55 protein-coding genes and 4 pseudogenes (1 of these 59 running past the window's edge) are annotated in these 57,017 nt (G+C 66.9%); 39 read left to right on the forward strand and 20 right to left on the reverse strand.

From position 1 onward, the window contains the following. From NP4_RS42900 to NP4_RS32000, 7 genes and pseudogenes are all read left to right on the forward strand, one after another. Positions 1-157, forward strand: a pseudogene (locus NP4_RS42900) (serine hydroxymethyltransferase); the annotation flags it as partial. 409 nt (positions 158-566) lie between these two features. Continuing rightward, on the forward strand, positions 567-1,886 hold the full coding sequence (locus NP4_RS31975; RefSeq protein WP_211335933.1) for a glutamine synthetase family protein: 1,320 nt from the start codon (positions 567-569) through the stop codon (positions 1,884-1,886). 23 nt (positions 1,887-1,909) lie between these two features. Next, a complete protein-coding gene (locus tag NP4_RS40370; protein WP_169813836.1) occupies positions 1,910-2,656 on the forward strand; it encodes a 2OG-Fe dioxygenase family protein in 747 nt (248 codons plus the stop codon). Continuing rightward, positions 2,653-3,069 carry an adenosylmethionine decarboxylase gene (speD, locus tag NP4_RS31985; RefSeq protein WP_082876407.1) on the forward strand — a complete coding sequence of 139 codons (417 nt, stop codon included), beginning with the start codon at positions 2,653-2,655 and terminating at the stop codon, positions 3,067-3,069. The genes NP4_RS40370 and speD overlap by 4 nt, the downstream gene beginning before the upstream one ends. Next, the gene (locus tag NP4_RS31990; RefSeq protein WP_068005928.1) at positions 3,066-3,491 is read left to right on the forward strand and encodes an ester cyclase; all 426 of its coding nucleotides are present in this window, start codon (positions 3,066-3,068) and stop codon (positions 3,489-3,491) included. The genes speD and NP4_RS31990 overlap by 4 nt, the downstream gene beginning before the upstream one ends. A gap of 3 nt (positions 3,492-3,494) precedes the next feature. Then, a complete protein-coding gene (gene kynU / locus NP4_RS31995; RefSeq protein WP_068005929.1) occupies positions 3,495-4,712 on the forward strand; it encodes a kynureninase in 1,218 nt (405 codons plus the stop codon). 2 nt (positions 4,713-4,714) lie between these two features. Continuing rightward, positions 4,715-6,091 (forward strand): MFS transporter, encoded by a 1,377-nt coding sequence (locus NP4_RS32000; protein ID WP_211335934.1) that lies wholly within the window; start codon positions 4,715-4,717, stop codon positions 6,089-6,091. Here NP4_RS32000 and NP4_RS32005 read toward each other — a convergent pair. Beyond that, positions 6,060-7,094, reverse strand: a complete 1,035-nt coding sequence (locus tag NP4_RS32005; protein WP_068005932.1) for a fatty acid desaturase family protein — start codon at positions 7,092-7,094, stop codon at positions 6,060-6,062. The genes NP4_RS32000 and NP4_RS32005 overlap by 32 nt on opposite strands. Before the next feature lie 133 nt (positions 7,095-7,227). Between NP4_RS32005 and NP4_RS32010 the strand changes: the two genes are divergently transcribed. The 4 genes from NP4_RS32010 to NP4_RS32025 all read left to right on the forward strand — a co-directional run bounded on the left by NP4_RS32010 (position 7,228) and on the right by NP4_RS32025 (position 13,068). Next, positions 7,228-8,424, forward strand: coding sequence for an exo-beta-N-acetylmuramidase NamZ family protein (locus tag NP4_RS32010; protein ID WP_068005933.1), 1,197 nt, complete (start codon positions 7,228-7,230; stop codon positions 8,422-8,424). After that, positions 8,421-10,115 (forward strand): serine hydrolase domain-containing protein, encoded by a 1,695-nt coding sequence (locus NP4_RS32015; RefSeq protein ID WP_082876409.1) that lies wholly within the window; start codon positions 8,421-8,423, stop codon positions 10,113-10,115. The genes NP4_RS32010 and NP4_RS32015 overlap by 4 nt, the downstream gene beginning before the upstream one ends. Before the next feature lie 24 nt (positions 10,116-10,139). Then, positions 10,140-11,795: an acetolactate synthase large subunit gene (locus tag NP4_RS32020; protein WP_068005935.1), complete on the forward strand. Its 1,656-nt coding sequence runs from the start codon at positions 10,140-10,142 to the stop codon at positions 11,793-11,795. Positions 11,796-12,000: 205 nt separating this feature from the next. Further along, the gene (locus tag NP4_RS32025) at positions 12,001-13,068 is read left to right on the forward strand and encodes an alpha/beta hydrolase (protein ID WP_068005936.1); all 1,068 of its coding nucleotides are present in this window, start codon (positions 12,001-12,003) and stop codon (positions 13,066-13,068) included. On the opposite strand, the gene NP4_RS32030 is transcribed toward NP4_RS32025, so the two are convergent. The 3 genes and pseudogenes from NP4_RS32030 to NP4_RS32035 all read right to left on the reverse strand — a co-directional run bounded on the left by NP4_RS32030 (position 13,029) and on the right by NP4_RS32035 (position 16,135). Then, entirely contained in the window at positions 13,029-14,057 is a 1,029-nt protein-coding gene (locus NP4_RS32030; protein ID WP_068005937.1) for a M28 family metallopeptidase, read from the reverse strand. The two genes, NP4_RS32025 and NP4_RS32030, sit on opposite strands and share 40 nt — an antisense overlap. A gap of 305 nt (positions 14,058-14,362) precedes the next feature. Then, a pseudogene (locus NP4_RS42905) lies at positions 14,363-14,657 on the reverse strand (low affinity iron permease family protein). 32 nt (positions 14,658-14,689) lie between these two features. Beyond that, positions 14,690-16,135, reverse strand: coding sequence for an NsdA family TPR-like regulatory protein (locus NP4_RS32035; RefSeq protein WP_147288043.1), 1,446 nt, complete (start codon positions 16,133-16,135; stop codon positions 14,690-14,692). A gap of 372 nt (positions 16,136-16,507) precedes the next feature. Here NP4_RS32035 and NP4_RS32040 point away from each other — a divergent pair, with 372 nt between their 5' ends. Further along, positions 16,508-18,049 (forward strand): hypothetical protein, encoded by a 1,542-nt coding sequence (locus NP4_RS32040; RefSeq protein ID WP_147288044.1) that lies wholly within the window; start codon positions 16,508-16,510, stop codon positions 18,047-18,049. 35 nt (positions 18,050-18,084) lie between these two features. Here NP4_RS32040 and NP4_RS32045 read toward each other — a convergent pair whose 3' ends face one another. From NP4_RS32045 to NP4_RS32055, 3 genes are all read right to left on the reverse strand, one after another. Beyond that, positions 18,085-18,912 carry an SAM-dependent methyltransferase gene (locus NP4_RS32045; RefSeq protein WP_245998355.1) on the reverse strand — a complete coding sequence of 276 codons (828 nt, stop codon included), beginning with the start codon at positions 18,910-18,912 and terminating at the stop codon, positions 18,085-18,087. 92 nt (positions 18,913-19,004) lie between these two features. Next, positions 19,005-19,796, reverse strand: a complete 792-nt coding sequence (locus NP4_RS32050; RefSeq protein WP_068005941.1) for an SAM-dependent methyltransferase — start codon at positions 19,794-19,796, stop codon at positions 19,005-19,007. Between the two features lie 315 nt (positions 19,797-20,111). Beyond that, entirely contained in the window at positions 20,112-20,528 is a 417-nt protein-coding gene (locus tag NP4_RS32055) for a helix-turn-helix domain-containing protein (RefSeq protein ID WP_062506577.1), read from the reverse strand. A gap of 316 nt (positions 20,529-20,844) precedes the next feature. Between NP4_RS32055 and NP4_RS32060 the strand changes: the two genes are divergently transcribed. The 8 genes and pseudogenes from NP4_RS32060 to NP4_RS42920 all read left to right on the forward strand — a co-directional run bounded on the left by NP4_RS32060 (position 20,845) and on the right by NP4_RS42920 (position 25,180). Continuing rightward, a complete protein-coding gene (locus NP4_RS32060) occupies positions 20,845-21,711 on the forward strand; it encodes an LLM class flavin-dependent oxidoreductase (protein WP_068005942.1) in 867 nt (288 codons plus the stop codon). 44 nt (positions 21,712-21,755) lie between these two features. Further along, positions 21,756-23,150 carry a DUF2252 domain-containing protein gene (locus NP4_RS32065; RefSeq protein ID WP_068005943.1) on the forward strand — a complete coding sequence of 465 codons (1,395 nt, stop codon included), beginning with the start codon at positions 21,756-21,758 and terminating at the stop codon, positions 23,148-23,150. A 125-nt stretch (positions 23,151-23,275) separates the two neighbouring features. Further along, positions 23,276-23,437, forward strand: coding sequence for a hypothetical protein (locus NP4_RS41330; RefSeq protein WP_156524957.1), 162 nt, complete (start codon positions 23,276-23,278; stop codon positions 23,435-23,437). A gap of 23 nt (positions 23,438-23,460) precedes the next feature. After that, positions 23,461-23,862, forward strand: coding sequence for a DUF1003 domain-containing protein (locus NP4_RS32070; protein WP_068005944.1), 402 nt, complete (start codon positions 23,461-23,463; stop codon positions 23,860-23,862). A gap of 96 nt (positions 23,863-23,958) precedes the next feature. Continuing rightward, complete coding sequence (locus NP4_RS32075; protein ID WP_068005946.1) at positions 23,959-24,189, forward strand: hypothetical protein; 231 nt, start codon at positions 23,959-23,961, stop codon at positions 24,187-24,189. A gap of 239 nt (positions 24,190-24,428) precedes the next feature. Next, positions 24,429-24,599: pseudogene (locus NP4_RS42910) on the forward strand (phospholipase); the annotation flags it as partial. A gap of 106 nt (positions 24,600-24,705) precedes the next feature. Further along, positions 24,706-24,831: pseudogene (locus NP4_RS42915) on the forward strand (hypothetical protein); the annotation flags it as partial. 67 nt (positions 24,832-24,898) lie between these two features. After that, positions 24,899-25,180 (forward strand): hypothetical protein, encoded by a 282-nt coding sequence (locus tag NP4_RS42920; protein ID WP_068005947.1) that lies wholly within the window; start codon positions 24,899-24,901, stop codon positions 25,178-25,180. Between the two features lie 3 nt (positions 25,181-25,183). On the opposite strand, the gene NP4_RS32085 is transcribed toward NP4_RS42920, so the two are convergent. After that, on the reverse strand, positions 25,184-25,993 hold the full coding sequence (locus NP4_RS32085; protein ID WP_068005948.1) for a TetR/AcrR family transcriptional regulator: 810 nt from the start codon (positions 25,991-25,993) through the stop codon (positions 25,184-25,186). 122 nt (positions 25,994-26,115) lie between these two features. Here NP4_RS32085 and NP4_RS32090 point away from each other — a divergent pair, with 122 nt between their 5' ends. Beyond that, complete coding sequence (locus NP4_RS32090; RefSeq protein ID WP_068005949.1) at positions 26,116-26,772, forward strand: carboxymuconolactone decarboxylase family protein; 657 nt, start codon at positions 26,116-26,118, stop codon at positions 26,770-26,772. A 13-nt stretch (positions 26,773-26,785) separates the two neighbouring features. Here NP4_RS32090 and NP4_RS32095 read toward each other — a convergent pair whose 3' ends face one another. Continuing rightward, positions 26,786-27,238 carry a DUF6841 family protein gene (locus NP4_RS32095; protein WP_068005950.1) on the reverse strand — a complete coding sequence of 151 codons (453 nt, stop codon included), beginning with the start codon at positions 27,236-27,238 and terminating at the stop codon, positions 26,786-26,788. 505 nt (positions 27,239-27,743) lie between these two features. Here NP4_RS32095 and NP4_RS32100 point away from each other — a divergent pair. From NP4_RS32100 to NP4_RS32130, 7 genes are read left to right on the forward strand one after another with little or no spacing between them, the layout of a single operon-like run. Then, complete coding sequence (locus NP4_RS32100; RefSeq protein ID WP_068005951.1) at positions 27,744-30,197, forward strand: GcvT family protein; 2,454 nt, start codon at positions 27,744-27,746, stop codon at positions 30,195-30,197. 4 nt (positions 30,198-30,201) lie between these two features. After that, positions 30,202-31,350 carry an N-methyl-L-tryptophan oxidase gene (solA, locus tag NP4_RS32105; RefSeq protein WP_068005953.1) on the forward strand — a complete coding sequence of 383 codons (1,149 nt, stop codon included), beginning with the start codon at positions 30,202-30,204 and terminating at the stop codon, positions 31,348-31,350. Next, on the forward strand, positions 31,347-32,480 hold the full coding sequence (locus tag NP4_RS32110; RefSeq protein WP_068005955.1) for an aromatic ring-hydroxylating oxygenase subunit alpha: 1,134 nt from the start codon (positions 31,347-31,349) through the stop codon (positions 32,478-32,480). Before solA ends, NP4_RS32110 begins: the two co-directional genes overlap by 4 nt. Then, positions 32,477-33,958 (forward strand): aldehyde dehydrogenase family protein, encoded by a 1,482-nt coding sequence (locus NP4_RS32115; RefSeq protein WP_068005957.1) that lies wholly within the window; start codon positions 32,477-32,479, stop codon positions 33,956-33,958. The genes NP4_RS32110 and NP4_RS32115 overlap by 4 nt, the downstream gene beginning before the upstream one ends. A gap of 10 nt (positions 33,959-33,968) precedes the next feature. Next, a complete protein-coding gene (locus NP4_RS32120; protein ID WP_068005958.1) occupies positions 33,969-35,510 on the forward strand; it encodes an APC family permease in 1,542 nt (513 codons plus the stop codon). After that, positions 35,503-37,059, forward strand: coding sequence for a GMC family oxidoreductase (locus tag NP4_RS32125; protein ID WP_068005960.1), 1,557 nt, complete (start codon positions 35,503-35,505; stop codon positions 37,057-37,059). The genes NP4_RS32120 and NP4_RS32125 overlap by 8 nt, the downstream gene beginning before the upstream one ends. Before the next feature lie 7 nt (positions 37,060-37,066). After that, positions 37,067-37,858: an IclR family transcriptional regulator gene (locus NP4_RS32130; protein WP_068005961.1), complete on the forward strand. Its 792-nt coding sequence runs from the start codon at positions 37,067-37,069 to the stop codon at positions 37,856-37,858. A 643-nt stretch (positions 37,859-38,501) separates the two neighbouring features. Here the strand turns inward: NP4_RS32130 and NP4_RS32135 are convergent. After that, positions 38,502-39,053: a hypothetical protein gene (locus tag NP4_RS32135; protein WP_068005962.1), complete on the reverse strand. Its 552-nt coding sequence runs from the start codon at positions 39,051-39,053 to the stop codon at positions 38,502-38,504. Between the two features lie 30 nt (positions 39,054-39,083). Between NP4_RS32135 and NP4_RS32140 the strand changes: the two genes are divergently transcribed. Together NP4_RS32140 and NP4_RS32145 are read left to right on the forward strand one after the other, a co-directional pair. Further along, entirely contained in the window at positions 39,084-39,740 is a 657-nt protein-coding gene (locus NP4_RS32140) for a lytic transglycosylase domain-containing protein (RefSeq protein ID WP_068005970.1), read from the forward strand. Positions 39,741-39,765: 25 nt separating this feature from the next. After that, on the forward strand, positions 39,766-40,023 hold the full coding sequence (locus tag NP4_RS32145) for a hypothetical protein (RefSeq protein ID WP_068005984.1): 258 nt from the start codon (positions 39,766-39,768) through the stop codon (positions 40,021-40,023). A 152-nt stretch (positions 40,024-40,175) separates the two neighbouring features. On the opposite strand, the gene NP4_RS32150 is transcribed toward NP4_RS32145, so the two are convergent. The 3 genes from NP4_RS32150 to NP4_RS32160 all read right to left on the reverse strand — a co-directional run bounded on the left by NP4_RS32150 (position 40,176) and on the right by NP4_RS32160 (position 41,804). Beyond that, positions 40,176-40,502 carry an STAS domain-containing protein gene (locus NP4_RS32150; protein WP_218023996.1) on the reverse strand — a complete coding sequence of 109 codons (327 nt, stop codon included), beginning with the start codon at positions 40,500-40,502 and terminating at the stop codon, positions 40,176-40,178. A 65-nt stretch (positions 40,503-40,567) separates the two neighbouring features. Next, the gene (locus NP4_RS32155; RefSeq protein ID WP_082876413.1) at positions 40,568-40,867 is read right to left on the reverse strand and encodes a WhiB family transcriptional regulator; all 300 of its coding nucleotides are present in this window, start codon (positions 40,865-40,867) and stop codon (positions 40,568-40,570) included. Positions 40,868-41,264: 397 nt separating this feature from the next. Continuing rightward, positions 41,265-41,804 (reverse strand): hypothetical protein, encoded by a 540-nt coding sequence (locus NP4_RS32160; RefSeq protein WP_068005992.1) that lies wholly within the window; start codon positions 41,802-41,804, stop codon positions 41,265-41,267. Positions 41,805-41,976: 172 nt separating this feature from the next. On the opposite strand from NP4_RS32160, the gene NP4_RS32165 reads away from it, so the two are divergent. Continuing rightward, the gene (locus tag NP4_RS32165; protein WP_211335935.1) at positions 41,977-43,137 is read left to right on the forward strand and encodes a serine hydrolase domain-containing protein; all 1,161 of its coding nucleotides are present in this window, start codon (positions 41,977-41,979) and stop codon (positions 43,135-43,137) included. A gap of 101 nt (positions 43,138-43,238) precedes the next feature. On the opposite strand, the gene NP4_RS32170 is transcribed toward NP4_RS32165, so the two are convergent. From NP4_RS32170 to NP4_RS32180, 3 genes are all read right to left on the reverse strand, one after another. Next, positions 43,239-43,511 (reverse strand): acyl carrier protein, encoded by a 273-nt coding sequence (locus tag NP4_RS32170; protein ID WP_068005995.1) that lies wholly within the window; start codon positions 43,509-43,511, stop codon positions 43,239-43,241. Positions 43,512-43,649: 138 nt separating this feature from the next. After that, a complete protein-coding gene (locus tag NP4_RS32175) occupies positions 43,650-44,579 on the reverse strand; it encodes an LGFP repeat-containing protein (protein ID WP_082876414.1) in 930 nt (309 codons plus the stop codon). 27 nt (positions 44,580-44,606) lie between these two features. Next, positions 44,607-44,867 (reverse strand): hypothetical protein, encoded by a 261-nt coding sequence (locus tag NP4_RS32180; protein ID WP_062506546.1) that lies wholly within the window; start codon positions 44,865-44,867, stop codon positions 44,607-44,609. Positions 44,868-45,000: 133 nt separating this feature from the next. Here NP4_RS32180 and NP4_RS32185 point away from each other — a divergent pair, with 133 nt between their 5' ends. Further along, on the forward strand, positions 45,001-45,363 hold the full coding sequence (locus NP4_RS32185) for a hypothetical protein (RefSeq protein WP_147288046.1): 363 nt from the start codon (positions 45,001-45,003) through the stop codon (positions 45,361-45,363). 317 nt (positions 45,364-45,680) lie between these two features. Beyond that, the gene (locus tag NP4_RS32190) at positions 45,681-46,769 is read left to right on the forward strand and encodes a polyprenyl synthetase family protein (RefSeq protein WP_068006000.1); all 1,089 of its coding nucleotides are present in this window, start codon (positions 45,681-45,683) and stop codon (positions 46,767-46,769) included. 100 nt (positions 46,770-46,869) lie between these two features. Here the strand turns inward: NP4_RS32190 and NP4_RS32195 are convergent, their stop codons facing one another. The 4 genes from NP4_RS32195 to NP4_RS32210 form a co-directional block, all read right to left on the reverse strand. Further along, complete coding sequence (locus tag NP4_RS32195; RefSeq protein WP_068006074.1) at positions 46,870-47,955, reverse strand: TIGR03857 family LLM class F420-dependent oxidoreductase; 1,086 nt, start codon at positions 47,953-47,955, stop codon at positions 46,870-46,872. Positions 47,956-47,990: 35 nt separating this feature from the next. Next, a complete protein-coding gene (locus tag NP4_RS32200) occupies positions 47,991-49,121 on the reverse strand; it encodes a phosphotransferase family protein (RefSeq protein ID WP_068006001.1) in 1,131 nt (376 codons plus the stop codon). 88 nt (positions 49,122-49,209) lie between these two features. Then, positions 49,210-49,845, reverse strand: a complete 636-nt coding sequence (locus NP4_RS32205; RefSeq protein WP_082876415.1) for a TetR/AcrR family transcriptional regulator — start codon at positions 49,843-49,845, stop codon at positions 49,210-49,212. A 22-nt stretch (positions 49,846-49,867) separates the two neighbouring features. Then, positions 49,868-51,160, reverse strand: a complete 1,293-nt coding sequence (locus NP4_RS32210; RefSeq protein ID WP_068006002.1) for an alpha/beta hydrolase — start codon at positions 51,158-51,160, stop codon at positions 49,868-49,870. Between the two features lie 96 nt (positions 51,161-51,256). Here NP4_RS32210 and NP4_RS32215 point away from each other — a divergent pair, with 96 nt between their 5' ends. The 6 genes from NP4_RS32215 to glpT form a co-directional block, all read left to right on the forward strand. After that, complete coding sequence (locus NP4_RS32215) at positions 51,257-51,703, forward strand: MarR family winged helix-turn-helix transcriptional regulator (protein ID WP_068006003.1); 447 nt, start codon at positions 51,257-51,259, stop codon at positions 51,701-51,703. Positions 51,704-51,758: 55 nt separating this feature from the next. Further along, complete coding sequence (locus NP4_RS32220) at positions 51,759-52,403, forward strand: TetR/AcrR family transcriptional regulator (protein ID WP_068006004.1); 645 nt, start codon at positions 51,759-51,761, stop codon at positions 52,401-52,403. 136 nt (positions 52,404-52,539) lie between these two features. Then, positions 52,540-53,394, forward strand: a complete 855-nt coding sequence (locus NP4_RS32225) for an SAM-dependent methyltransferase (protein WP_068006005.1) — start codon at positions 52,540-52,542, stop codon at positions 53,392-53,394. Between the two features lie 139 nt (positions 53,395-53,533). After that, positions 53,534-54,622, forward strand: coding sequence for a terpene synthase family protein (locus tag NP4_RS32230; protein ID WP_068006078.1), 1,089 nt, complete (start codon positions 53,534-53,536; stop codon positions 54,620-54,622). Next, the gene (locus NP4_RS32235; RefSeq protein ID WP_068006007.1) at positions 54,619-55,995 is read left to right on the forward strand and encodes a cytochrome P450; all 1,377 of its coding nucleotides are present in this window, start codon (positions 54,619-54,621) and stop codon (positions 55,993-55,995) included. Before NP4_RS32230 ends, NP4_RS32235 begins: the two co-directional genes overlap by 4 nt. Positions 55,996-56,047: 52 nt before the next feature. Beyond that, positions 56,048-57,017 carry the 5' portion of a glycerol-3-phosphate transporter gene (gene glpT, locus NP4_RS32240; protein WP_211335936.1) on the forward strand. Its footprint extends 437 nt past the window's final position, so the window shows 970 of its 1,407 coding nt (coding positions 1-970); it begins with the start codon at positions 56,048-56,050; the stop codon falls past the right edge of the window.

The raw sequence follows: 57,017 nt of genomic DNA on the forward strand, positions 1-57,017 counted from the left end.
TCGCGGTTTCGGCGATGGTGAGTTCACCGAGGTCGCCGATATCATCGCGACGGCGTTGAAGGGTGACGCCGATGTGGCCGCGTTGAAGGCCCGGGCCAGCTTGCTGGCCCAGGACTTCCCGCTCTACGACGGACTCGAGGACTGGAAGCTCCTTTGATCCCGTCCGGCGAAAAGGCTCGCGAAATCCGCCGAATATAGGCTCGCCCCCCTGCCGTAACATGTTCCGGCGACACCTGGCAACCCGTGAATTGTATTGGCGCGCATGGGTGGAATGCGCGGTCGTGAAGTCTTGCGGAACCCTACTCTCAGGTGGAAGAATTTATTGGATCCCGGATACCGATCCACGAATTGATCGGTATCCGGAGTGATCCGACCGCCCCCGTCTCGACGTTGACCAATGCGTTGAGGCGTGGTCGAAGGGGGAATCTGTGGACATTGATGCCTTTCTGTCCGAACCCGGGCGTAGCGATGCGACCAATGATGTTCGTAAGTTGATCGACAGACTCGAAATTCAGTACATCTACGTACAATTCGTATCGGTCACCGGCCGAATCGTAGGCAAAGGCATGCCCGCCTCCCGATGGGAGGACCTGGCGACCCGCGGCGTCCAGATGGTGTACGGGGCGGTTTCCAATGTCGCGACCGATCGGCGCGGCCGCTACCTGGGCTACGGGCCCGAGGCGTCGGAGCTGATCGCGATACCGGAACCGGAGACCTTCGCCCAGCTGCCGTGGGACGGCCGGGTCGCGCGGGTGTTCGCCCGGCTGTTCCGCAATCGGGAGGAGATCGAAAACCCCGGCGCCGCACTGTCTTCGGACTGTCGCGGAAATCTGGCCCGGCTGCACGCCGCCTTCGCCGACCGGCACGATATGCGGCTGCGGGTAGGCACCGAACCCGAAATGATGTGGCTGCGCCGCGATGCCGACAACGCGCTGGTCGGCGTGACGAAACCGTATTGCTACCACGTGGATCAGCTCGAGGAATTGCGCGACATCAGCCTGCGTGTGCTGAACTACGGCCGGGCAATGGGTTTGGACATGATCCAGGGCGACCACGAGGACGCACCGGGTCAACTCGAGTTGAATTTCCGCTTCGACGATCCGCTGCGCAATGCCGACCGGCTCATCACCTATCGCCAGATCTGCCGTCAGGTCGCCCGCGAATTCGGCGTCATCGCGTGTTTCATGACCAAACCCTTCCCCGGACTGTCGGCGTCGGGCTGCCACCACAATCTGTCGCTGTGGCGCGGCGGCGACGACGAGCCGATCGCGATGGACCCCGAGACCACCGCGCCCGGCGTGCGACACCACCGCACCGGTGGGGTGAATCTGCTGACCGACGGCCGCGCCGCGGGCGCGAATCCGCAGCAGCTCAGCACAATCGGGCAGCGCATGGTCGGCGGGCTGGTGGCCCATCTGCCCGGGCTCACCGCGCTGGCCGCCTCGACGGTGCATTCCTATCGCCGCATGTGGGACACCGGGTTCTGGGCTCCGCTGACAGCGGGCTGGGGTTTTCAGAACCGTACCTGCGCTGTCCGGGTATCCGCACCCGATCGCGTCGAGTATCGCGCCGCCGATTCGATGGTCAACCCGTACCTGATGGCCGCGGGCCTGCTCGCCGCGCTGAGCGACGGCCTGGACAACGACCTCGATCCGGGGCCCGCGTCCAGCGCCAACACTTACGACAGCGCACCCGACGCACAACACCGGCTGCCGATGAATCTCGGTGCGGCACTGGCGGCAATGGATCGCGACCGAGTCGTGCGTTCGGCGCTGCCCGGCGATATGTACCGCGTCTACACCGCGCACAAACTCGATGAATGGGAACGATTTCTGGCCACGACCAGCGAGTGGGATTTCGACTTCTATCTCGACTACGTGTCGTGACCCGTCCATACCAGAGGATTACGATGGCGTCATTGATTCGGACCGAACTCTTCGGCACCCTACCCGTCGACCGCTTCGACGACGATCCGGTGGTCATGCTCCCCGGCAGATCCACGGCCGATCTCCCGCCGGATATCGTCACCGGATTATCGGAGCTGGCAGCGGATTTCGAAGATCTGGCCGACGACCGGTGGCTACAGACCGAATACGCTTTCCGCAAACGCCGATTCAGCCTTTTCTCGGCCGACACCGTCGCACATCGGATCGAACAGCTCGAGCACCGAGCCTTCTATCAGGAGGCCGAGGTCAATCCGTACGCGGGCGGGTTCGAGCGCAAATTCGAACCGCTGGCCGAACGAACGACCGAGAACCCCTTCCTGCATCAGCTGATGTGGGATGTGCTCGCGGTACTTCCGCAGTCGCGAGTCAGCGCGGCGCGCCACTGGGAGATCGGGGTACATCTGATCCGGATCGTGGCATTGCCGGACAAGCCCGGATATCCCGCGCCGGAGGGTATGCATCACGACGGGCACGCCTTCACCTCGATCTCCTTGATCAATCGGGTCGACGTCTCGGGCGGGCGCAGTCTGTTCGCCGATCTGGACAGCGTGGTGTATCGCAAACTCGAACTGGAGACGCCGATCGATACGGTGGTGTTCGAGGATCCGCGCTGCCTGCACGATGTGACCCCGGTGACGGTGGCCGCGGGCGCGGCCGTCGCCACCCGCGACGTCTGCGGGTTCTCGCTGAACCCGTTGCCGGCCCGATGACCGAAGCCGCCACCGACCGGATACCGCGACTGCGGGCGGCGGGAACCCATCTGCTCGTCGACCTCATCGGCGCGAGCCGACTCGACGACCCCGAACTGATCGAGCGGGTGCTGCGCGACTGCGTGCGGGCCACCAATGCCTCGCTGCTGTATATCTATGTCCACCATTTCGGCGGCGCGGGTGGGGTGACGGGAGTCGCGGTGCTCGCGGAATCGCATATCAGCATTCACAGCTGGCCGGAATACGAGTTCGCCGCGGTGGACATCTTCACCTGCGGCGCCACCGACCCGGAAACCGCGATCCCGGTGCTCGAGGCCAACTTTCGGCCCGCACGCGTCACCGTGCAGTGGTTGAAACGCGGTCGCGCGGCGTTCATCGCCGACGGCCGCCCCGCTCGGAAGGAAACATCATGACGGAGACCGGGATTCGCCGCGAACTCATGCGACATGTGTACGAGGACATCTGGATCGGCGAACTCTGGAACCACGGCGATCCGGCGGGCGGCCGCGTGCTGTCGGAACATTTCTTCGACCACCGCCCCATCGACGCCTTTCCGAATACGAAACACGGGCACGTGGCCATGGCGATCGACTGGAACCAGGCCTTTCCCGACTTCCGCTTCGTCATCGAGGACGTACTCGTCGAGGGCGACAAACTCGTTGCCAGATACAACTCCTCGGGAACACATACCGGCGTGCTGTCGGGCATCCCCGGGACCGGACGCACCGTATCGCTGTCGGGGATCGACATCATGCGCTTCGACGCCGAGGACCGGCTGGTGGAGTGGTGGCACAACGAGGATATGTACGGTCTGATGCGACAGATCGCGGGGTAGCACATGGACCAGCGCCGATACTTCGAACAGCTCGACGCCTCGGATCCGCTGCGGGATATGCGAGCGCTGTTCGATCTACGCGACGATCGCGTCTTCTTCAACGGCAATTCGCTGGGTCCGCCGCCGCGAGCGACCGCGAATCGACTCGACGAGGCCCTGCGGCTGTGGCGCGACGATATGAACGCGGGCTGGTGGGACCACGGATGGCTGCGACTGTCGACGCTCACCGGCGATCGCATCGGCGAGATCATCGGCGCGGCGCCCGGCCAAGTCGTCGTGGGCGAATCCACCTCGGTCAACCTGTTCAAATTGCTGTGCGGCGCAATGGAATCGCAATCCGGGAGCGAACGGTCGGTGATTCTCACCGACCCGGACAACTTTCCCAGCGACCTCTACATCGCCGACGGGGTCGCGCGATATGTCCAGCGGCAGGCGACCGTGCGCCGGACGCCCACCGACGAGATCATCGACCACATCGACTCCGATGTCGCGGTGGTAATGCTCAGCCATGTCGATTACCGCACCGCGCAACTGCTTCCGATGCGCCGGATCAACGAGCGGGCACACGAGGCCGGAGCGCTGGTGCTGTGGGACCTGTCGCACAGCGCGGGCGTCGTCCCCGTCGAATTGGACGCCGCGGGTACCGATCTGGCGGTCGGTTGCGGGTACAAATACCTCAACGGCGGGCCCGGCGCGCCCGGGTACATGTACGTCGCCCATCGGCTGCTGCCGCGCTTCGAACAGCCGATCACCGGCTGGCTGGGGCATACGCGACCGTTCGACTTCACCGCGGAGTATCGACCGGATGCCGGAATCGCCCGCCTGACGACCGGATGTCCGCCCCTGCTGAGCCTGCTGGCATTGGACGAGGGCGTCGCGCTCACCGCGCGGGCCGATCCGGTGGCCGTACGCGCCAAATCGGTGGCGCTCGGCGAGAGCTTCATCGCGCTGTCGCGGGCCCGGCTGGCCCGCTACGGTGTCGAGGTGACCGGACCCGCCGACAGCGCGCAGCGCGGTAGTCATGTCTCGCTGCGCAGCGCACAGGCCGAGCGCCTCGCGAAAGATCTGGCCGCCCGCGGATTCCACCTCGAGCTACGCCCGCCGGACCTGCTGCGTTTCGGGCTGGCGCCGCTGCACATCCGGTATGTCGACGTGTTCGACTGCGTCGCCGCGATGGAAGAACTACTCGCCGAGTCCGTCCACGGCGGCCCGCGGCGGTGATGGTGCCGCCGACCGACATCGCGACGCTGCCCGGATCGCGGCGACGCTGGCTGGCGCTGGCGGTCGTGTTGACCGGACAGTTCATGGCGTCGATGGACACCACCGTCGGCAATATCGCCGCACCCTCGATTCAGCGGGATCTGCGGATCGAACCGGGTACCGCCGCGCTGGCGGTCGCGGCGTACACGCTCACCTACGCGAGCATGCTGATCACCGGTGCGCGACTGGGTTCGGACCGAGGTAGGCGACGCCTGTTCCTCATCGGGATCACGGTATTCACGGTGAGTTCCGTCGCGATCGGTCTCGCGCCGGACGCGGTCGTGCTGATCGGCGCGCGCGGTGTCCAGGGAGTGGGCGCGGCCATGGCGGTGCCCCAGGCGATCTCGTTCATCCAGGCCGATTTCACCGGCGCGGCGCGGACGCGCGCCCTGGCGGCCTACGGGGCGATGATCTCGATCGGCGCGACCACGGGACTGGCCATCGGCGGCGCGCTGATCAGCTGGGATATCCTCGGATTGGGTTGGCGGATCGTCTTTCTGGTGAATCTGCCGGTGGGGATCGCGGTGCTCGCCGGTGCCGCCCGGCTGCTACCGGAGATCGAGATCTCACCGCGGCGACTCGACCTGGCCGGGGTATGTCTGCTGACCGTGGGCGCGGCCGCGATCACCGGCGCGCTCGCGCTCGGCCCCGACGCCGGTTGGACCCGGCCGGGCTGGGCGGTCGTGGCCCTCGGCGTCGCGGTGCTCGCGGCGTTCCTCGCGTGGCAGCGAATCCAACTGCGGCGCAACGGGTCCCCGCTGCTCGACCTGAGCATCATGGCGGTGCCGGGTATGCGGCCCGGGCTGATCGCCCTGCTGCTGTCGTGCACGACCTACACCGGTGTGCTGTTCTGTGTGGCCGCGGACCTGCAGGACCAATACGGGCGCAGCGCCGCGGCGGCCGGGCTCGCGCTCGCTCCCTTCGCCGTCGGGTTCGGAATCGGTTCGGCGCCAGGATCTCTCGTACCGCACCGGCGACACCTCGCCCTCACGATCACCGGCCTCGGGGTGCTCGGCGGCAGTCTGATTGTGCTCGGCATACTCGATCGTGTCGTATCGACCGCCCCGCTGCTGGCGGTGGCCGGATTCGGTTACGGAGCCTGCTTCACGCCGCTGCTCGGATTGACGGTGGCGCACGTGCGGCCCGACCAGGTGCCCGACGCCACGGGAATCGCCACCACCACATTCCAATTCAGTTTCGTCCTCGGCGTGGCCGCCTTCGGCAGCCTCTACAGCTCCACCACCCTCGCTCACACGCTGGTGATCATGGGCGGGGTCGCCTGCGCCTCGATCCTCCCGGCGGCAATGATCAGCCCCGTGAAAGGTCTTGGGAGACAGTAGCGGTGCGCAGCGGCGCGCCGACGCGGTGCAGGTGCCGCAGCGTCTCGCGGTAGGAGGAGATCAGCCCGGTCTCGTGATACGGCACGCCGATCTCGGCGCAGAAGCCGCGGACGATCACCTGGGCGCGACGCAGATTCGGGGTGGGCATGCTCGGGAACAGGTGGTGCTCGATCTGATAGTTGAGTCCACCGAGGGCGAGGTCGGTCAGCACGCCGCCGCGGACATTGCGGGAGGTCAGCACCTGTCGGCGCAGGTAGTCGGGGCGGTCGTCACCGGTCAGGGTCGGCATGCCCTTGTGGTTCGGTGCGAAGATGCAGCCGAGGTACAGACCGAACAGCGCCTGATGGACGATCAGGAACGCGAAAGCCTTGTCGACGGACAGAATCGTGAACAGGGCGGTCGGATAGGCGACGAAGTGGGCGAGCAGCAGCGCCGCCTCCCACCCGCGATGTTTGATCGAACGATTCCCGAGCGCGCGAACGCTGGACACATGCAGGTTCACCCCCTCCAACATCAGCAGGGGGAAGAACAGATACGCCTGCGCCTTCCCGACGAGGCGGGGCAGACCACGGCTGGCCCGCGCCTGCCGCTGTGACCAGACCAGAATGTCGGGCGCGACATCGGGATCGAGTTCCTCGTGATTCGGATTGGCGTGATGTCGCGTGTGTTTGTCCTGCCACCACCCGTAGGCCAGGCCGATACCGGCATTGCCGACGATGCGGCCCACGAGTTCGGACGGCCGCCGCAGCCGCCAGACCTGGCGATGCGCGACATCGTGCAGGACGAGCGCCACCTGTGCGAACGTCACGGCCATGAACGCCGCGACCAGCAGCGTCCACCACGAATCGCCGACCAGGAACAGCGCCGCCCAGCCGCCCGCGAAACCGAGGCCGACCAAACCGAGCCGCACGGCGTAGTAGCCCGGACGCCGGTTCATCAGTCCCGCATCGGAGATTCGGCGCAACAGGCGCGCGTAGTCGGGTTTCACCGCTGGTGTCGTCATCGGCCGAAGCTATCGAGCGAATTCTCGCCCGGGGTAGTCCCTGGGTATGACGGGGAATCGAATTCCGATGTGTTAGAACGCCTCACGATTGACTGCGCGGGTGCGTCGTGGGAGCCTCGGGCTTGTGCGGTGCGTGCGGACCGGATTCGATCGCTTCGCCGCCGATGGCTATCGGCTGGTGGCGGGCAAGAAGTTCGGGATCATTGCCAACCCCACCGCGGTCATGAGCGATCTCACCCACGAGGTCGATGTCATGCATGCCGCGGCGGAGGTGAACCTGATCGCGGTATTCGGCCCCGAACACGGTTTCCGCGGTGTCGCGCAGGCCGGGGGCGGGCAGGGAACCTACGTCGATCCGAGGACCGGACTGCCGGTCTACAACCTCTACGGCGGCGACCTGGCCGATATCGTCTCGCTGATACGGCAGTCCGGGGTCGAGGCCCTCGGCTTCGACATCCAGGACGTCGGGGCCCGGTTCTACACCTACATCTGGACGATGTATCTCGGCCTGACGGCGGCCGCCGTACTGGGTATTCCGTTTCTCGTGCTGGATCGGCCCAATCCGGTGGGCGGTATCGAACCCCGCGGCCCGGTCCTGCATCCGGCCCTGGCGACCTTCGTCGGTATGAAGCCGATCTGCCAGCAGCACGCGATGACGATCGGTGAATTGGCGCTGCTGTTCAACGATCGGTTCGTCCCGGACGACGCCGGAGGTCGGCGGGCGGAGCTGACCGTGGTCCAGATGAGCGGCTGGCGACGCGGCATGTACTACGACCGAACCGGGCTGCCCTGGGTGCTGCCGTCACCGAATATGCCCACCCCCGACACCGCGCTGACCTATTCCGGGCTGGCCCTGTTCGAGGGCACCAATCTGTCCGAGGGCCGCGGCACCACCCGACCGTTCGAGCTGATCACCGCGCCCTACATCGACTACCGCTGGGTGGACGCGCTGAATTCCGAGCTGGCGGCGAATGGGCTGCGCGGCAGCAGATTTCGTGAGGAGTACGTGCAGCCCGCCTTCGACAAATACGCGAATGTGGTCTGCGGCGGGGTGCAGTGCCACATCACCGACCGGAACTGCTTCGACGCCATCAGAACGGCGGTGGCCATGCTGGTGACCGCCCGTCGCCTGTATCCCGGCGACTTCGGCTGGCAATACCCGGGGCGCGACGCGACCTGGGTGGACAAACTGTCCGGCTCGGCTCGGCTGCGCACCGCGGTCGACGCCGGGAAGGACACCGCCGCGATCGTGGCGGACTGGCAGGACGAGCTCGGCGAATTCGCCCGGCTGCGAAGGGAATACCTGATCTATCGGGAAGACGGCCCATGACATCGCAACAGGTCACGGTCACGACCTCCGGCGGTCGCACGCTGCGGGAGTTGATTCCGCACACCGGCCCCGCCCTGCGGCACGGCACCCCCACGCAGGCCCGGCTGCTGGCCGCCTACGCCGATAGGACTCCGATCGACGCCGCGGCGGGACTGCGACCCGGAACCGGCGAGAACGGCCACCCGATGTATCCGGGTGAGACGGTGATCGCCGGACGCGACGGCGTGATCGTGGAATTCGCCGCCGACGGCTATGCCCTGCTGTACGCGAATCATCAGGGCGACCCGCTGCCGCCCGATCAGCGCATCGCGACCACCGTCGACACCATCTACGACTTGGCCTCGCTGACAAAGCTTTTCACCGCGACCGTCGTGGTGCAGCTGCTGGAGCGTGGCCGACTCGCACTCGCCGACAGTGTGGCGACGTATCTGCCGGACTTCGCCGCACAGGGCAAGAGCGACATCACGATTCTCCAGCTGCTCACCCACACCTCCGGGCTGCCTCCGGATCCGAGCCCGCCGCTGTGGACCTATGCCACCCGCGGCGAGATGGTCGCCGCGATCCTGGCCACCGCGCCACAGGCTCCCGCCGCGACGACCTACCTCTACTCGGATCTGAATTTCCTGACGCTGCAACTCGTTTCGGAGACGATCACCGGGACGACGCTGGACGTGCTCGTGCGCGACGGCATCACCGGTCCGCTGGGAATGGCCGATACGATGTTCAATCCACGGGCCGCGCTGCGGCCGAGGATCGCGGCCGCGGAGTATCAGTTGCAGCCCGATCGCGGGCTGGTCTGGGGTCAGGTGCACGACGAGAATGCCTGGGCGCTGGGCGGAGTGGCCGGGCATGCCGGATTGTTCTCCACCGCATACGATTTGGCGATCTTCACCCAGACCATTCTGAACGGCGGCTGCTACCGCGAACACCGGATCCTGTCGCGTGATTCGGTCCTCGCCATGCTGACCAACTACAACCAGGCGTTCCCGGGCAATGATCACGGCCTGGGATTCGAGCTCTATCAGCACTGGGAGGCCGGGGCGCTGGCGACGCCGTATACGTTCGCGCACACCGGTTTCACCGGCACCTCGCTGGTCGGCGACCCGACCACGGGAGCCTTCGTCGTCCTGCTCACCAATCGGGTCCATCCGAGTCGCGACTGGGGTTCCACCAATCCCGCGCGCTGGGCGGTCGCCCACGATATGGCGCGCGCGGTGGCGGTCCGGCCCGCCACCGATCGCCGCGCATGGTTCGGCGGAATGGCCGACCGGTCCGGTACCGCCCTGACGCTGCCGATCGCGCTGCCCGCGGCCGCCCGCCTGGAATTCGGGCTCTGGTACGACACCGAACCCGGTTCCGACTTCGTCTTTCTGGAGGTCTCCGGTGACGGCGGCGCGAACTGGCGGCAGATTCCGTTCCGGATCACCGGCGATCGAGTCGATGTGACCACGCCGGGGCGGGTGAGCGGATACGAGGGGCGGCAGTGGCTGACGGCGTCGGCCGAACTGGCGGGCTCGAGCGGATCGGTACTACTGCGCTGGCGCTATCTGACCGATCAGCTCTATCACGGCCGCGGGGTCTACCTCGAGGCGATCCGAATAACCGCCGGTCATCAGCCGATCTTCGACACTCGAATCGACAGTGACGCCGCGAAACTCGTCCTCGACGGGTTCACCGAGACCACCAACTGAGGCCGAAGTCATATTGTTCGAAGTATGGACCAGTCACGAAGCGCCGCGGAACTGATCGTGCAATGCCTCGAGAACGAGGGGGTCACACATGTGTTCGGCATTCCCGGCGAGGAGAACATCCGGCTGGTCGACGCGCTGTCGCGCTCGTCGATCCGCTATGTCCTGACCAGGCATGAGCAGGGCGCCTCGTTCATGGCCGAGATCTACGGTCGGCTGACCGGGCGGGCGGGCGTGTGCTCGGCGACGCTGGGGCCGGGGGCCATCAATCTGCTGCTGGGCACCGCGGACGCCACGACCAATTCGACGCCGCTGATCGCCCTGTCGGCGCAGGTCGGACTCGACCGGTACTTCAAGGAGTCGCATCAGGGCGTCGATCTGGTGTCGATGTTCGCGCCGGTTACCAAATGGTCGGCGCTGGTATCGCTGCCGGGCGCGGTGCCGGAGATGTTGCGCAAGGCGTTCAAGCTGGCGCAGACCGAGCGGCCCGGCGCGGTGTATCTGGCGGTGCCGGAGGATGTGGAGCAGGCCGCGGTCGGCGACGCGTTGACGCCGTTGCCGCTGAACGTGCCTCGCTCCGAGGAGCCGTCGCCGGAACAGGTGAATCGGGCGGCCGCGGTATTCGCCTCCGCGCGCAATCCGATCGTGCTGGCCGGACACGGCGCGGTGCGCGGCGCTGCGGGCGCGGCGCTGCGCCGGTTCGCGGAGGCGCTGCGGGTGCCGGTGGCCACGACCTTCCACGGCAAGGGCGTCTTTCCCGACGATCATCCGCTGGCACTGGGCGCAGTCGGATTCATGCGCCACGACTATGTGAACTTCGGATTCGATCAGGCCGATGTCATCGTGGCCGTCGGCTACGAGTTGCAGGAGTTCGACCCGGTACGGATCAATCCGGGCGGCGACAAGAAGATCATTCACATTCACCGTTTCCCGGCCGAGGTCGACGCCCACTACGACGTCTCGGTGGGCCTGCACGCCGATATCGGGCGCAGTCTCGACGCGGTGGCCAAGGCGGTCGGGCGCACCTTCGACGCCCGCGGTGAGGAGCGCATCCGGGCCCTGCTCGCCGACGAGCTGGCCGCCGGAAGCGTGGACGACCGGTTTCCGCTCGCGCCCGCCAGGATCGTCGCCGATACGCGAGCGGCCCTGGGCCGCAACGATATCGTGCTCGTCGACACGGGCGCGCTGAAGATGTGGATGGCCCGGCTGTACCCGACCTACGAGCCCAATACGTGCCTGATCTCCAACGGCCTGTCGACAATGGCGTGGACGGTGCCCGGTGCGATCGGTGCGAAGATCGCCCGGCCCGAGGCCAAGGTCCTGGTCGCCACCGGCGACGGCGCATTCCTGATGAACTCGCAGGAGATCGAGACCGCCCTGCGGCTGCGCCTGCCGATGACCATCCTGATCTGGGTCGACGACGCCTACGGCTTGATCCGCTGGAAGATGGATCTGGAGATCGGGCGCGACACCGATACCGAATTCGGCAACCCCGACTTCGTCCGATACGCCGAGAGTTTCGGTGCCGTCGGCTATCGGATCGAGGCGGCCGAGGATCTGCTGCCGACCCTGCGCACCGCCCTGGCGGCCGATACGGTGTCGGTGATCGCCTGCCCGGTGGACTATTCGGCGAATCTGAGTCTGATCGAATCGCTGGGCGAGCTCGACGAATCGCTGTCGTGATCGGCGCGGGCGATCAAGTCCGTTAAGCAGTACCTAATAAGGATCGCCGAATTCCGCTTCAGATCACGATTCGGCAACGCCTTTTCTTTGCCGAGGCGATAGGCTCCCGCGAGAACGGCTGCCCGACGCAGGTTTTCATGCGCGGTGACGGCCATTGGCAGGAAGCGGCCGAGTCCGGTCGTGCGAGGGAAAGGCCGAACAGAATATGCGAGGCGTGACTGTGCGCAAGGGGCGGGAAAGACGTGCGCGGCGGCGGGCCGGATGGCTCGGGCGATCCGCGGCGTGGATGGCGTTGGCGCTGCTGGTGCCGTTCGGAGTGTCGGTGGCCGACACCGCCACCGCCTCGGCCGCGCCCAGTCCGGCGGGCACCGACTTCTGGGTGACCTCGCCGACCATGGGTCCGGTCAAGAATCGAATCTTCCGCGCCGCCGACGGCAATACCGGTCGCGTCGTGTACGCGCTCGACGGGATGCGCGCCGGGCAGGATCTGTCCGGTTGGGAGATCAATACCAATATCGTCGACGCGCTCACCAAGGCGAATATCAATGTGGTGATGCCGATCGGTGGGCAGTCCAGCTTCTACGCCGACTGGAACTCGGCGAGTTCGTTCTTCGGTATGGCCCCGTCCGGCGGCGCTCCGGGCGGGCCGGGCATCACTCAGGTCGCGGCCGGTGGTCCGGGTAAGAGCTACCGCTACACCTGGGAGACCTTCCTGACCCAGGATCTGCGCAACGCGCTGAAGGAGCGACTGGGTTTCAACCCGGTCCACAACGGCGTCTTCGGTTTGTCGATGGGCGGCAGCGCCGCATTGACGCTGGCGGCCTACCATCCGGACCAGTTCAGCTTCGCCGGTTCGTACTCCGGCTACCTCAACAACTCCGCGCCCGGCATGCGAGAGGCGTTGCGCGCGGCCATGATCGACGCCGGCGGCTACAACATCGACTCGATGGCGCCGCCGTGGGGCGCGGCGTGGCTGCGCATGGACCCGTTCGTATTCGCGCCGCAGCTGAAGGCCCACAACACCCGCCTGTGGGTCGCCGCGGCCACCGGCATCCCCGCCGCGGGTGATGTGCACAGCGTCATGGACGTCATCCAGGGTGTGCCGCTGGAAACGTTGGCGCTGGCCGGAACCCGCGCCTTCCAGGTGCGAATGATGACCCTGGGCGCGGACAACGTCACCTATGATTTCCCGACCGTCGGCATGCACAACTGGCGCAACTGGGAGTCGGAGGTCTACCGCATGATCCCCGACCTGTCGGCCCATATCGGCTGACCGCGGTCGATCGCTCGGTGCCGCGGCCCGGGCAGCGAATCGCTGAAGGCATAGGTCCGCACGGCATCGGCGATCGCGCCCGTGTTCACGGTCAACGCGGTGTCGTCGATATTGGCGGTCGTATCGCAGGACCGGTGATAGCAGGAGTCGTACGGGCGGTCCGCCTGACCGCCGAACAGACGCTGTTCCTCGGCGGTCTTGATGCCCTCGGCGCCGGTGAACAGGCCGCCGATCGGAATCCCGGCCCGCAGGAACGGGTCGTAATCCGAGCGGCCGTTCAGCGGCGCGCGAACGTGCGGCAGGTTTCGCGAGTCGTAGTATCGGGCGAAATTTCGCTCGATCTCGGCGGAGCCGGACGGTCCGGCGCTGCCGTCGCGGATCTTGTACGCGAAGTTCGGGGAGGCGATCATGTCGAAATTCAGATAGAGGCCGATCGTGGCACGGTCGGCCTCTGACAGGTTGGACACGTAGTACTTCGAGCCGAGCAAGCCGAGTTCCTCTGCGCCCCACCAGACGAAGCGAATCCTGTTCTTCGGCTGGGCGGTGGCCATTCGCAGGGCGACCTCGAGCAAACCCGCCGCGCCGGAACCGTTGTCGTTGATGCCCGCCCCGGCGGACACCGAGTCCAGATGCGCTCCCGCTATGACCACCCTCTCCGCGTCGCCCTGCCTACTCTCCGCGAACAGGTTGTAGGTGGTGCGGGTTGCGCTCCCGCTCTGGAATTCGAACGCCTGCACAGTGACTCGATATCCGGCGCGGCGTAGCGCCGCGGAGACGTACTCGCGAGAGGCGGCGTCACCCGATGTACCCGCGGCCCGGGTGCCGCCATTGGCGTCCGCGATCGCCTGGAACTTCGCCAGGTGCTGCTTGATATCGCGGGTCGGGATCGTATCGGGTGGCGCGCCCGGTTCGGCGTACGCGGACTCGGCCAGTACGCACGTCAGGGTGAGCGATACCGCGGCGACCGCGAGGAGAGCGCGGCCTGCCATGGCGCGGAGGGGGTTACGGGGCATACCGGAAGTTAAGGGGCGATGTCGACTCGGTGAAACCTCGACGCGATCGATGTGGTAGGGGATTGAATTATCCTGCGCGCCTGGCATTTCCAACCGTGGCCGCGATTCGTCTGTTTTGGCCGCCGACAGAGGCGTCCGATGTCGCGATCGCAACGAATGCGTGATGGTGACATCGTCGCCGACGCCCAATGGCGCGACTGTCACCACGCTCGGATACGAGCGGTGTCGCCGGGGTCATGGTTGAGAACACAGCCTGCCCGGCGATGCCGCGCCGAGCGGTTCTAGTCGGCGCTTTCGCGATTTTCGAGTCCGACGGCCGTCCGCAGTTCCCGGCGATCAGCCGCGGTGTCCTCGCCCACGGCCGCCATGAGATCGGCCGATCCCGCGGCGATGGCATCGAGCTTCTGCTGAACCGCGGCATCGGAACGCTTCTGGGTCGGTCACCCCGATCGAGGGCGCCCACAGCACGACGATCAATACGCACAGACAGAAGAACCACGCCTCCGACACCCGACTGCCGACCGCGGTGGCGAACCGGTCGAAGATCGAGGGCTGCCCGCTGGCCTGCGACGGCATGACGGGGTTCTTGCGGTGAGAACTGCTGCCGATCACGCCGACCTGGACGACCGGTCGGGCAGCCGCGGGGTCGTCCGCGCGGTATCGGACAGCCCCAGCGGTTCCCGCGACAGCTCGAGCAGCTCCCCGACCACCGGGATGTGCTGATGCGGTCGCAGTTGAGCGCGCAGGTCGGTGATGGCGGTATGGGTGCGATGGGAGTGCAGGCGGGTGTGCTGGTGCAGGGCTCGGCGAATGGCGGCGCAGGCCTGATCGATTTCGCCGAGGGCCAGATGGGCCGCGGCGACCCGGGTCAGGAACAGCGTGTGGTCGCGACTGTAACGGGTTGTGGCGTAATGGATCTCGTGGGCGGTGGTGAAGTGGCGCAGGGCATGACGCGGCTGGCCGAGGTCCAGGGCGCACGATCCCGCGAGCATCTCCAGCTCCGCGTCGGTCATCCAGTACGCCCAGTCCGGATCGTCGTCGTGTGCGCCGCGCGCGAGCTCGGTGCGGGCATTGTCGAGCGCCCGGGCGCAATCGCGTTGGCCGTGCGGGGTTTTGGACAGGGCGCGGGCCTGCCGGGCGTGCAGGATGGCGCGCACCCGGGGAGTGGTCCGGCGCCGGGTCTGATCGAGGGCGGTGCGGACGAGATCGACCGCGTCGTGCGGATTGCCGATGGTGTAGGTCTGAATCGCCATGAACGCCAGCGCGTTCGCGCCCGCCTCGGCATTGTCGGCGGTGGCCGAAGCGCGCAACGCGGTGGCGTAGAAGGCTTGCGCGGCCGCGTGCAGTCCGGTGTCGAAATGCAGCCAGCCGCAGAGGCGGGCCGCCTCGCTGACGAGGGTGTACAGTCGCCGCCGGGTCGGTTCGTCGTGGTCGGTCTCGCGGGCGAGGACGGCCAGTAGCTGGAGTACGTCCGTCGCCAGATTGCGTAGGACCGTGCCGCCGAGAGCATCATCGAGGCGGCGAATTTCGGCCAGTGAATTGGCAAGTCCGGCCAGCAGCCCATCGGTGGGCCGCGCCGCGGCGCGCGGCGCGCCCTGTTCGATGCCGCCCGCCCAGTTGTGTGTCAGCGCGGTCAACGAGGCGCCCGTCACGATCAGGAAGGCGCGTCGATCCATGGACTCGCGCCACGCCGCGGCCTGGATCGCCGCCACCGTCGCCTCCGGTGTCCACGGGGCATCGGTGAACACCTGATCATCACTGGACAGCGCTAGGAAAAGCCATGCGGGCCAACCCAATTCGCGCACAGCGTGTTCGGGCACCCCGTGCAGGTCGGCCATCGCCAGCTGCGCGGTCAGCTCGGGAGTCGATATGCCGGACTCCCAGCGCGTCACCTTCTCCCGGCGCACCGCCATCGAGCCGTAGCCCAGGGCGCGATGACGCTGGTCCAGGCGACTCAGATATGCGGTGGCCGACAGCCCGCCCATTCGGGCGCGCAACTCGGCCAGCGGATGACGATTGGTCTGGATACCCATGGTGCACACTCCACCGGTCACGAACTCACCGATACAGCTTTACCGTGCTGGCCACGGACTTGGGGAGCGCGCCCGTCGGGGGAGGCAACACGAGGCAACGTCCGAGCGCACCCCCGCGCACATCGACTGTGGTTACATTCGAAATGTCGTTTTCATCGTTTTCTCGCATCAGGATGTGGGGTCGCTCATGGCGATGCCCGAACCGGCGGCCGCTGAATCGGGGACTTTCCCATCGCCCGTGCCGTCGGTGTCCACCACTCCGACCGACCGTAATGCGGCACGGGGTCGGTTTCGGAGGATCCACCCGCGGGACCGGTCGGTCGCAACCGTGGCCCAGTCAGCCCAGCTCCGGCTGCCAGAACTCGAACCGCGATAGAGCACAGGAGAATTCGTATGGCTCCCACGAAGATCTCGAGGATGACCCACACCAAGGGTTTGGGAATGCGGCGGGCCACCGGCCGCCAACTCGACGGGCAAACCACCGCACGCGTCCTCCGCAATTGGATTGCGGCGCGGGACGCGGACAGCAAATATGTGGAACTGATCAACGAGTTGGGCGCACTGGTCACCGAGCGACACGCGCGTGGCAGAAAGCTCTGGCACCTCGATCCGAGACCGTCCGACAGTGCGCAGGTGGAACGAATCCTGGCCGATGAGTCCGCCAGCGGCGCACGCCGCGAAAAGGCGGCATCGCGCCCGAGTTCGTCATGGCGCGGCGGGTACTGGCAACCGGGCGTCAGTCCCTGGACCGGGATCGCCGACCTCGACGAGCTCTGGTATCTGACCGATATCATCCGACTGGGCGAGGTGATCGAGCTCGGCGCGCCGCAGCGCGACCACAGCAAAGGCGATACCAAGATCGGCGGCTATTCCCTCGAGCTGTCCCCGGGTCGCCTCGGCGGCTGCTACGTCTCGATACCGAGCGGAAACGATTTGATCTGGGATGCGACCGTCGGCTATTACCTGCTCATCGGCGGATCGCTGGGTTACGAAGCCGAACGTTGCTACGCCCTCGGCACTTTGGATTGGATGACAGCGGCCGTCGATTGGTTCCGGTACACCTCCGCCGACGACGCCGCCTGGCTACTGGACAAGCATCGCGCCACCGCCGAGACCGGCCGGGGAGTCGTATTGCGCCGGGAAATAACCATGTCCTGCGAGGAAATGCTCACCAATGCGATCGGCAGTTCGTTCCCACGGCATCGATCGACCGAACCGTTACATCGGGTCTGCGCCGCGGACGATGTGCTGCACGAGTTCGTGACCGTCCGGGGATTCGAATTCTCCGTGCGGCACGGCATATTGGAGCTGGCGCCGAAGACGTCATTGACCGCGGCCACCAATCTCATTGTGCTCGGCCACGATTGCGTCGACGCCGCATCGGATCTGCGACGCGGCGATCCGATGAATATGGTCGAAATGTTCGGCGGCAGTTATCCGACATGGCAATCGGCCCTGTTCGACTGCTTCACCTATTACCTGTCGCAGTGTGTCGGCGCACTGCGCGGCGGCGACGCGACGGCCGCCGCGGGGCGCGTACTGCTGGCAAATCTCGGCTGGCATCTCGCCAGTCCGCGATACAGCAAAACCGGTCTGGTCGCGGTTCTGACGAACACGCGCGACCATCCGTCGCCCGGACGTGTTTATCGAGTGATGGATTCGGTCGCGCCCGGTCGCGCACGCGTACCGCTGACCGAATGCCTGCGAACTCTGCGTGAGACGGTCCTCGACGAGGGCATACGACCGTTCCCCGAAACCCACGACAGCATCGTGGCCGACACGATTCCCGAGCGTATCGATCTGGGTCGTGCATTTTGGCGCACCTGTGACACGAGGATGGCCGAACAAGGCAACCCGTCCGGTTTGTGGCGGCTGGCCGGGCAGTGCGTGTTGGCCTTCCTCGAGAATTGCGCGGCCGCGGGAGCGACCTGGTAGGAATGTGCAACCCCCCTGGACAGGGGGAGGTCTGCTCAGGGCTTGCGGGCCAGAACCGAGGCGATGAGCTGCTCCCACGGCGTGGTCTCGGCGGCGGACTTCTCGTCGTTTCGCCACAGCACACAGGGGACCAGACCGGGCTCGAGCACATCCAGTCCGGACAGCATCCGCAGGATCTCCTTGTCGCCGCGCCAGCGCCCGCGGCTGAACGCGCCCTGCAACTTCTCCTCCGCCGCCGAGGTCTGCGGGTTGTCCGCGGACAGGAAGTGGGAGATATAGACGAGGCTGCCCGACGCGATCCGCTCGATCCAGTACTGCACGACCGCGGTCGGATTCTCCTCGTCGTTGACGAACGCCAGGACATTGCCGAAGATCAGCCCGACCGGTTCGTCGAAATTGATCAATCGTTCGACTTCGGCGCTGTCACCGATGAGCCGCGGCTGGCGGACATCGGCATTCATGACCGCGATGCGTTCGTCGGTGACCAGTCGTGCGTCGGCGTGCGCGACCACGATCGGATCGTTGTCCAGATAGACCACGCTGGCGGTGGGTTGATGTCGCCGCGCAATCTCGTGGACATTGTTCTCCGACGTCGGCAGGCCGCACCCGAAATCGATGAACTGGCGTACGCCCTCACCGGCCATGTCCCGGACGGCGCGTTCGAGGGCCCGCCGATTGGTGGTGGCGATACGCTCCGAACCGGGGAGTACCTGGAGGAAGTACTGCCCGAAAGTCTGGTCGACCGAGTAGTACTCGTGCTCACCGAGCAGAAAATGGTAGGCCCGAGCGATACTCGGCCTCGTCTGGCTCGCTTTGACGTACGCGTCGTTCAACTGCCCCTCGGACATCTGTTCGCCGTTCATCTGCTCCGCACCGTTGTGAAGTCGGGACATAGATATCGAATGAATCGTAAGAGGCTTGCCCGCGCCGCGTGGCGGTCGCGCGAAATTCGGTCCTACGGTTTGCGGCAGACGCCGCCGAAGATCACCAGATCCGTGGCGGGCATCTCGCCGTCGAGCCAGTTCTGTAGCGGCACGATACCCGGGGCGAGGATCTCGAACCCGTCCAGGAGGGCCGCCGTCTGCGCCGCGGATCGGAAGACGAACCGGGACGGACTGTCGGTGAGGTCGCGTCGGGCCTGGCTGGTGAACGCCTCGGTGCTGTCGGTGGACCCCTGGGTCAGCGCCAGATAGCTGCCCGGCGCCATCACCTCGCCCAGCCGGGCGATGATCTTGTCCGGCCGCTCGTCGTCCATGATGAAATGCAGTACACCGCAGAGCATTACGGCCACCGGCCGGTCGAAATCGACTGCGGCCTCTGATCTCAGGCGTCCGATCAACTCGTCGATGTCGCGGATATCGGCCAATATCGGTGTGACGCCCGGTATTCCGGCCAGCATTGCATTGGAGTGCGCGTACACGACGGGGTCGTAGTCGACCGCCGCGACCCGCGCGGTCGCGTCGATCTTCTGGGCGACCTCGTGGACGGCGGGTGTGGTCGGAATGCCCGCGCCGAGATCGATGAACTGCCGCACGCCGGCCTCGGCCGCGGTCTGCACCGCCTGGATGAGGAACTGACGGGAAAACCATGCCGTGGTGCGGGTATCCGGCGCCACCAGGAGCATCCGATTGGCGACCTGGCGATCCACCTCGTAATTGTCCTTGCCGCCGAGCAAGTAGTCGTACACACGAGCTGAATTCGGTTTGGAAGTATCGACGCCCTCAGGCGCTCGCCTTGCGTCCGACACCGGGTCGCCTCCTAGACATCCTCGGTCATCGTAGCAAGCTGCTACGCGATTTCGGCGAGATCCGCGTTCGGAAACATTCGGGCGGTCGGCCCGCTGTTCGATCGAGTCGGGGCGCGTTGTGGCACAACATGTTTCGCGAGGCTCATCATTGTTGCCAATTCGTTGCGCCTTAATCGGCAACGCGCGTTCACCGATCGGGGTGCTGCTTATCGAATGGAATTTTTAGAATGACCGGTCTATTTTCTGATTCGAATTCGGGGCCGGTTGCGCTATGGCGCAGCGGATTCGGTCTTTCGCCCGGCGCGGGGGAGTGGCCTACGCGCTGCCGTCCGCGGGGATCTCGGGCAGCCCCTCGCTCGCACGCAATTTCTCCGCCATGGCGGCGAGCAGGTTCTGGGATTCCTCGGACAGATCGAAGGCTCTGCTGGACAGCCGACGCAGACCGTAGCCCTGTAGCTGGGACAGCAGCTCCAGATCGTGGTCGATCTTCGCCGCGTAGATGTCGTTGAAGAAGTAGTCCGGCTTCACCTTGAAGAACTGGGCCAGAGCCGCCACGGTGTCGTCGGAGGGGTTGGTCCGCTGCCCGGATCGTAACTGTGACAGATAGGGCTTGGAGATCCGGTGGCCGGCCGCGGTGAGGGCCTCGGCCACGTCGGCATTGGTGTGCGGACCACGCCCCGGTCGGTGCACGGTATCGAACAGCTTGTTCAGTCGCGTCGCGAAGTCAGCCATCTCGGCCCTCGATCTTCCACTCTCAGTTGCTACGCACCAAACCGTAGCTAGAAGATAGCTAACATCAATATGCGCGCCGATGCCAGCGGAGCCGGTCGGGAGCGCTATCGCGATTGTCACACCGTCCGCACTTAATAAGTATACGTATATATGCGCATCTAAACATGTATACCGAAGCGTCGGGCGAACGCGGCGGACGCTCCTGTGTCGCCTCTCGAGCCAGCAGCGACGGGGTGGGGGAGGCGAGGGGCCGTCGGTGATTGGCGCGCGGTTCAAATGCGTTGTGCGGTGGAGTCTTTCGGCGCATTGTTGGGCGATGCGATATTCCGTGAACATTCCCAACTTCGGGGATTTCGCCGATGCGAGGACCGTGGCTCGGGTGGCGGTGGCGGCGGAGCAGGCCGGATGGGACGCGCTGTTCGTGTGGGACCACGTGGTGCACGACAAACAGGACCGTCGCGGACAGCCCTTCGGTGATCCATGGATGTTGCTGACCGCGGCCGCGTTGGCGACCTCGCGGCTGCGCTTGGGCACGTTGGTGAGCCCGGTGCCGCGGCGGCGGCCCGAACAGCTCGCCCGGCAGGTGGCCACCCTCGAGGCGCTCAGCGGGGGACGGGTGATCTTCGGAGCCGGACTCGGGGGTCCGATCGCCGACGAGTACGGCAGCTTCGGCGAAACGACCGATCCGATCGTGCTGGCGGAACGGTTGGACGAGGCGTTGGATCTGCTGGTGCGGTATTGGGCCGGTGAACGGGTCGACCACATCGGCAAGCACTACCGCGTCGAGGACGTCACGCTGCTGCCCGCGACCGTACAGCGGCCGCGGCCGCCGATCTGGATCGGCGGTTGGTGGCCGCGACGGCCGCCGTTTCGTCGCGCCGCGCGCTGGGACGGGGTGGCCCCGCTGTTTGTCGGCGCGGGACACGGCGAGATTCCGGCCGTCGAGGATGTTCGCGACATGCTGGCCTACGTCCACGCCCACCGCGCGGATCGGTCCGAGCCGTACGAGGTCGTGCTCGGCGGTGTGACGCCGGGCGATCCGGATCGGGCCCGGCAGTTGCTGGCCCCGCTCGCGGATGCCGGTGCGACGTGGTGGGACGAGCGTTTGCTGATGTCCGGGGACGACTACTACCGGTTCGCACCCGTGCTGCGACGCATCGAGCAGGGTCCGCCGACGCTGTGACCGAATTCGTGAGTAGCGGATTTTCGACGGTAACGTGAGATGTCATGAGTACGTTGGGAATCGATCTGCGCGCGCACACGCGCGCCGATGAGGTGTTCGCGCGCGGGGCCGCGCTGCGCGAACGGACACCGGTCGGATGTCGCGACCGCGAGGCGGTCGGCCCGCGGCGTCCCGAGGTGCTCGAATTCCTGGCCGCGTCGAATGCCGATCGGTTGGAGTATCTGGTGCCGCTGCGGATGGGCCGGATGTCGGCCTCGCCGTACGCGTTCTTCCGCGGCGCGGCCGGGCTGATGGCCGCCGATCTCGCCGACGGACCGGTCAGCGGGCCGGTCGCGCAGTTGTGCGGGGACGCCCACGCCGCCAATTTCGGTCTCTACGGCACTCCGAGCGGCGAGATCATCATGGATATCAACGATTTCGACGACACCATCGCCGGGCCGTGGGAGTGGGATCTGGATCGGCTGGCGGCCAGTCTGGTGCTCGCGGGGCGCGAGGGCTCCTCGTCGGAGGACGATTGTTTTGTCGCGGCTCGCGATGCCGCGGCCTCCTACCGCGCGGCCGTGGCGCATCTGGCCGAACAGCCGTTTTTGGAATCGTGGAACGCGCTGCCCGACGAGTCGGTCATCGCCCATTCCCGCGCGGACGATCTGCTCGACGACTTCCGCCGCGCCGCCAAGAAGGCGCGCCGCAATACCAGTGCCAAGGTCGCCCGCAAGTGGACCGAACACCTCGAGGATCACGAAACCGGTATCCACCACCGGCGATTCGTCAGTGATCCACCCATTCTGACCGCGGTCGAGCCGCCGGTCGCCGACGCGGTGGTCGATGCCCTGCACGCCTACGCCGACACCCTGGTCGGCTCGCGGCACAACCTGCTGGCCCGATTCACCGTCTCCGACATCGCCTTTCGCATTGTCGGCACCGGAAGCGTCGGCCTGCACAGCTATCTGGCGCTGCTGCACGGCAATGGTGAGGAGGTGCTGGTGTTGCAGATCAAACAGGCCGCGCCCTCGGCGCTGGCCCCCTACGTGCAGGCCGCCGCCCCGGTCCACGAGGGCGAGCGCATCGTGCGGGGAGCGCGGCTGGTCCAGTCCGAAAGCGATATTCTGTTGGGCTGGACCACGATTGACCTCGACGGGCGCGAACTTCCGTTCATCGTGCGCCAGTTCCGCAACCTCAAGGGCGGTATCGACCCCTCGGAACTGGACTCCGAGGACCTCGACGACTACGGCCGCTTGGCCGGAGCCCTGCTGGCCCGCGCCCACGCCCGCTCGGTCGACCCTCGCCTGCTCGCGGGCTATCTGGCCGACGCCGAGGAGTTCGACGAGGCGGTAGCCCGCTTCGCGATCCGCTACGCCGACCGCACCGAGGCCGACCACCGAACCCTGGTACAGGCGATCCGGGAAGGACGTATCGCCGCCGACTCTGTCGACGACTGAACCTGCGTACACTCTTGTCCACCTGGTGCGTAGGCGTATGTGACCGACCCCGAAGGTGAGCTCGCGGACATGACCATCGGCGCGGCACTTCCCCTGAGCAGATTGCCGCACCCCCGCACGAGGCCATGACCAGCGTGGCCGACGATCTGATCGAGGACTGGTCGGCCGCGCCGGACGGCCGGGTGGATGTCCACGCGTCCGATGTCGGGTCGCTGCGGATGTACGAGCGCGGAACCCGGCGACCCGAGCCCTTCACGCTCACAGCGCGATTCCGTGGTGAATCGTGAATTCGATACCGAGAGAGGCGGATATGAATACCTCGCAGCCGCGTCCGCACCCCGCCGTCATCGACTTCCGTGCGCAGCGCGCGGCGAGTTTGCAGTTGCGGGTGGCGGATTGGATCACCAAGTTCGCCGGGTCGATGCAGTTCGTTTATATCCACGCTGTGGGCTTCACGTTGTGGATGCTGTTCGTGGAGAGGAATCCGTGGCCTACGTTGACCTTGGCGGTGTCGCTGGAGGCGATCTTTCTGTCGACCTTCGTGATGATCGGGCAGAATCGGCAGGCTCAGTTTCAGCAGATGAAGGCCGATCACGACTTCAATGAGCAGGAGTTGGAGTTGAAGACCAATACCGAGCTCACCCGTGCGATCCATCGGATGACCGCCGAACTGCATCGGCGGCTGGTGGAGGCGCCGGAGCAGTCGAGCTGATTCGAATGCCCTGTGGCGCAGGGGATCCGGTCGGGGATCATCGGTGATGATGAATCATGGGTAGCCGTTGGATGTACGAATGGGAAACTGGGCGGTGTGCTTGACGAATCCGACGTGGCCCAGGCGCACGTCTTCTACGAGATGCTGTCCGCGGAGGCCGAATCCTTGGCCGTGGCGCTGCGGCCGCATCTGACCAGGCGAGGGGTGCCGCGGGCCAGTGCCGAGGCGCGGTTGCTGGAGCGTGATCTGCGCGAAGTGCGTCGCTGCCTGGGGTTGCTGCGGGATCGGTTTCCCGAATTGGGGCGGGGAGCGGTCGTCGACGGGTGAAATACCGAGGTCGATGTTCGGTGGGCGCATGGCGAGGAGGGGCCATGGCCGGATCGGCTGATTCCACGGGCGGACTCACGCGTCGACGTCTGCTCGGCGGAACCGCGTTGGCCGCGGCATGGGCGGTGATGCCGGGTAATGTCCGCCGCGCCCTGGCGGCGCCCGTCGCGCCGCGACCGATCGAGCATGTCGTGCTGTTGATGCAGGAAAACCGTTCGTTCGACCACTATTTCGGCACGATGCCGGGTGTGCGTGGATTCGCCGACCCGAACGCGATGCGGCTGCCGAATGGCTCGCCGGTATTCATGCAACCGGACCCGGAGAACCCGGACGGATACACTCTGCCGTTTCATCTGGACACCTGCCGTAACAGTGTCCAGCGCATCCCCTCCACCTCGCACGAATGGTCGGCTCAGCACGTGGCGCTCGCGGACGGCCGGATGGACAATTGGCTGCCCGCGCACCGCAAGGCCGACGGTCCGGAAGGTCTACATCGAGGCCGGACAGCCCTACAATGTGCTCGACGAATTCCGGCAGTTCCGGGAGGCGTCGGAGGATTCGCCGCTGTACCGCAAGGGAATTCGGCCCTCGCCCGCGGGGTCCTTCGAAGCCGACGCGCGCTCGGGGACGCTGCCCGCGGTGAGCTGGCTCATGCCGCCGGAGACCGCCTCCGAACATCCGGCGTTCCGGCTGGACCGCGGGCGGATGGGTGGCGACCGAACGCTTCGACCACACCTCGGTGCTGCGCTTCCTCGAATGGTTCACCGGTGTCGAGGAACCCAATATCTCGCCGTGGCGTCGCCGCACCTTCGGCGATCTCACCTCGGCGCTGCGATTCGATCAGCCCGCCGCCGCGGCGGCGACCTTCCCGGGCGTGGACGCCGAACTCGCGCGGGCGGATCTGACCGACCTGCTCCCGAGACCGGTAGTGCCGGCCAGTCCGCAGATCCTGCCCGTCCAGGCCCCGGGCACGAAACCGCAGGTGCCCTGAGGTTCAGTCGAGCCGGAATCGCGGCCGCGGGCCGATGTCCTCGGGTTCGAACGGCTGCTGTCCGCGTTCGGTGGTCTCGGGTCGGAAACCCATGCCGCGCAGGATCGTTCGCAGATGGACGTCGAACAGTCCGTCGGTGTTGGTGATCAATCTCGGTAGATTGCCCCACAATTCGGAGATGATGAACCCGAGGACGGCGGCCCAGGCGTTGTGCGCCGCGGCGGCCGCGGCCGGGGTCAGGCTCGTCAGGGCGGATTTTCGCGGTTCCAGCAGGCGAGCGCCGAGTCCGGCGAGTTCGACCGGGTCCGGTGGCTCGAACTCGTCGGGGGTGGCGGCGTCCGCGGCCAAGGCGTGCAGATAGGTCTCGATGATCGCGGCCATGATCCGTCCGGCCGCGGGGCCGGTGGCCGATTCGGGGGCGTGGTAGCCGGGTATCGGGGTGCCGTAGATCAGGGCGAAATCGGCCGGATTGGCCAGCGCCCACTGCCGGATGGTGGCGAAGATCGATCGCATGCGGGTGTGCGGCGACGCGTCGGCGGTGTGGTCGTGAGTGCGGTCGATGGTGTCGGCGAGGTCGGTATAGGCGTCGACGCACAGGGCGGTGATCAGATCGGCCTGGGTCGGGAAGTAGCGGAAGATCGCCGGTGAGGACATGCGCATATCGCGGGCCAGGGCCCGAAGCGACAGTCCACCGTAGCCGTTGGCGATCAGTTGCTCGCGGGCCAGCCGTTTGATCTCGTCGATGGTCGCCTGGCGGCGCTCCTCGCGGCGGGTGCCTCGAGGCCCGGTCCGCGCGCTCCGGGATTCGGGCATGGCGTCGGTCCTTTCGCGCGGGCGTCCGCTCGTACGGTATCGGCCTCTTGACAAATCCCCACGATACTCGACACTGTTATCAGCAGTAAAACAGTTATCGGTGATAACGTAAGGAGGTCCCGATGTTGCCGTCGACCACTCAGGGCTCGCCGGGCCCGGCGGCCTTTCGCAAGCGCTTCTACACCCTGCCCCAGTTGGTCGCGGATATGCGGGTCCTGGCCGGGCGACGGGCCGACCTGCGGGCGATCTTCGAACAACAGCGCATGGACCCGCTGCTGCGCGAACAGGTCACGCTGGCGGTATCGGAGGTCAACGGCTGCGGCTTCTGCACCTACATCCATCAGGAGACCGCGCTGGCCGCCGGGGCCGATATCCGCGAACTGGCCGCGTTCGCGGGCCTGGATCCCGAGACCGTGGACGAGGACCACGTCATCGCGATCATGTGGGCCCAGAGCCGTGCGGAGGCCGGAATGGGTGAGGCGGGCGAACACCTCGAACGCGCTGTCACACAACGCTTCACCGCACAACAACGCCGCGATCTGGACACCGTGATCCGCTGGATGACCCTGTCCAACCTCGCGGGCAACACCCTCGAGGCCCTGATCCGGCGGGTACGCGGCCGAAAAGTCCCCGGCAGCAGACTGTTCGACGAACTCGTCATCGGCGGCGTCTACGTGGCGGGCTCGATCCAAACAGGCCTGCGCACCGCGCGGATGCGAGGCAAATCGGTACGGGACGTGCTCCGCGAAGCCACCGCGACAATCCGCGCCAGCGCGTAAACCCCTACTTCGGCTAGGTGAGCGGCCAGGCGTCGGAAACGGTGTCGGCGGTGGTGGGTTTGGTGTAGATGTCGATGATCCGCCAGCCGGGGTCGAGTTTCGCGATGTCGTATCCCACAGCCCAGCGCTCGATCTCCACGTCGTTCTCGCGCTGGCGGCTGACGATGATTTCCATCGTGACGCGGGTGGGGTGCAGGACGCGGATGACCCGGTCGAGGATTGTGGCGTGGTGGTAGCCGCGGGCGCCGAGGTCGCGTTGACCCGCCAGGAGAGACTCGCGGACCTCCGCGTCGGTCAGAAGCCACTGGTTGCGGCCGCCGTCCTCGCAGATATACAGCGGGATCGAATAGTAGTTCCGGTGGAAGTGGTCATTGCCCGCGCGACCGGCGGTGAATTCGATGAACTCCCGGGCGTAGCGGCTGTACCAGATATCTATTTCGCGACGAATGTCGTCATCCACAGTCATGCGTCCGCCTCTGTGTCGTTCGAGCCGAAACCACGTTGAACAGGGGATTCGAGTGTGGATGAAAGGCGGCGCTCGCCGCTAGCGCGATGAGACGGACGTCACCGCAGGGCGGCGGCCACCGCGTGCAGGGCCAGGCCCTGGCCCCACGGTTGGATGCGGTCGTCGCGGATCACGCTGTAGCCGAATGGGACCAACTGCAAGACGGTGCCCGCGCTGACTCGGGTGAGGGCGCCGAGGCGTCGACGTAGCCGAGCGCCGCGACGAACCCGTAGGGCACAAAATCGGTTGCCGTTGATTCGCAAGGGATTCCATGAATCCTCCAAGTTGCGTAATAAGCAACAATATTCACAATATGCAACAGTGTGCGCCCCGGCCGAGCGGGTCGTCAACCCCGGATCGCTCTGTGACAGTAGGGTTTCCGGCGGTTGACAGCCCGGCATCGTAAGCGGAACATCTGTTGCGTAATACGAATCCGTTGCGGTTCGAGCAACACTGGAGGCACGCTGTGGCCCATCCCAGAGTCGTCGTCATCGGAGCCGGAATAGTCGGCGCCGGACTTGCCGAGGAAATCACCGCGCGCGGCTGGACCGATGTCACGGTCCTCGACCGCGGACCCCTGTTCGCCACCGGCGGATCCACTTCGCACGCACCGGGTTTGGTTTTCCAGACCAATCCGTCGAAAACCATGAGCGAGTTCGCGCGCTACACCGTCGAGAAGTTCCGCGCCCTCGACCATCCCGACGGCTGGGTCTTCAATCCCGTCGGCGGCCTCGAGGTGGCCACGACGCCCGAACGCTGGCGCGACCTGCACCGCCGGGCCGGGTGGGCGCACTCCTGGGGTATCGAGGGCCGATTGCTCGATGCGGCCGAATGTGCCGCATTGCACCCGCTGCTGGATCGCGAACGAATTCTGGGCGGATTCCACACGCCGACAGACGGATTGGCCAAGGCCGTGCGCGCCGCGGCGGCGCAGGCGCGGCTCGCGATCGCGCGCGGCGCGCGATTCCACGGACATCGCGAAGTGCTCGAGATCGTACAGCGCGGTGGCCGCGTGGCGGGGGTCCGGACCGCCGACGGCGTGCTGGACGCGGATATCGTGATCTGCGCGGCCGGTTTCTGGGGTGCGGAGCTGGCGCGACGGGTCGGCCTCGTGGTGCCGCTGGTGCCCATGGCCCACCAATACGCCCGCAGCGGGCCGCTGGCCGCGCTCTCGGGTCGCAATGGCGAACTGGGCGAGGCGAGTCTGCCGATTCTGCGGCATCAGGCTCAGGACCTGTATTTCCGCGAACACGTCGACCGGCTCGGAATCGGCTACTACGGACACCGGCCGATGCCGGTCGACATGGCGGATCTCGCCGCGGTCACCGCCGGGGAGTCGATGCCTTCGATCCTGCCGTTCACCGACGCCGATTTCGCCCCGGCCTGGCGGGAATCGATCGAACTGCTTCCCGCGCTGGGGGATTCGAAGATCGAGGAGGGTCTCAACGGTATCTTCTCGTTCACTCCCGACGGCTTCTCGATCATGGGCGAACATCGGGAACTGTCCGGATTCTGGGTCGCCGAGGCCGTCTGGGTCACCCATTCGGCGGGTGTGGCCCGGGCGACCGCGCAATGGCTCGTCGACGGCGCGCCCGATACCGATGTGCACGAATGCGATCTGTACCGGTTCGAGGAGGTCGCGCGCGGCGAGCGATTCGTCCGCGAGACCAGCACCCAGGCCTTCGTCGAGGTCTACGACATCATTCATCCGCATCAGTACCGCACCGCGCTACGCGGGCTGCGCACCAGCCCGTTCCACGACCGGCAGCGCGAACTGGGCGCGTACTTCTTCGAAAGCGGCGGCTGGGAGCGGCCCGCCTGGTTCGAGGCCAATGCCGAACTGGCACAACGACTTCGCGATGCCGGGGTGCCGTTCCCCGAACGCGACGACTGGGCGGGCAGATTCTGGTCGCCGATCTCCATCGCCGAGGCCCGCTGGACCAGGCAGCGGGTCGCCCTGTACGACATGACGCCGCTGACCCGCTACGAACTCACCGGTCCCGGCGCGCTGGCATTCCTACAGCACCTCACCACCAACAATCTCGACAAGAGCGTCGGCTCGGTGACCTACACCCTGCTGCTCGACGAAAACGGCGGTATCCGTAGCGATCTCACCGTCGCCCGATTGGGGCGGGAACTGTTCCAGGTGGGCGCGAACGGGCCGCTGGATTTCGACCGGTTCACCCGGCGACTGCCCGCCGACGGCTCGGTGCGCTTGCGCGATATCACCGGCGCGACCTGTTGCGTCGGCGTGTGGGGGCCCGCGGCGCGAGATCTTGTGCAGCCGCTGTGCCTGGATGATCTGTCGCATCAGGCGTTCAAATACTTTCGCGCACTGCGCACCCGCCTCGACGCCATCCCCGTGACCATGCTGCGCGTCTCCTATGTCGGCGAGCTCGGCTGGGAGATCTACGCCAGCGCCGAATACGGCCGCGCGCTGTGGGATCTGCTGTGGGAGGCGGGTCGCGCGCACGAGGCGATCGCGGCGGGCCGGATCGCGTTCAACAGCCTGCGCGTCGAAAAGGGTTACCGCAGTTGGGGAACCGATATGACCACCGAACACACACCCGTCGCCGCGGGTCTGGGCTTCGCGGTGCGCCTGGACAAACCGGATTTCGTCGGCCGTGACGCACTGGTGCGGGCCCAGCCACCCGCGAAGATCCTGCGCAGCATCGTATTCGACGATCCGGCGGCGGTGGCGCTCGGTAAGGAGCCGGTATTCGACGGCGAGACCTGCCTCGGCTATGTGACCAGCGCGGGCTATTCGACCACCCTCGCCCGCACCATCGCCTACGCCTGGCTGCCCGCGGCCACCGCACCCGGTGACGGGGTGGAGGTCGACTACCTCGGCGTCCGCTACCCCGCGGTGGTGCACGCCGAGCCGGTGGTCGATCCCGAGATGTCCCGGATCAGGAGGTAGCGATATGACCACGGCCACCGCCGGATACGACGTCATCGTGATCGGCCTCGGCGGCATGGGCAGCGCCGCGGCCTGTCACCTCGCCGCGCGCGGGCAGCGCGTCCTCGGGCTGGACAGATTCGAGCCCGCCCACGATCGCGGCTCCAGCCACGGCGGCTCGCGGGTGATCCGGCAGTCCTATTTCGAGGATCCCGCCTACGTGCCGCTGCTGCTGCGCTCCTACGAACTGTGGCGGCGTCTTGCCGCCGACAGCGGCCGGGAGGTGTTCCGGCTCACCGGCGGACTGTATCTGGGTCCGCCCGAATCGGTCACCGTCGCGGGCAGTTTGCGCGCCGGAGTGGAATGGTCGCTGCCGCACGAGGTGCTCGACGCCGCCGAGATCCACCGCCGGTTCCCGAATCTCACCCCGAATACGGGCGTTATCGGAATCTACGAGGCCAACGGTGGTTTCGCCCGGCCGGAGTCGACCGTTCAGGCGCATATCGAACTCGCCCTGCGCGCCGGGGCGACCCTGGCCTTCGGCGAGCATGTGCGGGGCTGGGAGGAAGGCGCGCACGGCGTTTCGGTCACCACCGCGCGCGGGGTCTATCGGGCCGACCAGCTGGTGATCTGTCCGGGCGCGTGGGCCCCGCAGTTGTTGGCGCAGTTCGCGATTCCCATCACCGTCGAGCGGCACGTGCTGTATTGGCTGGATCCGATCGGCGGGACGGCGGCGTTCGAGGACGCGCCGGTCTTCATCGCCGAGAACGAGTTCGGCAGGCAGATCTACGGATTTCCGGCGATCGACGGTCCGGACGGCGGGGTGAAGGTCTCCTATTTCCGCAACGGCATGCCGTGCACGCCCGAGACCATCGACCGCGTCGTACATCCGCGCGAGATCGCCGAGATGCGCGAGCGCGTCGCCGAACTCGTTCCGGCGCTGGACGGTCCGCCCGTGCACACCGCCACCTGCATGTACTCCAATACCCCGGACCATCATTTCGTCATCGCCCGTCATCCCGACACCGCGCGGGTGACGATCGCGTGCGGATTCTCCGGCCACGGTTTCAAATTCGTGCCGGTGGTGGGGGAGATCCTGGCCGATCTGGTCGTCGACGCGAAAACCGCGCATCCGATCGCCCTGTTCGATCCGCGCAGGCTGGTGAGCGCATGACGAACGGGGATTCGCTGATTCCGACCCTGGGCGGTCACTGGTACGCCGACGAGCGGGTGTTCGCGGCCGAGCAGGTGCGCCTGTTCGAGCGAATGTGGTTCTGCGCCGCGCGCTCCGGCGAGCTCGCCGAATCCGGCCAATTCCGGCGGGTACAGGTGGGCCGAGAGAGCGTGCTGATCGTGCGCGGTCGCGATGGCGAACTGCGGGCATTCCTCAATATCTGCCGCCATCGCGGGGCGATGCTGTGCACCGAGGACGAGGGCCGGATCCAGCGCAATCTGCGGTGCCCGTATCACGCCTGGACCTACAGGCTCGACGGCAAACTGGTCGCCGCGCCGAATCTCGGTGCGCTGCGTTCGGCCTCGGGCGAGGCGATCGACCGGGTCGCCTACGGTCTGGTGCCGGTGGCGCTGCGGGAGTGGCTCGGATACGCCTGGGTCTGCCTGGCCGAGGAGCCGCCCTCGTTCGAGGCCGATGTGGTGAACGCCGTCACAGCGCGACTGGGAGATCCCACGGCAGTCGACTCGTACGGCATCGAGCGGCTCGCGGTCGGACACCGAGTGGTCTACAGTGTCGCAGCGAACTGGAAGCTAATTGTGGAGAACTTCATGGAGTGCTACCACTGCGCGACCATCCACCCGGAGCTCACCGAGGTCCTACCGGAGTTCGCGCAGGGATTGGCGGCCCAGGTGTTCGTCGGGCACGGCGCCGAATTCGGCCCGGACATCGCGGGTTTCACCGTCGACGGCTCGGCGGGTTTCGACGCTCTGCCGGGTGTCGGACCCGAACAGGATCGCCGCTACTTCGCGATCACCATCCGACCGCAGGTATTCGTCAATCTGGTACCCGACCATGTCATTTTCCACCGGATGTACCCGCTCGCGGTCGACCGCACCCTGGTCGAATGCGATTGGCTCTACACCGAGGATGTGGTGGCGAAGCGGCGCGACGTATCGCGTTCGGTCGAGCTGTTCCATCGGGTGAACCAGCAGGATTTCGCGGCATGCGAGCGCACCCAGCCCGCCATGTCCTCGCGTGCCTACCGCCACGGCGGCGTGCTGGTCCCCGCGGAGCATCACATCGCGGAGTTTCACGAGTGGGTCTCCCGACGCATGGAAGAGGTGGAATGAACGGCGACCCGGACCTACTGATCGACGGCGTATGGGAGCACGCGTCCGACGGCGGCACGCGCCGGATCATCGATCCGGCCGACGGTTCCGTCGCGGCGGTCGTGGACGAGGCGACCCCGCAGGACGCGCGGCGCGCGGTCGCCGCGGCGCGGGCGGCCTTCGACGCGGGCGCCTGGCCCGCCACCCCGGTGGCCGAGCGCGCGGCGCTGCTGCGGCGCATCGCGGATCTGCTGGTCCGCGACAAGGAGGAGCTGGCCCGGCTGGAGACGGTCGATACCGGTAAGACGCTCGCGGAGAGCCGGATCGATATCGACGATGTGGTCTCGGTATTCCGCTACTACGCCGATCTCGTTGGCGTACAGGCGGATCGGCTGATCGATGTCGGCGATCCCGCGGTCGTGAGCCGGGTGGTGCGCGAGCCGATCGGCGTCTGCGTGCTGATCGCGCCGTGGAACTATCCGCTGCTGCAGATGTCGTGGAAGGTCGCGCCCGCGCTGGCCGCGGGCTGCACCATGGTCGCCAAGCCGAGTGAGGTCACACCGCTGACCACCATCGCGTTCGCGCGCCTGGCGGTCGAGGCGGGCGTGCCTGCCGGGGTGCTCAATCTGGTGCAGGGCAGCGGCGCGACGCTCGGCGCGGCGCTCACCGCGAATCCGGAGGTCGACTTCATCTCCTTCACCGGCGGCTTGGCGACCGGACGCACCATCACCCGGGTCGCGGCCGATAATCTCACCAAGGTCGCCACCGAACTCGGCGGCAAGAATCCGCATATCGTCTTCGCCGATGCCGACTGGGACAGCTCCGTCGATCAGGTACTCACCGGGGTCTTCCTGCACTCGGGTCAGGTGTGTTCGGCGGGCACCCGATTGATCGTCGAGGAGTCCATCGCCGACGATTTCGTCGCCGAGTTGGCGCGTCGCGCCGAGCGGATCCGGGTCGGGCCCGGGTTCGACCCGACCAGCGAAACCGGTCCGCTGGTCTCCGAGGAGCATCGGACCAAGGTGGAAAATTATGTCGCCCTGGGCATTTCGGAGGGCGCGAAGCTGGTGACCGGCGGCGTGCGGCCCAGCGATCCCGAACTCGAGGCGGGCAGCTTCTTCCTGCCCACCATCTTCGATCGCTGCGATCGGTCCATGCGGATCGTCCAGGAGGAGACCTTCGGTCCGATCCTGACCGTCGAGCGCTTCACCACCGAGGCCGAGGCGATCCGGCTCGGCAACGACACCGAATACGGGCTGGCCGCCGGGGTGCGCACCGCCGATCCCGCGCGCGGCGAACGCGTGGCGCGGGCGCTGCGGCACGGCACGGTGTGGCTCAACGACTTCGGTTACTACACCGCCGCCGCGGAATGGGGCGGGTTCAAACGATCCGGGAACGGCCGGGAACTCGGCCCCACCGGACTCGCGGAATATCAAGAGATCAAACACGTCTGGCACAACACGGCACCCAAGCCGGCGGAGTGGTTCAAGGGCGGTTAGGCGGTAGGCAATGGTACTCGAGGAACGCACCGGCGTCTCCGATGAGAGCGGGATGGCCGAGTTCGGCTATCGCGAAACCCTCGACCGCAGTATCGGGAAGTTCTCCAGCTTCGCGGCCGGGGTCAGCTACATCTCGATTCTGACCGGCACCTTCCAGCTGTTCTACTTCGGGTTCGGCACCGCGGGCCCGGCCTATCTGTGGTCGTGGCCGCTGGTCTTCGTCGGTCAGCTGGCGGTCGCGCTGTGCTTCATGGAACTGGCAGCGCGCTATCCGGTCGCCGGATCGGTCTACAACTGGTCGAAGGCGTTGGGCAGCAGAATCGTCGGATGGTCGTCGGGCTGGTTGATGCTCACCGCGTCGATCGTGACGCTGTCGGCGGTGGTGCTGGCGCTGCAGCTGAACCTGCCCCGGCTGTGGAGTGGCTTCCAGCTGATCGGCGACGGCAGCGGGCAATACGATTTCGCCACCAACGCGGTGGTGCTCGGCACGGTCATGATCGTGTTCACCACCGTGGTCAACGCGTTCGGCGTGCGGCTGATGGCCATGATCAACAGCGCCGGGGTCTTCATCGAACTGATCGCCGCGGTGCTGATCGCGATCATCCTGGCGGCCAACGCCACTCGCGGCCCGCGGGTGTTCTTCTCCACGCACGGTTACGGCGCGGGCGAGACGGGCGGCTATCTGGGCGCGTTCCTGGTGGCTACCCTGGCCTCGGGCTATGTGATGTACGGCTTCGACACCGCGAGCTCGCTGGGCGAGGAGACGGTCGAGCCGCGGCGCACCGCGCCCCGGGCGATTCTGCGGGCGGTGCTGGCCTCCTTCGTCATCGGCGGCGCGATCCTGGTCTTCGCGGTGATGGCCGCGCCCGATCTGGCCGACCCGAGGATCGGCAGCGGCGACGGCGGGCTGCAATACATCGTGCAGCAGGTGATGTGGGGGCCGCTCGGGCGAATCTTTTTGTGCTGCATCGTGGTTGCGGTGACGGTATGCTCGCTGGCGGTGCACACCGCGGCGATCCGGCTGGCCTTCGCCATGGCCCGCGACAACGCGCTGCCGTTCGGGGAGCGGCTGGCCCGGGTCAATCCCAAGACCCAGGCGCCGGTGGTGCCCGCCGTGACGATCGGTGTGCTGTCGGCGCTGATCCTGGTGATCAATATCGGCCAGCCCAAGATCTTCACCGTGCTGACCTCCATCGCGATCATCATGATCTATCTGGCGTATCTGATGGTGACCGGGCCGATGCTCGGTAAACGACTGCGCGGGCAGTGGCCGCCGCGGGATCTGGCGGCCAGCGGCTATTTCACCATGGGCCGGTGGGGTCTGCCGGTGAATATCGTCGCGGTGGTGTGGGGCGTGGCCATGGCGCTGAACCTGGCCTGGCCGCGGACCGCCGTCTATGGCACGCCTTGGTACAACACCTGGGGGGCATTCGTCTACATCGGCCTGATCCTCGCCGTCGGGCTGCTGTGGTACCTGCTGAAGGGCAGGCGCGACATCGGCACACTGGCCTCACACGCGGCCGCTGACACGGAGGTGAAAAACAATGTCTGACAATGCTTTCGACTACGTCATCGTCGGCGGCGGCTCGGCCGGATGCGTGCTGGCCGCGCGGCTGAGCGAGGATCCGGACGCGACGGTGTGCCTGCTCGAGGCCGGACCGTCGGACGTCGGAGACGACAATATCCTGCGCCTGGACCGGTGGATGCATCTGCTGGACTCCGGCTACGACTGGGACTATCCGATCGAACCGCAGGAGCGCGGCAACAGCTTCATGCGCCATGCCCGAGCCAAGGTGCTCGGCGGATGTTCCTCGCACAACTCGTGTATCGCGTTCTGGCCGCCCGCGGAGGGATTGGACGAGTGGGCGGCGATGGGGGCCAAGGGTTGGGGCGCGGCCGAGGTGCTGCCGTATGTGGCGCGCCTGGAGAACAACAGCGCGCCGGGCGATCACCACGGCCGCAGCGGTCCGGTGCGCTTGCGCGATGTGCCGCCGGTCGATCCCTGCGGCATCGCGCTGCTCGAGGCCGCCGCGCTGGCCGGGCTGCCCACCGTCGAATTCAACCGGGGCGCGACGGTTCGCAACGGGGCCGGGTGGTTCCAGATCAACGCCGACGAGGACAACACGCGCATGTCCTCCTCGCACGCCTATCTGCATCCGATTCTCGACTCCCGGGCGAACCTCGTGGTGCGCACCGGGTGCTGGGCCAGTGAGATCCTGTTCGACGAGGCTCGGGCCGCCACCGGCGTGCGCTATCAGCGGCCCGACCTCACCGGCTACGACACCGTCACCGCGCGGCGCGAGGTGATCCTCACCGCGGGCGCGATCGATACGCCGAAGTTGTTGATGCTCTCGGGAATCGGGCCCGCGGAGCATCTGCGCGAGATCGGCGTGCCGGTGCGGGTGGACGCGCCCGGTGTGGGCTCGAATCTCGATGATCATGTCGAAGGGCTGGTGTTCTGGGAGGCCGCGCGGCCCATGGTGACCAGTTCGACGCAGTGGTGGGAGATCGGACTGTTCGCCACCACCGACGAGGCGCTCGCGGTGCCGGATCTGATGATGCACTACGGCAGCGTCCCGTTCGATATGAACACCCTGCGCCACGGCTATCCGACCACCGACAACGGATTCTGCCTGACACCCAATGTGACACAGGGCCGTTCGCGCGGCACGGTCCGGCTGCGCAGCCGCGATTTCCGGGATCGTCCGAAGGTCGACCCGCGCTACTTCACCGACCCGGACGGCCACGACGAACGGGTCATGCTCGCCGGAATCCGGTTGGCGCGCAAGATCGCCGCGCAGACGCCGCTGCGGGAGTGGGTCGCCAGGGAGCTGGCGCCGGGCCCGGAGGCGGTGACCGACGACGAACTGCTGGATTATGTGCGGGCCACTCACAACACCGTCTACCATCCGGCGGCCACCGCGCGCATGGGCGCGCCCGGTGACGCGATGGCGGTGCTGGATCCGGAGCTGCGGGTCAAGGGCGTCGAGCGACTGCGGGTGGTCGACGCGTCCGCGATGCCGAAACTGCCTGCGGTGAACCCGAATATCACCGTCATGGCCATGGCGGAGAAGTGCGCGGATCTCATCCGCCTAGAATGACCCCGTCATGGCGAAACCGGACGTGGAGGGCCGCGGGCGGACTGCTGCGGTGCAGTCGGTCGACCGCGCGCTGCTCGTCATGGAGATCATCGCGAAACTGGGCCAGGCGGGCGTCACGGAGATCGCGGCCGAACTGGATGTGCACAAATCCACCGTCTCGCGACTGATCGCCGTGTTGGAAGCGCGGGGCTATGTCGAGCAAATCTCCGACCGCGGCAAATACCGGCTCGGTTTCGCCATCGTCCGCCTCGCCGGATCCACCACCGCCCAGGTCGATCTCGCCGGACTCGGGCAGAGCGCCTGCACCGCGCTGGCCGCCGAATCGGGGGAGACCACGAATATCGCTGTGCTCGACGGTGATCGGATCATCAATATCGTCGAGGCGATCGGGCCACGCTCGATCGCGTTGCGCTCCTGGGTCGGTCAGAGCTGCCCGGCGCACGCCACCTCCAGCGGCAAGGTCCTGTTGGCCGCGCTCGAGCCCGCGGCGGTGCGCAAACTGGTGGGCGCCAAACCCGCGGCCTACACCGAGAACACCGTCACCCGATACGCCGATCTGGCCGCCCAGTTGAACGAGGTGCGGGCCAAGGGGTGGGCCAGTGTGCGCGAGGAACTCGAGATCGGCTTGAACGCGGTCGCGGCTCCGGTGTACGGCAGGGATGGTTCGGCCATTGCGGCACTGAGCGTTTCGGGGCCCTCGTATCGGCTCGGGCCGGAACTGTTCGCGCATATGGCCGAACTGGCGATGGCCAGCGCGGCCGCGATCAGCCGCGGACTGGGGTATTCGGGCGGACGGTAGGGGGTCGGGGCGGACCGGGACAATTTGTGTCACTGTGCGGTCGGTCCCCCGCCGGGGTGCGGCGCCAGAGGGTTCGAAAAGGCTTTGCGGGCAGGCGATTTCGCGCGAGACGCGGCCTCCCGGGAGCGCTCGCGCCGCCGCGGGTCGCCAAATGATTGCTGACCATTGCCATTCGGAAACGATTCCAGCTTTCCCGGCTGCGGACCTGGGGTTGCTGTGTCGTCACTCGGTGCTCGCGGGAGGTTGCGTGGGCCATCGGGTGGAGTTGCGGGGCGGTCGGGCGTGCTGCACAGTCTTGCTCGCAGCGACGACCCGAGGAACGGCCCACCGGCCGTACTGCTCGGGGCTGCGCCGACCAGGTCCGATGAGTGGGTCGCGAGGGGTTCACGAGACCGTCGCGGCCCATGGGGGATAGAAAGCAGCAGTTGGTGGAACCGCTCGAGAACAACGGGGTCGACCGTGCCGCCGGGAAGGCGTCGGTACTGCGGTATCTGCCGCACGCGGGGGCCACCGCGGCGGTGCTCGCCCTGGTGATCGCGGTCGTCGTCGCCGAATCGGGACGCGGCGATCGGACCGACCGGATACGCGCCGCGTCGGAAGGATACGAATCGCAAAGCGTGGCACAGCTTTCCGCCGATATCGATCAGCTCCGGGCCGGTGAGCCGGAGACGCCGCGCGATATCCCGGTTCCGATGGACGCCGGTGAGCCGGTTCCGGTCGGTGACAGTGCCGATGACGCGGTTCCGGCGAGCGGGGACATTCCCGCCGACCCGATTCCGGCGACCGACACCACCACCACCAGCGCGCCGAGTGCGACGCCGGAGACCGCGATATCGCGGCCGAGCTTCTCGATGAGCATGAGTGTCAGTGCGAGCGCGAGCTTTTCGGCGCAGCTCACCGCGCGGCCCGAGGTGAATCCGATGCCCGATCCGGGCGTCACCACGGTCACCGTGATCGTCCCCGCGCCCGGCGCGACGACCACCGGACCGCCCGCGCAGTCGACGACGTCTCGCCCGAGCGCCACGACAGCGACGCCGTCGCGGTCCACACCGCGGGTCTCGACCACGCCCCACTGCGAGGCGGCGGTGACGACGCCGAAGAAGGCGACGGCAACCGCCACGGTCGGGCCCACCGTCACGCGTGCGCCCACCAAGAGCGCACCGCCGTCGACCACGACCGCGAAGCCGACCGCCACGACGACCCGGTCCCGCCCATGTCGATAGGGATGCGTCGCACAATCATTGTGGCCCTGGCGATTCCGGCGCTCGTCGGATGCGGTGGGGCGGCGCATCGAGTCGCCGAGCCCGCACCGCCGGGTCCCGGCGATCTGCCCGCGGTCCGGCTCGACGCCGTCGACCGCGCACTGGATCCGCTGGGCGAGTGGGCTCGGGTGCGTTCCGTCGGATACGGCATCCCGGCGCGTGCGTTGCAGGCGTACGGCCAGGCGACGGTGGTCATGGCGAAGGCCCAGCCCTCATGTCACCTCGGGTGGACCACGCTGGCCGGAATCGCGCGGGTGGAAAGCGATCACGGCCGATTCGGCGGCGCGTCCATCGCCGCGGATGGCGTTGTGCGGCCGCCGATTCGCGGTGTCGCGCTCAACGGCGCCGGCGGCAATGCGTTGATCCTCGACCCCGGCCGCACCGGGTACGCGCGCGCGATGGGACCGTTCCAGTTCATCCCCGACACCTGGCAGCGCTGGGGTATGCGGGGCAATCCGGACGATATCGATGACGCCGCGCTCACCGCGGGCCGCTATTTGTGCGCCGCCGGAGGCGATCTGGCCACCGCGCACGGCTGGCGGCAGGCGGTGTTCGCCTACAACCACTCCACCGTCTACGTCGAACAGGTACGTAGCGCCGCAATCGGTTACGACGCGTAGCCGATCCAACGAAAGAGGGAGATACATGAACAAGTTCGGTATGTTCACCGCCGCCGTCCTGACGGCGTCGGGTCTGGCGCTGGGCGCGACCGGCATCGCCTCGGCCGAGCCGGCCCAGCCGCCGGTGAGCACCGGCTCGGCCCCCGGCCTGCCGCTGCTGCTCGGCCAGCTGCTGTCCGGCAGCGCCTCGGCCCCCAAGCCCACCGGCGCGGAAGCCGTTGCCACCGAGACGGGTTCGGCCTCCGGCTCGTCGCTCAGCGGCGGTCTGTCCGGCACGAAGTAGCCGACCGGCACAAGCCCCTTCCATCGCCACGGCACCCGCGCGGGACCGCCCGGCGGCGGTGCGAAGGTAGCGAGAACCCCCGCAGACGGTTCTCGTGACCCGACCGGACCCGTCCGTCGCGACACAGACGGGCGGGCCCGGCCCCGGGTCGTTCAGCCCGCGGTCGATATGGCGCTGACCAGATCCGGGCTGAGGGTGAGCAGGTGATCGAGGCCGACGGCCTCGAGGGGACGGCGCACCCGGGGCGGCGCGAGTATTCGGACCGGACGCGGGGCGCGGGCGTGCACGGTGTCCAGCAGCAGCGCCGAACCGATCAGCCCGAAGAAGGTGACCGCGGTCAGGTCGACCACGAGCACGGCCGCCGGATCGGCGAGGGCCTCGTCCAGCGCGGTGCGCAGGCGCGGGGCCGATACCAGATCGAGCTCACCGGCGAGGGTGACCACGACCGCGTTCGCGGCGCGGGTCACCGCTGCGGTCAACAGGCAGTCCACCGTGGTGACGGGATTGTGAGTGCTGATGGAAGGCAACGGGTTTCGGTCTTCGCTCAGGCTGCGGCCCGACGACGGCGAGTGTATTTCTCCCGCTCGGCCTCGGTCATCGCACCCCAGACCCCGTAGGGTTCGCGCACGCGCAGGGCGTAGGTGCGGCACTGGGCGAGTACCGGGCAGGTGTGGCAGATCTGTTTGGCGCGATTCTCGCGGGCGGTGCGGGCGCGACCGCGTTCGCCGTCGGGGTAGAAGAACAACGACGAGTCCAGGCCGCGGCAGGCGCCGCGTATCTGCCAGTCCCAGATGTCGGCATTCGGGGCCGGAAGTTGGGCGGAGGTGGGAATCGGCAGCGGCATGGTGAACTCCTCATGGTGCGAGCTCGTGCCGGATTCGACTCGACGGACGCTCCGGCTACGACAGGAGCGGACGTTAGAGGTAACGAATAAATCACGTCAACCGATTGAAGTGCGGGGACCGCGATATTCGGATTCATCGCCGAGTCGCCGTCACCCTCGTGGGTCGCGAGCGTCGGATCTGCGAGAACCGGCAGGCCGAGGCCATTATTTTCGAACAGAACAATAGCCTCGGCCGGTTGTGAAGACGAACTCTCGATGTCGTTCGGATGTCTTGCGGGTGAACGGGCGGGAACGAGTTCGCGGGTGAACCTCGCCGAAATTTACTGGCCAGCAATATAAGTGGTGGTGATTTTCACATCCGCGAATGCGCTCATGTTAAGCCGGTGCGAGCAATCCTTTACCGCTCCGCATCGGTGAGCAGCAGACGGATACCGCCCGCGGCGGCGCGTACCGCGCTACCGGGCTCGCACTTCGCCGCGGCGGGCGGGGCGAATGCGGTGGGGGTGAATTGTTTTTGTGAGTTGTCGCCTCGGAAGCGTCCGGCGAGGACCTCGCCGCGATAGGACGCGCCCTGGTCGGTGGGTGCGGCGCTGCTGTAATGCACGGTGCTCGAGCGCTCGCCGATGCCGCCGATCCAGCGAATGACCTCGGTGCCGGGCGGCTTGGTCGTCGCCCAGTCGGCGCACGAGACGGTGATGGTGAAGCTTCGGGTGATCTCTCCGGCGCTGGCCCCGGTGGAACAGGCATCGTAGTGATCGGTCTCGGTGATGGTGGTGGGCTTGGCGACGGTGGTGAGGGCGGGGGAGAAGCTGACGTCGAAGTGCCCGGAGCACTCCAGGTGGACGCCTCCGGTCGGTGTCGAGTGCGCCGGTGTCGCCATCGACAGCAGGGTGCCGCCGATGACCGCCGACAGCGCGACGGCGAACCTTTTCCGCATGGATGATCCCCACTCTGTTTCGGCAATGTGCTTGGCACTCAGAGTAGTTGGGGCGCAGCGTATTCGGTCGCTCGCTAGGGGAGCCGTCGGTAGGGGTGACCTCGGGGCCGGATGATTTGCGCGCGGCGGCGATCGAATAGTGTTCGGTACGGCATCTGGTTCAGGAGGAGTGGTGGGGTTGGTGGAAGGGTTCGTCGAGCGCGGATTCGAGTCGGTGCGAGAGGGTTTCGCGCGGGCGCACGACGGCGACGAGGGCGCGGCCCAGCTGTGCGTATATCGCCGGGGGCGCGTGGTGGTGGACCTGTCGACCGGGGCGGACCCGGAGTCGACGTCGGTGCTGATGTCGGTGTCGAAGGGGATCACCGCGACCTGTGCGCACATCCTGGTCGATCGCGGCCTGCTCGATCTCACCGCGCCCGTGCGGGAGTACTGGCCGGAGTTCGCCGCCGAGGGTAAAGCCGACATCACGGTCGCCCAGTTGCTCTCGCATCAGGCCGGGTTGTCGGGATTCGACGCCGAAACGGGTATCGGCGCATGGGAATTGAAGGATTGGACGAGGTGCGCCTCGGCGCTGGCGGCGATGACTCCGCTGTGGCGGCCGGGGACCGCGTTCTATTACCACTCCCTTACCTGGGGCTACCTCGCCGGTGAGCTGATCCGTCGGATCAGCGGCAAAAGCGTCGGTGAGTTCCTCGCCGCCGAGGTCGCCGAACCGCTCGGACTGAGCCTGTGGATCGGCCTGCCCGAGGCCGAGGAATATCGGGTCCTACCGCAGTTCACCCGCCGGCACATGCCCGACGCCGCCGAGGTCGAGGCGATGCTCACCCGGATGGGCGTCGATGTCGGCGCCCGCCTGGTGCGCGCGACACTGGCCACGGTCGCGGCCCGCGACGAGGGCCTGGCGCTGCTCAATACCCGGGACGGACATGCCGCGGAGATCCCGTCCGGCAACGGAATCGGCAATGCGCGGTCGGTCGCGCGCATGTTCGCGGCGGTGATCGGCACGGTCGACGGCATCCGGTTGCTCACTCCGGCGGCCGTCGATCGGGCACGACAGCCGCAGACCGAGGGACTGGGCCACCCGGCCCCACTGGATGTGATGCCGCGCGGCAACTATTTCGCGCACGGATATGAACTCACCCGACCCGCACAGCTGCTCGGCCCGGGGGCGTTCGGTCAGGTCGGATCCGGCGGGCGCATCGGCTTCGCGCATCCGGAATCCGGTGTCGCCGTGGGCTATACATGCACCAATATGATCGGCGACGACACCGGCGGTCCGGATCCGCGCTGGCTGCCGTGGTCGCAGGCACTGCGCGAAACCCTCAGGGGGTGAACGCGTCCAGGTAGCTGTCCGGGTCGATCGGTGCGAACCCCCAACGGCGGCCGCGCCGAGGGGCCGGAGCTGGAATCGGCCACCGAGAACGAACTACGGGGTCAATTCGCTTGGTCCTCCACCAATTTCGCCTCCATTTTCTGCACGTAGACGACCGCGTCGCCCACGGTCCGCAGCTGCGCCAGATCCTCGTCGGGGACCTTGACGTGATAGGTGTCCTCGAGCCGTACGACGATTTCCACCAGTGACAGCGAGTCGATGTCCAGATCCTCGACGAAGGATTTCTCGGCCACCACCTCCGAGGCGTCGATGCCGGTCACCTCCTCGACGATCTCCGCGATGCCCGCGACGATTTCTTCCTGTGTGGTTGCCACGAATCTTCCCTTCCCAGAAGCGATCAACACGAGAACGCTAAAAGCTCCAGCGGGGTGGAGATTCAATAGTTTGTGAGGCGGGCCACACAAATGAACGGCCGGGCCCACCACGTGGCGGGCCCGGCCGCAGGAAACGGATCAGTGATTGGTGCCGGGACGCCAGCGGTGTGCGCCGCCGAGGTGCCCGGTCCGCGGGCCGCCCGCGGTCGCGGGCATACCCGTGGAGCGGGATCCGTGCGAGCTGTCGGATCCGCTACGCGAGACCATGGCCGCCACTGCGCCCGCGAGGGCGGCGATGACCAGGCCGATGGGCAGCGCCCACCACTTCGCGTTGGAATCCCTACCCCACCACCGGTGATCATTGTTGGTCGCCGCGGCGGCCGTGCCCGCGTCGGCGGCCGCACCCGGCGCGGGGCCGGGAGCCGAGACGTCCAGACCGCTCAGCTGACCGGCGATATCCGGTGGGACAGTGGCGAAACCGCTCTCGCGGCTCCAGCGCATCTGGACCGGTGTGCCGTTCTGACCGCTGAAGGTCTGGCTGTAGACGCCGTCGGCGACCGTGGTATCGGTCATCGGCGCGCCGAGCACGCCGTCGGTGGCGTGCAGATGCGACCAGGCGGTTCGGATCGGGCCGCGCACCAGCCACGCGCCGTTCTGCGGGCTCCACTCGATGGTCGCTCCGTCCGGCGCGGAAAACTCGCTGAAGCGGGCCGTACCGGCGACCGGCGCGTCCGACTCGTCGTTCTTCGGATAGCCCAGATTGTTCGCGCCGCCCAGGGCCAGATATTTGTCGAGAATGGCCCCGTACATTACCTTCGCACCCGTATCCGACGAGTAGACGATCTTGCCGCCGCGATAATCCTGTGCGGCGCCGTCGGGGCCGAATGCGTATACCGCGCCGACCTTTTCACCGAGCGGCGAGGACGCGCCGCCCTTGTCCTGATAATGCGAGCTGATCGCGTTGTCGGCATCGGCGGGCTGTGCCGTGGCCGGGGGACTCAGCAGCAGACCGGCGCCCAGCGCGGCGGCGAAGCCGGCGGCGGACACCGATTTCATCCACAATCTCATCGCATGCCTCCTCACGGAATCGGTGAATCAGCGAATGTCGCCGGTCTTCGGCTTGGTGGCGAATCCGACGATCGCCGCGAGCAACGCGCCGACCACGCCGCCGCCCCCGACCTGTGCCAGGATCTGGCCGAAATCCAGTCCGCTACCGGTCGCGGCCTGAATTATCGCCCCCGTGATACCCCCACCGATCGCTCCCGCTCCGCCGGAGACGAGCGGACCCATCGGGCTGTTCGCCCCTCCGATCCCACCTCCGACCACACCACCGAGCAGACCCAGTAGCCACTCCATCCTTCCTCCTTCGAGACGACTCGAAACCGACGGATGTTGCATTGAACACGATAGCCTGCTATTTGCCTGATAAACCCGGATGCGCAAAATGCGGTGGTACGCTCCGGAACGTTTCCTACCCGAGGAGGCATTGATGACCGCGCTACTGCGTCGCGGCCGTTATCTTCTCGCCCTGGTCGCCGTCGCCGCGGCGGTTGTGCTGCCGATGCCGGGTGCGGTCCATTTCCCGGAGACGAGTCTGTTCGACGCCGATTCCGAGAGCCAGATCCGAATCAGCCGAACATTCGCCCGTCTGCTCCACGCGGGCGACGAGCGCCACTCGGACGCACGCTATCGCCGATCCGTGGAGATCGGGAAGATGACTCCCTACGAACAGCGCGGTGGTGACGTTTCGATTCCGGCCGTCCGCTCCGACCTTCGCGACGAGCGCGGTCTCGCGGAGGAGATGCTGCGCAACGGGCGCGGCGCGGTAGGGGTACTCCAGGGGAATCGCTAGCGATGCGTCAGTGATGCGATCCGAGGTTGCCTGAACGTTAAGTAACTGAAATAGTTGGGGACGTCGAAGGCGAAGCTCGGCGGCAGATGCATGAACGACTGCATCGTTTATGCATCGACTGTTGGGTAGTCTTGGCCTACGGCCCGATGAGCCCTGATGGAGGTGATCGATATGCGTGAGACGTTCGAGATGCTGTTCCGGGTGATCCATGACCCGCTGGTCCAGCTGTACTACCTGCTGGACGGTTCGATTCCGCGATGAGCCGTCTGTAGTCGTAATCCCGTGCGGTGCGAACCATTTGGGCGAGAGGTATCGATATGCGAGGCGATGTGACGACGGTCGCGGTGGAGCATCCGTCGCGCTGGCAGTCTCGGGTGCGCGCCGAGGTGGCGGTGGTCGTGCGGGATTTCGTCGGGGACCGATGCCGTGAGTATCTCGAGACCCCGGAGACCGCGGTGCTGGGGCGGGTGATCACCGATTTCGCCTGTGGGGGAAAGTATTTGCGCTCGGCCTTCCAGGTGGCGGGCTGGCTGACCGCGCAAGCGGAGTGCCCGGCCGCGATTCGAGCCGCGGGCAGTGTCGAGCTGCTGCACTGCTTCGCGCTGATCCAAGACGATGTGATGGACCAGTCCCCGCGCCGCCGGGGTGCGCCCGCGGCGCATGTGACCTTCGCCGAATGGCATGGGCGGCAAGGGCTTTCCGGATCCTCGCAGCGGTTCGGCGAATCCGCCGCGGTACTGGCGTCGGATCTGTGCCTGGTCTGGGCGGAGCAGCTGCTGCGCGAGAGCGGCGTGGCCGCGCAGCCGCTGGCGCGGGCGCTGCGGCGCTACGACCTGCTGCGTAGCGAGCTCGCCGTGGGACAGTTCCGCGATGTGGTGAACGAGGCGCGTCGGCGGCCGACACTGCCCGATGTACTCGCCGTGGCCCGGGCCAAATCGGGTAACTACACCGTCCGCAGGCCGCTGGAGTTGGGTGCGGAACTGGCCGGGGCCGCGCCGACCGTGCTGACGGCCCTCGGCCGCTACGGCTCGGCGATCGGGGAGGCCTTTCAACTACGTGACGATCTACTGGGAGTGTTCGGTGATCCGGGGGAGACCGGAAAGCCGATCGGCGACGATATCCGGGCGCGCAAGGCGACCGCGGTGCTGGTACTCGCCCGCGACCACGCCGACGGCGCGGCCCGGCGGGAACTGCGGCGGCTGGACACCGCGACGGACCTCGACGACGCCGCTGTGGCGCGCTACGCGCAGATCGTCGAGGAGTCCGGCACGCGACAGCGCGCCGAGCGGCTGATCGAGCAGCGAGTGGACGAGGGCATCGACGCACTCGCCGCAGTCGATATACCAGCCCGAGCCGACGAGATTTTGGTCCATCTCGCCCGCTCGTGCACCGACCGGGCCCACTGAGGCAGGGGACGGTGACCCCGCGTGAACTCGACGCCGCGGCCCTCACCGATACCGCACTGGGACAAGCGTATTCGCCATGCCGCGCCCGCGTCGCCGCTAGTCACAGGAACTTCCCCGGATTGGCCGCCACCGCCCGGCGCAGCGCGGGCCGCTCGGCCCGGTAGGCGCTGACCACCGAGGCCAGCTCGTGTGGGCTCGCGCCGTGCATGATCACCGAATGGCAGCCCAGATCGAATTCGCGCGAGATCTTCTTCACGCACTGCCGCGGCGTGCCGTAGGCGGCCGAGCTGAGCCATTCGTCGGGGATGAGGGCGTCGAACTGCTCGAGCACCTCGACCGAGGCGGAGGCGTCGATGGGTCCGGCGGCCGCGGCGTCGAGGTAGAGCCGGGTGCCGCGAATGCGCTCCCAGACCTGAGGATCCCAGCCGTTGGCGGCGATGAGCACATCGGCGTAAGCCTGCAGATAGGTCACCAGGCGGCCGGTCCGGCGGCGCAGCCGATCCTCCTCGGAGAGCGCGTCGCTCGCGGTCGCCAGGCACGACCAGATGCGGACGCTGTCGGGATCCTTACCGGCCCGTTCCGCCCCCCGACGCACCGCCGCGACGGATTTGGTGGTCGCCTCATCGGAGAAGAAGGTGTGCAGAACGACGAAATCACCGATCTCCCCGGCGAGTTCGAGCGTTTTCGGACCCACGGCGACGAACCCGATCGGCGGCGAATCCTCGAGACCGTTCTGGTGGTAGAGCACGGGCCACGACCCGGCGGGCCCGTCGTGATCGATGATCGTCTCACCCGCCCAGAGTCGGCGCAGGATGCCGACGAAGTCGCGCAGCTGGGCCGCGGTGACCGCGGGCAGGCCGATCGCCTTCCAATTCGCCGCCATCCCGCGACCGAACGCCATCGCGTAGCGGCCCTCGGTTATGGCCTGCATGGTCGAACCGATGGTCGCGGTGACCATGGGATGGCGGGTGTGGTGATTGGTGGCCGCCGCGGCGATGCCCAGATCGGTTGTGCACCCGGCCAATCCGCCCGACAGTACGGCGGTGTCCTTGACGGTCATGCGTTCGCCGATCATGCACGAACCCAGGCCGATCTCCTCGGCGGTGCGCGCCTCGGGGAACAGGACCCGGGCATCGGCGGGGTGCCTGGTGACGCAGTAATAGGCCAGTTCGTTGAGTTGTTCGATCACGCGAGTGGTGCTCCCTGAATAGGTTCGGATTGTCAGGCGCCGATTTCGGCCAGCAGCTGTTCGACGAGCGGCTTGTGATGGAACACCAGCTCGATATTGTCGGGCCGTTCCATCTCGCCGAAGTGGACCTGCCGCCCGCCCGAGCGCATGAATACGACGCAGTAGTTGAGCGCGGCGAACAGCGTGTACCAGGTGAGCTCCCCGATCCGAACGCCGGAGTATTCGGTGTAGGCCGCCGTCACGTCCTCTTCGCGCAGGAAATCCGGCATGCCGGGCAGGCCGTAGGTATCGGCGATCGTCTGGAAGACGCGGTGCCCGAAGATGAGCCAGGCCAGGTCGAGCTCGCGCGGGCCGATCGTGGCCAGCTCCCAGTCGAGTACCGCGACGGGCGTGAAATCCCGATACATACAGTTGCCGATGCGGGCATCGCCCCACGACAGGACCGTCTCGCCGGGGGACGCGGGCAGATTCGCGGTGAGCCAGTGCAGGATTCGTTCCGCCAGCGGTGAGGAGCCGCTGTCGCGGGCGGCGAACTCGTACCAGGACCGGGCGCGCTCGAGGGTGCGCTCGAGCGAATTCGCGCCGGATTGCCGCGGGTCGAGGAAGGCGAATACGGTGGCCGCGTCGGGGATGGCGTGCAGTCGGGCCAGCGTCTCGATGGTGCTGTGCTGCAACCGCTTCTGCTGTTCGGCGCTCGCGTCGAACAGCCAGTTGTCGCCGAAGGTGTAGGGCATGACATCCGGTGGCACCAGGCCGTCGATCCGGTCCATCAGCAGAAACGGCGTGCCGAGCACATCGCCGGTGGATTCGATGAATCGCACCCGGGGTACGGGAACCCCGCTCGACTCGGCGACGATGCGCATGGTGTCGAACTGATCGCGCAGGTTGTAGTGCTCGAGGATGGGGAAATCGCCCGGGGCGGGCGCCATTCGGGCGATCAGCTCGGCGCGCTGCGCGATTCCGGCCTCGGTCCAGGTCATGTCCAGCACGAGGGTTTCCGCGGACATGCCGTTGCTGTCGATACCCGAGCGCAGGGTGATATTCGGGGCGGCGTCGGCGGGCAGCCGCGTGGCCAGCCACTCGGTGAGGCGGGGGATCAGCGTGCCGGTGTCGCGGCTGCTGCGCTGCAGTCGCATACCCGATTCCGCTCGATCTCGAGACATCGATCACTCCTGACAACTGTGCGAAAGCCGCCGGTAACCATCGGCTTTCGCATTTCAATTGTCAACAAGGGTTCTCAATGAACGGGAGTCACCGCAGGTAAGCGGTGATGGCATCGACCAATCCCTGTAGCGCGCTTGCCACATCGGCGGCGGGGGTGACGCGGCGCTCGTTATTGATACCGCGTATGGCCGGTGGGATCAGGCAGCGGATCCGGTCCACCTTGTCCGCGTCCAGGGCCAGATCGGCCAGGGAGTATTCGAAGGCGCGCAGCCACGCGTTCTCGTATTCGGCCATGGCCGCCGCGGTCCGGGGGAACAGCGAAAGTCGTTCGGCCTGCTCGTTGGGCAGCCCGGCGCGCAGCGTTTCGACCGCGCGACCCTCGGGTGTGCCGAGGATGGTCCAGATGGCATCGACCATCTCCCACACCCGATCCCGAATCGATCCGCTGAACACCGGCCAGCTCTCCGGGCTGTTCGCGCCGCTGCGATCGGTCAATTCGACCAGCACCGCGGCCCACAGCCCGTCGAGATCACCGAACTGATGCTTCAGCGTCCCCCAGCTGACCCCCGCCTCCCGGGCCACCCGATTGGCCGACAGCGGTTCCCCGGATCCCTCGGCCAGACAGACGATCGCGATATCGAGCAGCCGCTGCCGGGTCTCGCGCCCCCGCCGATTCAGCCTGGTCCCGGCCGCGGACTGCATCGTCGAATTCGCTCCGGCCATCGGTACTTCCATTCCGCTCGGTCTAGGTGGTCTGCACCCCGAGCCTTGCACAATCGCGCCGCGCGCTCCGCAACCGCTCGATCTCGAACGGCACCGCGCCCGACCACCATTGGGGATCGGCCGTGCCGTCGGTGGTGCGACCGTCGCGATGGATGTAGTGGCGCACATCGCGACCCGGCTCGGCGAGCTCGCCGGACAGGGCCCGCTCGAGCCATTCGGCGCCGAAACGGAACGCCTCGGCCGCGACACCGCCCAGCGGATGGAACTCGCCCTCGTAGACGCGAATCTCCTTGGGCGCGCGGACGAGTTCGTAGTTGGCCAGGGCCTGCTCGAGCGGGGTCAGCTCGTCGAATTCGCCGATCCCGTAGAGCACCGGGCAGGTGATGTCGCCGACCAGATCGCCCAGCGGCATACGTTCGACCAACTCCCGGTCGAACGCGTCCTCGTCGTCGTAACCGGCCATGTACATGAAATTGGCCTTGAAGGTCGGTTGGGCGCGTTCGAAGATCGTGCGGAAGTCGCCCGTGGGCGCCTCGAACGCTGCCAGCGCCGCGAGTCGCGGCTCGGTGGCGGCCGCCCGGGAACCCCAGTAGCCGCTCATGCTGATGCCGAACATGCCGATCCGCCGGGGGTCCACGCCGGGCAGCTCGCTCAGATAGTCGAGGTAACGGCTCACGGCGCGTTGGTAATTGGTGAGATCCACGGTCAGGCCTCCGGCGCGGCTCTCGCCCTGGCCGGGACCCTCGATGGACAGGGCGACCATGCCCCGCGAGGTGTAGTAGCGCTCGGCGGCGTAGAGGTAGTCCTCCTTGATCATGTCCATACCGGGTCCGAGGATCACCGCCGGTGCGTCCCGCAGCGGACCTTCCGGAAGGTGCAGCAGCGCGAAGATCCGCTCGCCCTCGAAGTCCAGCGTCACCCGGCGGACCAGGCCGCCTCGCAGTGCGCCCAATCGCCGCACGCAGTGGTCGGTGCGCTGCCGGAAGGCGCGTTTGCGGGGATCGGCGGCATCGAAGATCGAGTACTGCGCCCGGCCCCACATCACCGCGGCCCGCGTATAGAGGTCGACGGCGGTGCGCGCGAAGCCGTTTCGTTCGTGATGGGCGGCGCGCTCCTCGGTCTGCGCGGCGACGGTGGCCCAGGCCTTCGGCAGCATCGCGCCGCTGCGCACGAGTTCGAAGACCTTGTCGAAATCGGTGTGGTCGTGGCCGAGCTGTTCCATGGTGCCCTTGGCCTGCGGGTGCAGGGCGTCGAATCCACCCTGGGCCAGTGCGATGTCGAGGGCCCAGCTCTGGCCTGTCGCGCGTGCGGTCATCTCGGAACTCCTTCGAGTTAATGCTAAGTACTTATCTATTAAGTACTTAGGCTAAGCTCGATGTCAACCGCTCGATTGCGTGACAGGAGATATCCGGTGACCGAACAGTCCCGCACGGCCGCTCTGGACGAGCTCGCCCGGACCGTCTATCGGCTCAGTGCGGCCGATTCCCGGCTGCGCGGGCGCGCGACCAGATCGCCCGAGGCGCTGTCGCTCACCCATGCTCGCGCACTGCGGGTGCTCGGCGAACAGGGGCCGCTCACCATCGGTCAACTGGCCGCCGGCACCGAAACCACCGGGGCCGCAACCACTCAGCTGATCAATGGTCTGGTCGCGGCGGGCTATGTCACCCGGGAACGCCGGGCCGGGGACAAGCGCTCGGTGCTGGTCGCGCTCACCGAGACCGGACGCGCCCGCAATCGGGAGCGGATGGCCGCGATGTCGGCGGCCCTGCGGGAGGAACTCGCCGATCAGGACATCACCGCGCTGCGGTCGGCCGTCGAGGTACTGACCCGCTTGATCGCGATCTACGACCGCCTGTAAAGAAAGTGATAGGGTCTAACCTCGGACGCGGGCAGCGAGGACGAGGGGGCCATTCATGACGGACGCGGCCGCGCGGAGTCCGCGCGAGCGCTATCGGCTGCAGATGCAGGCCGAGATCAAGCAGTGTGCCTGGGAGCAGATCGCCACCGACGGCGCGTCGGCGCTGTCGCTCAACGCGATCGCCAAGCAGATGGGTATGAGCGGCCCGGCGCTGTATCGCTACTTCGCCGGGCGCGACGAGCTGATCAGCGCGCTGATTCGGGACGCATACCGAAGTCTGGCCGATACGCTGCGCGCGGTGCGGGACGGCGGCGCGGACGCGGCCGGAATCGCCTCCGCCGCAAGGGATTGGGCCCTGGCCGATCCGCACCGCTACTTTCTCGTCTACGGCACGCCGATCCCCGGTTATCGCGCGCCCGAGGACACCACCGCGATCACCCAGGAGATCATGGCGACCCTGGTCGAGGTCTTCGCCGACCAGCCACCGGTCGAGCCGACCACACCCCTCGACGCCGACCTGGAACGCCATCGCCATTGGGCCCCTGCCGATTCCGACCCCGTCGTCCTGCATCGCGCCCTGTCGTTCTGGACGCGGACACACGGCGTGCTGTCACTGGAACTGGCCGGACACTTCACCGGTATGGGGTTCGACGCCGCCCTGTTGTTCGCCGACGAGGTGAACGGCCTGCTGGCCGACTGAGCCGCCCGAACCCGCCCACGCGGTCGCGCGCGCCGGAATATTCTGGTCGGCAGACCGGCAAATCCGCCGTGGGCACTGGGTCGCTGTGGTTCTAACGGCGCACTTGTGCACGACCCACCGCGAAGGGGAGTCCATCATGGAGAGAACATTCGAGCCGGATGGCGGGCAGGTCGGCTCCCACCTACCGACCGAGATCGATACCAAACACGCGCATCCGGCCCGTTTCTACGACTATTGGCTCGGTGGTAGGGACAACTACCCGGCCGATCGGTCCTTCGGCGACGAGATCGCCGCGCTGATTCCCGGGATCCGGGCCATGGCCCGGGCCAATCGCGGATTCCTCGGTCGCTCGGTGCGCTACGCCATCACCGAACTGGGTATCACTCAGTTCCTGGATATCGGCACCGGCCTGCCGACCGCCCGCAATGTGCACGAGGTCGCCCAGGATGTGGATCCCTCGGCCCGAATCGTCTACGTGGACAACGATCCGCTCGTGTTGGCGCATGCCCGCGCGCTGATGGCGAGCACCCCCGAGGGTCGCACCGCGTTCATCCACGCCGATCTGCACGATCCCGAGTCGATCCTCGACGACCCCATCCTCACCCAGACCCTCGATCTGGATCGTCCGGTCGGCATCATGCTGGTCGCGGTGCTGATGTACTTCCGCGACGACGACGATCCGCACGGTATCGTCGCGAGGCTGCTGGACGCGGTGCCGTCGGGCAGTTCGCTGACCATTTCCCACCCGACCGCCGATGTCGACCGCCGCAGCGCCACCTACGCCGCGGAGACCTCCGAGCGCGGCGGTATCACCATGAACCTGCGCACCCGCGCGGAGACCGAAAGGCTGTTCGCCGGAACCGAGCTCGTGGAACCCGGCGTGGTGTTGCTCGAGGAGTGGCATCCCGAATTGGCCGAGGCGCCGCTGTTCGAGGTCGATCCCGACGCGGGCCCGTCCTGGGCGTGGGCCGGACTCGGCCGCAAACTCTGACCGCGTGGTAATTCCCCTTTCACCCCAACGTATTTCGGCGCATCCAGCCGACCGGTCTGCTACCGTCGATTGATGCTCGCGCCGAGATCGGCACCAGCACAACGGGTTGGGCTCTCGAGGGGTGAGGGGCGTGGTGTCGATGGAGACGACCACAGCGGAAATTACGATAACCCTGCCGCCCATATATCTTCCGGAGCCGCTGCACGCGCATCCGAGCATCGATACGCTCGAGGCTCGCGGCCTGAATTGGATGCGGCGGTACGGTTTCTGCGACGATCCCGCGCTGCGCAATCGCGTGATCGACAGCAGGACAGCGCATTTCTTCGGCTATCTGTGCCCTCATGCCGATCCGGAACGATTGCAACCCGCCGTTGACTGGGGATATCTGATGTTCGTATTCGACGACGCGCATTGTGATATCGACACCGGCACAGACAGTTCCGGAATACTGGACCTGGCCGTGCGCATCGTGCGCACCCTCGAGGTGCCCGACGCGGACGTGTTGCCGCGGCGGCATCCGTTCAGCGCGCCGATCATCGATCTGGCCCGCCGCCTGCACGAGATCGCGACACCCGCGCAGATCCGCCGCCTCGCCGACGGGCATACGACCTGGTTGTCGGCGGTGGCCTGGCAGATCGCCACCTCGGCCAGCGATGCGGTCACCCTCGGCGACTACCTGTTCACCCGCCATCTCGGCGCGGCCGCCGCGCCCGTGCTGACCCTGGCCCAGATCGCCGAGCGCGAACCGGTCCCGGAGGCCGAATGCGCCGCCCCGGCAATGCGGGCGCTGTTCGAAATGTCGGTCACCGCGGCCTCGATCGACGACGACCTGTACTCCTACGCTCGAGATCTGTGGCTGGCCCGGCATTCGCCGACACCGGGGCCGCCCGCGCGCAGTCTGGTCACCCAGTACATCGATCGCGAGGGACACGGTACCGAGGAGGCGCTGTGGGCATGCGTCGAATTGCGCGATCGCATTGTGGCGCAATTCTTCCTGCTGCGCGATCGGGTTCGCCCGGCCGCCTCGCCGTCGCTGCGGCGCTATCTGGACAATCTCGCCGGGCTCATTCGCGGAAACTACGAATGGGGCGTGCGCGTCGCCGATCGCTATTCCAATCCCGACGGCAGCCATCCCGCCGCCACCCGCACGATCGGGACCGTCAGCGATACCCCCGCGGCCGTCGGCCCGCCCGGCATTCCGGCGATCGACTGGTGGTGGTACATATGAGGTCGAACCGATCAATTCCCGTCGCCCCCTGGGGTTTACCGCTCATCGGACATCTGGCGCCGCTGGCGCGCGATCCGCTGGGCTTCCTGTCCTCGCTGCCCGACCGCGGCGGTCTGGTCCGCATCGGCCTGGGCGGTGTCGGCGCGGTGGTGGTGTGCGATCCGGAATTGACACAGCAGGTGCTGCGCCACGACCGGATATTCGACAAGGGCGGCCCGATCATGGAACGCGGCCGCGAGGTGATCGGCAATGGTCTGGTCACCTCGCTGCACCCCACCCATCGCAGGCAGCGGCGACTGCTGCAGCCCGCGTTCACTCGCGACCGCATCGCCGGTTACGCGGAGAAGATGAGCGAATACATCGCCGGGGTGAGCGAATCCTGGTCCGACGGTGCGATTTTGGATGTGCCGCACGAAATGCAGCGGCTCAGCGCGCTCACCACCGCGGCCACCCTGTTCCCGGATACCGTGCCCGAGGACCATATTCGCGCGCTGCTCGCCGATATGAACACCGTCTTCGAATCGGTGATTCGCCGGGTGCTGCTGCCGCGCGCGGTGAACGCGCTGCCCACCCCGGCCAATCGCGCCTTCCGCCTCGCGATCGCGCGCGTCCACGAGACCGTCGACGAGATCATCCACAAACGCCGCACCGCGGGAGACGATCGCGGCGATCTCATCTCGGCGCTGCTGGCGATGGAGAACACCGACGACGACGGTCGCGGTATGACCGACGCCGAGATCACCGATCAGATCATCACCCTGTTCCTGGGCGGCACCGAGACCACGGCCTCGGTGCTGCTGTGGGCGCTGTATCTGCTGGATCAGCATCCCGATATCGCCGCCCGGCTGCGCGCGGAGGTCGATACGGCGCTGACCGACCGCGTCGCGCGCTACGCCGATCTGCCCGGGCTGCCGATCACCCGGAACATCCTCACCGAAACCCTGCGTATCCGGCCGCCCGCGTGGATTCTGACCCGTGTGGTCACCGAGGACACCGAACTCGGCGGTCACCGGCTGGCCGCGGGCACCTCGATCGTGTACAGCCCCTACATCCTGCATCACCGCCCGGATCTGTTCCCGGATCCCGAACGCTTCGATCCGGACCGGTGGGCCTGCGACGCGCCGATCTCGGCCGCCACCCGAAACGCGTTCGCGCCCTTCGGCGGTGGCGCGCGCAAATGTATCGGCGACCATTTCGCGATGATCGAGGCCACCCTGGCGCTGGCGACCATCGCCGCCCGCTGGACCCTGCGTACGCTGCCCGATCGCGACGTCCGCCCCGCGGTGGCGGTGAGCCTGTATCCGCGGCGGCTGCGGATGTCGGTCTCGGAGCGCGCACGGGGCGATTTGCCCGTTCAGACAATTCGCAGCTAACGTCGCACGCTGGCCCTGGTATCGGCGAGGGCTCGGCATACGGTGATCCCGCATGCTCGACAGTCGTGAGTGCCGGGAGGCCGCAATGCTGAGCATCCTCGAGCCCGCTCCCCACCGGGAGCGGTTGCCCGAGAACCAGATCGACCCGCTGTATCGGCGGTTGCGCTGGCAGATCTTCCTCGGCATCTTCTTCGGTTACGCGGCCTACTACCTGGTCCGCAAGAATTTCGCGCTGGCCATCCCCTACCTCACCGACGGCGAGCACGGCGATTTCACCAAAGGTCAGATGGGCCTGGTGTTGTCGGCCATCTCACTGGCCTACGGCATCTCCAAATTCGTCATGGGTCTGATCTCCGATCGCGCCAATCCTCGGGTGTTCCTGCCGCTGGGTCTGGTGCTGTCGGCCTCGGTCATGGTGTTCATGGGGTTCGTGGAGTGGTCGACCTCGAGTGTGCTGGTGATGTTCGTGCTGCTGTTCGTCTGCGGCTGGTTCCAGGGCATGGGTTGGCCGCCGGCCGGGCGCACGATGGTGCACTGGTGGTCGCAGAGCGAGCGCGGGCGGATCGTATCGGTGTGGAATACCGCCCACAATGTCGGCGGCGGCCTGCCGCCGCTGCTGTTCCTGCTGGGTATGGCCTGGTTCCAGGATTGGCGCTCGGCGTTCTACATGCCCGCGTTCCTGGCGGTCGCCGTCGCGATCGCGGCATACGCGCTCATGCGGGATACCCCGCAGTCGGTGGGCCTGCCGCCGATCGAGGAGTACAAGAACGACTATCCGAAGGACTACTCGGCCTCCGACGAGGTGGAGCTGACCGCCAAGCAGATCTTCACCCGCTACATCCTGCCCAACAAGCTGCTCTGGTACATCGCCTTCGCGAACGTGTTCATCTATTTGCTGCGCTACGGCGTACTGGACTGGTCGCCGACCTACCTCAAAGAGGTCAAACACTTCACCCTCGACAAGTCCTCGTGGGCGTACTTCCTCTACGAGTACGCGGGCATTCCCGGTACGCTGCTCGCGG

It is taken from the genome of Nocardia pseudobrasiliensis NBRC 108224 (assembly GCF_001613105.1).
GTDB lineage: Bacteria > Actinomycetota > Actinomycetes > Mycobacteriales > Mycobacteriaceae > Nocardia > Nocardia pseudobrasiliensis.

Coding starts and splice junctions, on each gene's coding strand:
- NP4_RS32055 (WP_062506577.1), bottom strand. CDS start 20,528: ATGGCTGACTTCGCGACGCGACTGAACAAGCTGTTCGATACCGTGCAC.
- NP4_RS32180 (WP_062506546.1), bottom strand. CDS start 44,867: ATGGAGTGGCTACTGGGTCTGCTCGGTGGTGTGGTCGGAGGTGGGATC.
- NP4_RS32140 (WP_068005970.1), top strand. CDS start 39,084: ATGCGTCGCACAATCATTGTGGCCCTGGCGATTCCGGCGCTCGTCGGA.
- NP4_RS32185 (WP_147288046.1), top strand. CDS start 45,001: ATGACCGCGCTACTGCGTCGCGGCCGTTATCTTCTCGCCCTGGTCGCC.
- NP4_RS32210 (WP_068006002.1), bottom strand. CDS start 51,160: ATGACCGCACGCGCGACAGGCCAGAGCTGGGCCCTCGACATCGCACTG.
- NP4_RS32145 (WP_068005984.1), top strand. CDS start 39,766: ATGAACAAGTTCGGTATGTTCACCGCCGCCGTCCTGACGGCGTCGGGT.
- NP4_RS41330 (WP_156524957.1), top strand. CDS start 23,276: ATGACCAGCGTGGCCGACGATCTGATCGAGGACTGGTCGGCCGCGCCG.
- NP4_RS32115 (WP_068005957.1), top strand. CDS start 32,477: ATGAACGGCGACCCGGACCTACTGATCGACGGCGTATGGGAGCACGCG.
- NP4_RS40370 (WP_169813836.1), top strand. CDS start 1,910: ATGGCGTCATTGATTCGGACCGAACTCTTCGGCACCCTACCCGTCGAC.
- NP4_RS32190 (WP_068006000.1), top strand. CDS start 45,681: ATGCGAGGCGATGTGACGACGGTCGCGGTGGAGCATCCGTCGCGCTGG.
- NP4_RS32205 (WP_082876415.1), bottom strand. CDS start 49,845: ATGGCCGGAGCGAATTCGACGATGCAGTCCGCGGCCGGGACCAGGCTG.
- NP4_RS32110 (WP_068005955.1), top strand. CDS start 31,347: ATGACGAACGGGGATTCGCTGATTCCGACCCTGGGCGGTCACTGGTAC.
- NP4_RS32235 (WP_068006007.1), top strand. CDS start 54,619: ATGAGGTCGAACCGATCAATTCCCGTCGCCCCCTGGGGTTTACCGCTC.
- NP4_RS32160 (WP_068005992.1), bottom strand. CDS start 41,804: ATGCGGAAAAGGTTCGCCGTCGCGCTGTCGGCGGTCATCGGCGGCACC.
- NP4_RS32175 (WP_082876414.1), bottom strand. CDS start 44,579: ATGAGATTGTGGATGAAATCGGTGTCCGCCGCCGGCTTCGCCGCCGCG.
- NP4_RS32030 (WP_068005937.1), bottom strand. CDS start 14,057: ATGGCAGGCCGCGCTCTCCTCGCGGTCGCCGCGGTATCGCTCACCCTG.
- NP4_RS32045 (WP_245998355.1), bottom strand. CDS start 18,912: ATGAACGGCGAACAGATGTCCGAGGGGCAGTTGAACGACGCGTACGTC.
- kynU (WP_068005929.1), top strand. CDS start 3,495: ATGGACCAGCGCCGATACTTCGAACAGCTCGACGCCTCGGATCCGCTG.
- NP4_RS32120 (WP_068005958.1), top strand. CDS start 33,969: ATGGTACTCGAGGAACGCACCGGCGTCTCCGATGAGAGCGGGATGGCC.
- NP4_RS32005 (WP_068005932.1), bottom strand. CDS start 7,094: ATGACGACACCAGCGGTGAAACCCGACTACGCGCGCCTGTTGCGCCGA.
- NP4_RS32230 (WP_068006078.1), top strand. CDS start 53,534: ATGGAGACGACCACAGCGGAAATTACGATAACCCTGCCGCCCATATAT.
- NP4_RS32015 (WP_082876409.1), top strand. CDS start 8,421: ATGACATCGCAACAGGTCACGGTCACGACCTCCGGCGGTCGCACGCTG.
- NP4_RS31990 (WP_068005928.1), top strand. CDS start 3,066: ATGACGGAGACCGGGATTCGCCGCGAACTCATGCGACATGTGTACGAG.
- speD (WP_082876407.1), top strand. CDS start 2,653: ATGACCGAAGCCGCCACCGACCGGATACCGCGACTGCGGGCGGCGGGA.
- NP4_RS32040 (WP_147288044.1), top strand. CDS start 16,508: ATGGCTCCCACGAAGATCTCGAGGATGACCCACACCAAGGGTTTGGGA.
- NP4_RS32090 (WP_068005949.1), top strand. CDS start 26,116: ATGTTGCCGTCGACCACTCAGGGCTCGCCGGGCCCGGCGGCCTTTCGC.
- NP4_RS32070 (WP_068005944.1), top strand. CDS start 23,461: ATGAATACCTCGCAGCCGCGTCCGCACCCCGCCGTCATCGACTTCCGT.
- NP4_RS32095 (WP_068005950.1), bottom strand. CDS start 27,238: ATGACTGTGGATGACGACATTCGTCGCGAAATAGATATCTGGTACAGC.
- solA (WP_068005953.1), top strand. CDS start 30,202: ATGACCACGGCCACCGCCGGATACGACGTCATCGTGATCGGCCTCGGC.
- NP4_RS32155 (WP_082876413.1), bottom strand. CDS start 40,867: ATGCCGCTGCCGATTCCCACCTCCGCCCAACTTCCGGCCCCGAATGCC.
- NP4_RS32200 (WP_068006001.1), bottom strand. CDS start 49,121: ATGTCTCGAGATCGAGCGGAATCGGGTATGCGACTGCAGCGCAGCAGC.
- NP4_RS32085 (WP_068005948.1), bottom strand. CDS start 25,993: ATGCCCGAATCCCGGAGCGCGCGGACCGGGCCTCGAGGCACCCGCCGC.
- NP4_RS32025 (WP_068005936.1), top strand. CDS start 12,001: ATGCGAGGCGTGACTGTGCGCAAGGGGCGGGAAAGACGTGCGCGGCGG.
- NP4_RS32130 (WP_068005961.1), top strand. CDS start 37,067: ATGGCGAAACCGGACGTGGAGGGCCGCGGGCGGACTGCTGCGGTGCAG.
- NP4_RS32220 (WP_068006004.1), top strand. CDS start 51,759: ATGACGGACGCGGCCGCGCGGAGTCCGCGCGAGCGCTATCGGCTGCAG.
- NP4_RS31975 (WP_211335933.1), top strand. CDS start 567: ATGCCCGCCTCCCGATGGGAGGACCTGGCGACCCGCGGCGTCCAGATG.
- NP4_RS32020 (WP_068005935.1), top strand. CDS start 10,140: ATGGACCAGTCACGAAGCGCCGCGGAACTGATCGTGCAATGCCTCGAG.
- NP4_RS32225 (WP_068006005.1), top strand. CDS start 52,540: ATGGAGAGAACATTCGAGCCGGATGGCGGGCAGGTCGGCTCCCACCTA.
- NP4_RS32125 (WP_068005960.1), top strand. CDS start 35,503: ATGTCTGACAATGCTTTCGACTACGTCATCGTCGGCGGCGGCTCGGCC.
- NP4_RS32065 (WP_068005943.1), top strand. CDS start 21,756: ATGAGTACGTTGGGAATCGATCTGCGCGCGCACACGCGCGCCGATGAG.
- NP4_RS32060 (WP_068005942.1), top strand. CDS start 20,845: ATGCGATATTCCGTGAACATTCCCAACTTCGGGGATTTCGCCGATGCG.